Below are 57,671 nucleotides of genomic sequence, written 5' to 3'. Positions count from 1 at the left end.
AGAGCCGGTGAAAAACATTACCATCAACAAATCATCTCTAGGAATCACCAATCCCAATTGCGATATTGATTTCAGCGAATTTAGGGAAGAAAAAATTACTGAAGGAATGGTCTCTTTCTCTCCAACTAAAACAGAAAATTACTACAAATACGAATGGACGGTAGTTTATATGGATGGTGCGCAAAAACAGTCCACCGAAAAGTCTCCTCAATTTCCTTACACTAAAGAAAACGGAATTGTAACGGTTTCGGGCAAAATTATTTCCACCAGATGCATGCGGTCGTTTACGAAAACGTATGATTCTAATTACTGGAAGAATTTTTAGCGCAATGAAGAAGAAAATTTTGGATTTCTCTTAACCCTCTGTAAATGAGGCATTCCTGTAAATTTCAAGTCGAACTTTCTGCTTTAATTTTTTTTTAAGGTACGATTTTGGTAGCTGTTTTCTTAACAATACATTAAAAATATTATTATGAAAAAGCTACTAGTATTATTCAGCTCCGCGCTGATGACGGGTGCGTTTGCACAATGTACAATCAGTGGACCTTCAAATTTGCCGGTAGGTTCCACAGCAACTTATTCGGTAGATATTGACGACGCGCAGTGCAGCAATTGCCATCTGTGGGAAAGTCACGGATCCGTGGCTTCGATGTCACCCAATGCAAAAAGACGGGCAGTACGGGTAACCGGAAATTCAAATGGAAACATGACTTTGTCTCTTGCAATGCTTACTCCCAAAGGGGTTTCGCAATGTAATAAAACCATTGCAGTAGGGAATTATGCCACTTCAGGTGCAGTTGCGACTACAATTTCACGAGACCGATCCGAGTATTCTACGACCAACGCAGCCAATTGCAACTCAGATTTTACCAATTACAGTGAAATGCGGAAATCTGATGGGATCGTAGCATTTGTGCCTTCTACTACTAATGCCGATTACAAATACTACTGGGAAACAACGTATGCGAATGGCGAAGTGAGAACCTCGAACGACACTACACCGAACTTTTCCTATTCTAAAGAAAATGGTATTTCTTCGGTTAAAGTGAGAATCACCTCACCGAACTGTATCAGTAATTTCACAAAGTCTTATAATGCGACTTACTGGGTAACTTTCTGATAATGAGAGCGCGTTGTTAGTGCTTCAAGCGCTAACAACGTTTCCTTTATCAACCAATTCTCACGCTGGTCATGCTCAAGCTTCCTCCGATCAGTTCGTCATTAAACAAAGAGATTTCATCGGTTTTGTCCTTCAGCGCCAAAGAATAGATCATCGGCAAATAGTGATCGGGAGTTGGTACCGCGTTTTGCATAGCCGAACCATGCTTCTGGTAATCCAGGAGGTTTTGAATATTCCCGTCCAAGATCCAGTTGTTGGTTTTTTCGCGGGCTTCGATCGCCCAATCCCAACCGGAACCGATGGAGTGGATATTTCGCCAGTCAATCATCCTCAAATTATGGACTATGTTTCCACTGCCAATAATCAGAATTCCCTTGTGACGAAGCTTTTCCAGTTTCTTCGCCAAATCATAATGGTATTGTGTTGGTTTGTGGTAATCGATGCTGAGCTGAATCACCGGAATATCGGCATTCGGATAAAGATGCTTCAGCACTGACCACGCACCGTGATCGAGTCCCCAACTTTGATCCTCCTCCACAAAATTTGGCAGAAGCAGTTCCTTGGTTTCCTTTGCCAATTCCGGATTTCCTTTCGCGGGATATTGCACATCAAAAAGTTCTTTCGGGAAACCATAGAAATCATGGATGGTTTTTGGATTTTCCATTGCGGTCACAAAAGTTCCTTCAGTGAGCCAATGCGCAGAAATACAGAGAATCGCATTGGGTTTAGGGATTTCTTTCGCAATATCCCTGAAACCCTGTACAAAAATATTCTCCTCAATCGCGTTCATTGGTGAGCCATGCCCGAGAAATAGGACAGGCATTTTTTCGGTATTTTTAAAATCGTTTGAAATATTGGAAAGTTCGTTGAGGTTCATTTTGGATAAATTTAATTCTGTATCTTCGAAAAAAAGGTGTTGCACGAAAGGAACTAAATGATTCTAGCCTTTTCGAACAACACCAATGTGGTAAAGCGATGATTTTTATGCTTTGATGAACTGAAGGTCGCCAGAGATTTTCACCTCTTCGGAAACCATCACTCCGCCTGCTTCAAGCGCTGCATTCCAGTTTAATCCGAAATCGCTTCTTTTGATTTTCCCTTCGAAAGAAAAACCGGCTTTGGTTTGTCCCCATGGATCCACATTGATTCCACCGAAATCCACTTCCAAAGCAATTGGTTTCGTAATTCCATTGATGGTAAGGTTTCCAGTAATTTCATCATTCAAAGAAGTAGTGTCAAAAGTAATTTGCGGATGCTCAGCTGCATTAAAAAACTCAGCTGATCTCAAGTGATTGTCTCTGTCGGTATTGTTGGTATTCACAGAATCGGTCTCAATTACGGCGTGAGCTTTCACATTTTTGAAGTTATCGTCTTCACTTTCCAGATCCACATTGAAATTTTTGAATTCCCCTTTCACATTAGCGATCATCATGTGTCTTACTTTGAAGTTGATTTCGCTGTGAGCTTGGTCTAAGTTCCATTTAGTTGCCATACTGATATTTATTTGGGTTAATGATTAATTTCTTATGCAAAAATAATGCAAGATTGAATTTCCATCATTGATGTATGGTAATAAATATTATGTTGAGAATTGAATATTGAAAATCAGTAGGTTATGGTTTTTTTTTGACTTAGGGAACGAGAAGTGAGGCAGTGGTGATTATGAAAGAATCCTTCAAGCAGAAAAACAGCTGGTGAAGAGGATTTTTGTTTCTTTTAATTCATAATGAAATAATTTCCTTTAGTTTTGCCTAAAATTTCACGGATGAAGAAATGGATTTCCCTTTTTTTGGTTTTCAATTTTTTGCTCCTGTCCTTCTCCCAGGATAAAGATAGCATAAAACTCGAAAACAAAAGGCTAGAATTTCAGTACAAAAAGCTTTATTTTCCTGTTGGATTAATGGTTTCGGGGATCGCGACAAACGGAAACGGAAACGGATCCATTAAAAATGAAATTGCAGAATTCCGGAACGAGCACCTTCCGGGATTTCAGAACCATTTTGATGACTATGCCCAAATGTTTCCCTTTGCCGCTGTTTACGGTTTCGAATGGATCGGTATGAAACCGCGGACAGACTGGAAAAACCGAACCGCGATCTTGATCAAAGGACAACTCCTGAATCTGGGAATGGTGTATTTGCTCAAAACAACACTTAATGAAACCCGTCCCGATGGAACCTCATTTTCTTTTCCTTCCGGTCATACTGCAAATGCTTTTGCAGGCGCCACAATGCTTTCAATCGAATATGGCGAAAACCATAAGTGGGTGCCATTTGCCGCTTATGGAGTTGCGACGGGAGTTGGATTAATGCGGATTGCAAATAACAAGCACTATATTTCAGATGTGCTTTTTGGGGCAGGTCTGGGAATTTTATCGATGAAGATTGCTTATTGGACGCATCAGTACCAATGGAATCCAGCTCCATCCACCAAAGATCCTTTTTTGGGGAGCATTTACTAGTTTGTTTTCCGGATCAGGAAGACATTTTATTGCGTTTTTTAACAGTCTTTTAACACGTCAATTTTATTTCTTAAATTTAGCCACCTAAAATTTTCGAGATGAAATTTTCAAAAATATCTTTGCTATTCCTCGTTGCGGGGACTTTTCTTTTTGGTCAAAATCAAAAATTCACGATTGCGGAAGCAGTCAATGGACTCCGAAGCAATCTTGCGGTAAAAAATATCTCAGGATTTTCTTGGAGCAATGATCACAAATCTTTTTACCAGACGGTGAAAAATGGCTATTTGGTGACCGAAGTACAAAGCATGAAACAGGATACATTGGTTTCTTTGTCGCAACTGAACAAAGGTCTTTCGGCGGAAAAGCAACTGAAAAGTTTTCCTAGGATTACCTTCATTAATAAGGATAAAGGATATTTTTCGCAAGACTCTAAATATTACCGCATTGAAAAATCGGGGAAAGACTGGAAGGTAAAAGACTGGGCAACCTTGGATGAAAATGCGGAAAATACTGAGCTTTTCACTGATGAAAGTGGTTTTGTATATACCGTAAAAAATAATTTGTTCGTAAATAGAAACGGAAAAGTCACCCAAATTACCAACGATGCGGATGAAAACATCGTGAACGGTAAATCGGTTCACCAACAGGAATTTGGAATTACAAAAGGGATTTTTATCTCACCGGATAATTCAAAAATTGCTTTCTACAGAATGGATCAAACCATGGTCAGTGATTACCCGATTATCGATTGGAGCGTGGTTCCGGCGGTGAACAAAAACATCAAGTATCCAATGGCGGGAACCAAATCCCACCACGTGACTTTGGGCATTTATGACCTTAAAACCAATAAAACTACCTTCGTGAAAACGGAAGGTGATCCGGAGCAGTACCTCACCGTAATTACATGGAATCCCGATTCTAAATCCGTTTTTATCGGAGTCCTAAACCGTGACCAAAATGATTTGAAGATGAACCAATATGAGGTTTCCAGCGGAGATTTCATCAAAACCATTTTTGAAGAAAAACACGAGAAATATGTGGAGCCACAACATCAGCTCACTTTCTTTCCGAATTCCAGCACTGATTTTATCTGGCAAAGTGAAAGAACTGGTTTCAATCATTTGTTCCACTACAATGTGAATTCTGGTTTGGTTTCCCAAATCACCAAAGGAAATTGGGTGGTGACGGATTTGCTTGGATTCAATGAAAAAAAGAAGGAAATTTTCTATACCTCCACACAGGAAACTCCTTTGGAAAGACACCTTTACAAAGTAAACTGGAACACCTTTAAAACGGAAAGATTAGACACAGGTGCAGGAATGCATACCGGGATTTTGAGTGCAGATGGAAATTATCTCTATGACAGCTATTCCAATGCCTCATCACCGCGAATGGTAAATCTGATCAATACCAATAACCTGAAATCCAAAAATATTCTGACCGCGGAAAATCCATTGAAAAATTATCAAAGACCCGAAATCAAGAATGTGAGCTTAAATGCAGATGATGGAACTCCGCTTTATGGCAAACTGATTTTGCCCACAGATTTTGATGCTACCAAAAAATATCCCGTGATCGTTTACCTTTACAATGGCCCTCATTTGCAGTTGATTACGAATTCCTTTCCGGCTTCCGGAAATCTGTGGTATGAATATATGGCGCAAAGAGGCTATATCGTTTTCACCATGGATGGAAGAGGTTCCTCCAATCGCGGGCAGAAATTTGAACAGGCCGTTTTCCGAAATTTAGGCGAAATTGAAATGAGCGACCAGTTGAAAGGAGTGGAGTACCTGAAATCGCTACCTTATGTAAACGCCGATAAAATGGGGATTCATGGGTGGAGTTTTGGCGGATTTATGACCACGAGTATGATGCTGAAACATCCGGAAGTTTTCCAAGTGGGAGTTGCGGGTGGTCCGGTTATCGATTGGAATATGTATGAAATCATGTACACCGAAAGATATATGGATTCCCCTCAAAATAATCCGGAAGGTTACAAACAGGCCAATCTTTTGGATAAAGTCCAAAATCTGAAAGGACATTTGCTCATGATTCATGGAGCGCAGGATAATGTGGTGGTTTGGCAACATTCAATCAAATTCCTGAAAGCTGCGGTGGATCATGGAGTTCAGATGGATTACTTTGTTTATCCCGGTCATGCCCATAATGTTTTGGGCAAAGACAGGGTTCACCTGATGCAGAAAGTGACGGATTATTTTGATGAATATTTAAAGAAATAGGCAGTTAGAAAATCATCGGATTCCCAAAAAGTAATTCCACGCCGCCACGAAAATCCCGGCTGTTTCCGTTCTCAACCGTTGGTCGCCAAGTGAGACCGCTTTGATGTTCAAGGTAGATAAATCCCTGATTTCTTTTGGGGAAAAATCGCCTTCCGGACCGATTAGAAATAACATTTCGTCCATTCTGGGAATTTCATTCAGAAGGATTCTGGGAAAAGATTCATCGCAGTGGGCAATGAAAGTCGTTTCCGGATCAATGGTTTTGATGAGATCCGAAAGTTTCGTCAAGTCGTTGATTTTCGGAAAATGAAACCTTAAACTTTGTTTTGATGCTGCGACACTTTGTTTTCGCAGTTTTTCGATGTTGAGGTTTTTTCTTTCGGTTTTATCGGTCTGGATCAATGTGATTTCCGAAATTCCCATTTCGGTCGCCTTTTCCACGAAGAATTCGATCCGGTCTATGTTTTTGGTGGGCGCAATTGCAATATGCAGCCGCGGGGAAAAGTCTGGCAGATTTTCCTGGAGTTCTGTAATATCCAGTAAAACCTTTTTTCCTTCAAAAATAAGGTTTCCTTTAGCGAGATTACCTTTTCCATCCGTGACGAAAATTTCTTCGCCTTCGCGCATACGAAGAACTTTCACGATATGTTGCTGTTCTTCAGGATGGATTTCTACATTTCTGTTTTCGATATTTCCGTGAAATAGTTTCATTGATTTGTAATTAAAAGGAAAAGAAAAGAGGACGGACTTAATGGGTTAAAAATTTGATTTTCTAATGGTTTCTTCCCGACTCAGTCAACCACTACAGGTCATATCTCGCAGTTGCAGCAGCTGAAAGATCTGTAAACTCGCCTCGTTCCAATTTCAGTTGTGCAACCATGGCAATCATTGCGGCGTTATCCGTGGTATATTCAAATTTTGGGATGTAGATGTTCCATCCCAATTTTTCCTCATTTTTTTTCATGGCTTCCCTTAAACCGGAATTTGCAGAGACTCCACCTGCAATTGCCACATGGTTGATTCCATAATCTTTAGCGGCTTTTTCCAGTTTTTCCATCAGGATTTCGATGATGGATTTTTGAACTGAAGCGCACAGGTCATCAAGGTTTTCTTTAATGAAATCCGGATTTTTTTTCAATTCTTTTTGGATGAAATAGAGCACCGAAGTTTTGATTCCGCTGAAAGAATAATCGTAATTTTCTAATCTTGGCTTATTAAATTTGAATGAATTTTCATCGCCATTTTTCGCCAACCTGTCCACGATCGGTCCGGCCGGATAATCCAGCCCAAAAATCTTCCCGATTTTGTCGAACGCTTCTCCGGCGGCATCATCAGTGGTTTTGCCGATAATTTCCATGTCGAAATAATCTTTCACCAAAACAATCATCGTGTGTCCTCCGGAAACGGTGAGACATAAAAATGGAAATTCTGGAGGCATGCTATTTGCATCGTCGATAAAGTGGGCCAAAATATGCGCCTGAAGATGGTTTACTTCTATTAAAGGAACATTCAGGCTCATCGCCAGTGATTTTGCGAAAGAAGTTCCCACAAGAAGCGATCCCAAAAGTCCGGGACCACGGGTAAATCCAACAGCAGAAATCTGTTTTTGTTGTATATTTGCTTTGGTGAATGCTTTTTCCACCACGGGAATGATGTTTTGCTGGTGTGCTCTTGATGCAAGTTCCGGAACCACTCCGCCATATTCCTTGTGAATGGCTTGGCTGGCTGCAATATTGGAGAGGATTTTGTTTCCACAGATCACCGCCGCGGAAGTATCGTCGCAAGAGGACTCGATCCCTAAAATTAATGACTCGTTCATAAATGGCAAATTTAGAGAATAATCACGAAAAAGAAGACAAAAAATCCGTTGCTGAAAACATCGGGGATTCCGTGCAGAAGGGTGTGCAAAATGTGAAGGAAAAGATGCAGGACGCAGCCAATCTTGCTTCGGATGCGGTAACTCACCCTGTGGAAACTGCCGGTGAATTTGTGGAGCAGGCAGCAAAAGACGTGACAGATTATAAATGGTGGGCAAAACTTCTGCTAATTCTATTTTGGTCAGGGCTTTTTATTTTCTTTTCCATCATCATCGTGATCAATCTTCCCGTTACTAAAGACTGGGCCGCGAAAAGGGTGGTCAATATCGTCCTGAATGAGGATATGAAGACCAACATTACTTTCGAAAATGCGGAAGTGAACTATTTCGGGAATGTCACCATCAGCAATGTGGTGGCCAAAGACAATAAGAATTTCCCTTTCATCAAAGCTAAAACGATTCGCGCTGATTCCAATTGGTTCTCCATCATTAAGAACTCCCGAAACCTATTATTTCAATCCCTTTCCATTGATGATTTGGATTTGAAGGTGGTCACTTATAAAGGAGACAGCATCTCCAACTTTATCCGGTTCATAGATTTATTTGATAATGGGGAGCCGCCCATTCCAAACCGACCGCCTTTTGAGCTGAAATCCAGGATTTATATTACCAACTCCAAGATTTCAATCGTCAACCAAAACCATGATGGCGAAGAAGGAAAATGGCTTACTGCTGAAAATGTAAATCTGGTGATTCCCGAACTGAGAGTAAATGGCCCAAATGTTTTTGCGCAGATCAGCAATATGCGCTTCATCACCGAGAGGTGGGGCAAAAAACATATTGTGGATACTTTTTCGACAGATTTTAGCTTGACCAAGGAATTTTTTTCATTGAAGGATTTGACTTTAAATACCGACCATTCCTTACTGCAGGGTGATATTAAGTTTAACCTGCATGACGGCAGATGGAGTGACTTTACCAACAAAGTGAAATGGGAAATGAATCTGAAACAGGGAACCCAGCTCAGCGGTTACGATATCAGTTATTTTGTGACGGATTGGGATAATTACAAACCTTTCAATGTCTCAGGTTCAATGAGCGGACCACTGAATAAATTTTATCTAGAAAATTTCGTCATCAGCAATCCCGATGTGAATATCCGGACAAAAAACTTGAAGGTAACCGATATCCTGAAGAAAAACTTCCAGATTCAATCAAACGATATTTCCACCAATTTCACCTACAGGAATTTGAAGGCGATGATGCCGACTTTTATTTCAAGTAAGATGAAAAACTTTGCAGATGATTTTGGAACGATAAAATTCAATGGTGCGGCACAAGTGAATCCAAATCAGGTTTTTGTTCCAAATGCTAATTTGATTACTGGAATTGGTCAGGCGAAAATATCCCAATTTTATTTGGATGATTACAGTTCAAACCTGCCCAGATACCGTGGTTATGCGGAAGTCCATGATCTGAATACCTCGGTGATTACCAAAAGCAAGGAAGTTGGATTAATATCAGGGAAATTCAACATCCAGGGCGAAAGTTTCGATGTGAACACGATGCGTCTTCGAACAAAATCTCAGATCTCGAAGATTGAAATTTTAGATAAAACCATCAACAATGTCTATCTGGACGGATTTCTGGACCATAAAAAATACAGAGGCACCATCAATGTAAATGATCAACAGGCAAAAGCCGATGTGAATGGATTGATCGATTTCAGCACCAAAAGAATTTTTGCAGACATCAACGCCAATGTTAAATATCTGAACATTAATTATTTTACGGGTGGGAAAGGAAACCAGATCGTTTCCGGACAGGTCAACGGAAAAATTGCAATGACGAATGTTAATGATTTGAACCTGGATGCTGACCTGAGGAATGTGAATTTTGCCAATGCCACCAATAAATACCTCGTTCCAAACGCAAAAGTGAAGGCCTACCTTGAAAATGGAAACAGAATCGTTTCCGTAGACGCACCTGGTGCGGTGAATGGAAAAATTTCTGGAAGGTTCCAACTCGGGGATTTGGCAGGAATGGTGGAAAACGGTTTAGGCAAAATCTTGGTTGGACCGCCTCCGAGAAAATTATATCGCGGGCAAAGTTTCAACATGGATTTTGACGTGGCACAAGGATTGGTCAATTATTTCGAACCCAATCTGCATCTTCCGAAAGGTGCATCGGTGAATGGTTCCTATGATGGGAACTCAAACAACCTGGTCTTGAATATCGACGCTGAAGTCCTGAAATATGTGATGACCAAAAAAGAGGAGATCACTGATGCAGACAAAGCACTCGCTCAATCCAATCCCGCATACAAGATCTCCGATCGCGATCAAATTTCCAAGGATTCTGCCATGATCGACAATCTGATGGTGAGAATTAATACCGCGAATCTCCAGGAGCAGATTCTGGCTAAAATCGATCGCGTGGAATACAATAAAAATATTTTTAAAGACATCAGCTTAAGCGGAAGAAATGAGGACAACCAGATCCTGCACATTGCCACCACCTTCAAACACGGAACTCCAGATGAGGAAGCAAAGCAGGAACTGAAAGAATATGCAGTGAACTTGAATCAGACCACCAATTCCGCCGGCGATTTTGTCTTCCATTTTGAGCCGACTTCCGTGAAGTTCAATGATGTGGTCTGGGTAGTAGATACCGATCCGACTTTGAACCACTCGATTACCTACCGGAAAAAAACCGGCGATTTCCTGGTTCAAAACCTGCGGATATATTCTGACGCAAGCGAAGTTTTAGTGAAAGACGCCAACTTTAAATCCGCTAATGATTTCTCAGTAAATGGAGAAGTGAAAAATCTGGATATCTCCAAAGTTTTTGCCTTGCTCAAGAATGAGAACAGCATGGATATGAAAGGCATCGCAAATGGATCCTTCGATATCAGAAAAGATAAAAACTATCTGGAACCGGTGATCGACTTGGATGTGAAGGACATCATGATGAACGGAAAAGATATGGGGGTTCTGAGTTTGAATGTGAAGAAGAGCAATATTCCAAATGTCTTTGATGTGGAAGGCAGCGTGCTGTCAGCTGGAATCATAGGGAATAACAACCTTCATGTAACCGGAACCATCAATAACAATACTTCAACTCCCACTCTTGACCTGAATGCAGAAATGAAGGAATTTGATCTGGCTTTTGCACAGGAGTTTGTGAAAGGTATTTTCGGAAATCTCCGTGGGAAAGCAACAGGTGATTTAGCGATCAAGGGTCCAATGAATAATGTTGATTACAGCGGAGACGTCGCTTTGAAACAATTTGGACTGAAACTGAACTTCACGGGAGTTGACTATTCCTTTGATGACACGGTGGTTTCACTTTCGAAAGGTTTGGCAATTCTCAACGACATCGGTGTCAAGGACGGCAGAAACAATTCAAAAGGTTCCATTTCCGGAGCGATTCAGTTTGAAACCTTATCCTCAATGGGCGTGAACTTAGTGATGCGTGCAGAAAACCTGATGTTGCTGAACACCACTCAGAAAGATTTTGATTTGTTCTGGGGCAGAATTTATGGAACCGGAACTTTGTATGTGGACGGACCTGTTTCTGCACTCAATATTTCTACTCCAGAAATGAGAACGCTCAATAATTCCGTGTTCACCTTCAATTCAAATTCCACTTCCAATGTGGAAGAATTTAAAATGCTGAGGTTTCTACAAAGGGAAGACGACGGAACCTTCATCGTGGAAAAAAAGAAAAACACCAGCTCAAACCTGAATATAGATTTCACCGCATCTGTGGACAAGGGAACCACGGTAAATGTTTTGGTGGGAGATGATATCGGCGATATCTCCGTGCGGGGAAATGCCGACAAATTGAGATTCCGAATGGGAAGAACGGGCGCGATTTCCATGTTGGGTGATTATTTTGTGGATAATGGAACTTTTGTTTCCAAAGCTATTCTTAATAGAACTTTTCAAATTGCCAGAGGAAGCAGCATCCGTTGGGATGGGGATGCCATGTCTCCGGATCTGGACATCAGAGCCACTTATCTCAGAACGGTGACCAACGCGGGACAGTATCTGAACATGGGAAATCTCCAGCCAATCAATGTTTTGCTCACCACCAGAATAACCCAGACTTTGACGAATCCAAAAATCCAACTGGGAGTTCAGGCACAGGATGTTTCCAGCAGTGTTCGCGAAACCTTGGCCGAAAAAATGAGCAATGAAGACGAAAAAGTCATCCAGTTCGGTTCTGTTTTGGTTTTGAGTTCATTTAATGTGGGGAATTCGGCGTTCGATATCAACCTCGGAAATACCTTGGAAACCTCGGGATATAATATGCTTTTCAAACAGTTAGGTTCCGTTTTGAATACCATCAGCAATGAGTTCCAGGTGGATTTAAATTATTTGAAAGGAGATGCGGGTTCCAATACAGGAGACCGTGCGAATGCAAGTGTAAGTTTCGCGCTTTCGCCCAGAGTGAAAGTGAAAACCGGTTTGGGAGTGCCCATCTCTAAAACAGAAAATACCACCCAAAATTATCTTTCCGGCGAAGGAATCATTGAATACGACTGGTCAAAGAACAATGACGGCTCCCGTTTATTAAGGGCATATTCCAAACCTTCGAATATTGGCTTGACCGGCGCAACCGGCGGAAACGCCTCTGCTAACCAAAGTTATGGAGTGGGTGTGGTTTACAGCAAAAGTTTTAATACGCTATTTAAAAAGAAGAAAAAAAATAAATCAGCACAATTCTTTGAATCTGAAGCTAAAGGAGATTCTGTTAAGAAAGATTCAATAAAATAGTGATTTCAATGCAAAACATAAAGATTACGTTAAAAGTTGTTAATGTTTATTGAAATTTTTTCATTTTAATATTTATTTGTAAATTTGCAAAAATTTTCGAATTAAGTGTAAAAAATTGAAAAATATATAAAATGAATTATCAACTCGACGAAATAGACAAAAAAATTCTTGATTTCTTAGTAGAAAACACGAGAATGCCTTTCACCGAAATAGCCAAACAAATGGATGTCTCTGCAGGGACAATCCACGTGAGAGTAAAAAAAATGGAAGATGCAGGAATTATTCTGGGATCTTCATTAAACATTGATTATGGTAAATTGGATTACCACTTCACCGCATTCATCGGAATTCTGCTCACCAAGTCAAACAGAACCCACGATGTGCTGAAAGAACTTTCCACCATTCCAAATGTGATCGAAGCCAGCGTAATTTCAGGAAAATACAACATCTTCGTGAAAGTTCGTGCAAAAAATACCGAAGACGCCAAACGAATCATCTACCAAATTGACGACATTCAGGATGTGATGAGAACCGAAAGTATGATCTCCATGGAGGAATTTTTGTCAGACAAAAACAGACTGATCGACGCGGTTTCTATCTAACAGATCAGGAAATTGAAATCACCAAAAACTTTTGAATAATCTTCAAAAGTTTTTTTACTTTTACAGACTATGAATAATGAATTTGCCAACGAAAGCCCGAAAAAGGATTTTGGATTTATCCTCGCACTCGGCGCGCTGCTTTTTTTCAGTTTAATGGGAATTGGGATTGACACCGATGAATTTGCACAACATACCGAGATGAATATCCCGATTTGGTATTTCTATCTGATTTATTTTGTTGATTTACTGATGGTTGTTGGGTTGGTTCTGATTTATTTCTACCGAAAAATTGGAGCATTCCTTTTTCCGGCGGCGGTGGTTTTTCATTTTCTTTTCCACAATTATTACCTGTCTACTTTCCTGTACACAGATGTCACGAACATGTTTCTCTATGTAGGGGTGGGTTTGCTGGCAATCATTCCCAAATGGCAGTTCTTTAAATAAAAATTCCCCTTATGTTTTCAAAAGCTTGTGAATATGCCATAAAGTCGGCCATCTATATCGCTCAGAGGAGTAACAAAAACCAGCGTGTCAATGTGAAGGAAGTTTCAGAGGCGGTGAACGCGCCGGTTGCCTTTACGGCGAAAATCCTTCAGCAGCTTTGCAGGGAAAACATTCTGGAATCTATCCGTGGGAAACAAGGCGGTTTCGTGTTTGAAGAAAAAATACAGAAAAAAACCAAAATCTTCGAGATTGTGAAGCTGATCGATGGAGCCGGAATTTTCACCGAATGTGGATTGGGACTTCATCAATGTTCGGCAGATAATCCCTGTCCGGTTCATCATGATTTCAAGGTGGTGCGCGAAAATTTATTGTTGATGACCCAGAAATATTCCTTTTACGACCTTGCCGAGCGCACTGAGCTTGGTTTGGCTTGGCTGAAGTAATTTAGAAAATCGCTGCATCTAAAAATCCTTTCAAAATATTTTGAAAGGATTTTTTGAAAATTAATTATCTTCCCGAATAACATGCTGTTTCAACGCAAGTGCACCTTCAACAGCATTGTCATCATCTTTACCAACTCCTTTCAAAGTGAGGGAGATTAGACCGGCAATAATCATAGCAATACCGCCAACGGCAACATAACCAATTGCATAGTTTTCGAAAATACTGTGAACGATTGGCCCACCAAAAATGCCATTTACAATTTGAGGAAGAACAATGAAGAAATTGAAAATACCCATATAAACCCCCATTTTCTTCAAAGGAATTGCATTGATCAGCATCGCATAAGGCATTGCCAAAATACTTGCCCAGGCAAAACCAACGCCGATCATTGGAATCCATAGGAGTGAAGTGTCGGTGATGAAGTAGAGTGAAATCAAACCTAAACCACCCGCAAATAGAGCTAAAGCATGAGTTTGTTTCTTTCCGATTTTTTTTGCCAAAGGAATCAAGACAAATGCGAATCCGATCGAAAATAAGTTATAATATCCAAAAAGTTCACCGACTAAATTTCCAGCATTGTTGAATTGTTCAGATTTCGCGTCATCTGGCGACAATCCGAAATGATGTGTTGCGATGGAACTGGTGGTATAAACCCACATCGTAAATAAAGCAAACCAAGAGAAAAATTGTACTACACCTAAGCTTTTCATTAGTGGGGGAATCTTTGCAAAATCACGGAAAATATCGGAAAGGCGCGGTTTTACATCTTTTGGTTCTTCTTCGGAAAAATCTGCGAAATCTTTTGGGGAGTATTCCTTGGTCGTAAAAATTGTATAAAGAATCGTCAGCAGTAAAATACCCGCTCCAACATAGAATGAATAGATGACTGAATCAGGAACAAAACCTTCTGCCGCTACGTTAGAAACTCCAAATTTTGTCAGCCAAGCCGGCATATTGGAGCCGATAACGGCACCGATTCCGATCAAAATTGTTTGAACGGAAAAACCTATGGTTCCCTGATGTTTCGGCAACATATCGCCTACTAATGCACGGAATGGCTCCATCGCCACATTAATCGAAGCATCCATCATGGCAAGGAAAAGCACAGCGAAAACCAGAACGCCACTGGCAAGAAAAACGCTTACAGATGCTGAATTTGGTAGGAAAGCGAGTCCGATTGCAGTTAATAACGCCCCAATCAAAAAATAAGGTTTTCTTCTTCCCCATTTTTCAGACCAGGTGTGGTCGCCTAAATGTCCGATAATGGGTTGAACAATCAATCCGGTAAGTGGCGCGACGAGCCAAAACAACGATAGATGATGAACATCTGCTCCAAAATTTTGCAAAATTCTACTCGCATTTCCATTCTGTAATCCGAACGCCATCTGGATTCCCATGAATCCCATGCTCATATTGATGATTTGCCTTAGGGAAAGGTCTGGTTTAACTTTCTTGGACATAAAAAATTATTTTTTAAGGTAAAGTTTCTTGTTTTTACTGTTTTAACTTCTTTAGATAATCCTCCTCAATAGCCGATTTGGTTTTGATCACTTCGCTGGAAACCTCGTTGGGAATCGTCATCGAAAGGACATATTGGCGGATTTTCCAGTGGTTTCCGATTTTTTCCAGAACGCCGGAACCGCGGCAGAGTTTCATTTGGGTTTCCAGCAATTCATCGAACCATGCGTATTTTCTGTCTTTGCTGAAGGTGATGTTTCTTTTCAATGATTTAAAATTCCAGGCTTTTCCCTTGTCGAAATGCGGTTTTGCGTAATCCATGAATTCCTTTTTGTTCCAGATTTCTGTGGCATCGGTTCCGATGAAGTTGGATTCTTCCGCAAACAATTCGAAATATTTTTTGAAGTCTGCATTTGCGGCGAAAGTATTTAAATCATCCAACACCTGGCTTATTTTTTTCTTCTCCGCATTTTCATAATCGCCTTTTTGTTGGGCGTTGATCGAAAAGGTTGCAAGAATTACTGCCAATAAAAAAAACATCTTTTTTTTCATCTTTCTTTTTTTGAGACAAACTCATTAGGATTTCAAACCAAAGGGCTATAAAATATTTTTCGACGGATACTGCTCCTCGGGAGAATTTATCTTAATTCCAAAATTAAGGAAGATTTTGCTCCAACAGTCAGTTTGTTTTGTAGATTTATTGAAAATTCTTTATTGGTAATCACGTCTTTCCCCGTGGAAACACCCTGAAGCATTTCCGAAAACCGGTTTAAATCAAGGGTTTGATCTTTTTCGTTGCTGTTGAGTACCACCATTACTTTTTCGGAATTATGGTACCTGAAGTAAACATAAACATTGTTTTCCGGAATGAAATGCATCATTTTTCCGTTGTGGATCACGTCTTTTCCCTTTCGCCATTTCAGAAGTTTCGAGGTAAAATCGTAGAAAGGTTTCTGTTCATCAGTTCTGGAAACAAAGGCGTTTTGGGAATCGCCTTTCCAGCCTCCCGGGAAGTCTCTGCGGATATCGGCATCGCCGCCTTTGGGTTTGCTTCCGCGCATCCCGATTTCGGTACCGTAATAAATCTGCGGGATTCCACGTGTGGTGGCAATTAACGTTAAGGCGAGCTGATAGGTTTTTGGATCTGAATTGAATATTTCATTCCATCTTTCCGTGTCATGGTTTTCGAAGAAAACGAGCATGTTTTTCAAATCGGGGTAAAGATAATCCTGCGTGAAAACATTGTATAGCCTGATCAATCCTTTGTCCCAACTATCCGTCTCGGAGAAGGCTTTTGGCATTTCGGAAAAAAGCGTAAAATCCATGACGGACGGTAGGTTGGAATTGTAATTCAGGATTTCGCCGACCTTGGAGTTTTTTTGCCAAAACGAAATATCCGCCGCGGAATACATCCATGTTTCTCCCACGATATTGAAATTGGGGTATTCGTCCGTGATGGATTTTGCCCATTTCGCCATGGCTTCTTTGTCATTGTATGGATAGGTATCCACGCGGAATCCGCCCAATTCCGCATATTCAATCCACCAGATGGCGTTCTGTGTCAAATACTTTAAAACCAAAGGATTCTTTTGGTTCATGTCGGGCATAGAAGAATCGAACCAGCCATCCAGAGCCAGTTTCCGGTCGATTGCTGAGGCATTTGGATCCATTTGCGAAGTGGTTTTGTAATTAGACCTCATAAAGCCATTTTCGCCTTGGTCAAACCAATGGATCCATGATTTTTCGGGCAAATCCCGAATCATCCAATGTGAAGCACCCCAATGATTGGTGACATAATCCATTACCAATTTCATCCCGCGCTGATTGAGTTTTTGGGAAAGTTCTCGGTATTCCTCATTCGTTCCATAGCGTTCATCGATTTTGTATAAATCAGTTTGTGCATAACCGTGATAGGTTGTCCTCGGTTCATTGTCTTCGCAAACAGGAGTGAGCCAAACCGCGGTTGCTCCAAGATCCTCAATATAGTCCAGATTATTGATTATTCCTCGCAAATCTCCGCCATGGCGACCGTTTGGATTACTTCGGTCCGATTTTTCGATGAGGTTTTTGCTGGAATCATTTGCCGGGTTTCCGTTGGCAAACCGATCGGGCATGATCAGGTACATCACATCTTTTGAAGTATAGGATTCCCGGTTTGCGGAATTGGGATTCCTAACTTTGAGTTCGTACTCATAAGAATTCACCAGTTTTTTTCCGTCCTTCAAATTGATTTTGAATTTTGAAACATTGATTTCATCTGTATTAATCGTGATGAAGACATAGTTCGGATTTTCAACTTTCTTTATGTCCTTGATCTGGACTCCGTTTGAAAGTTCAATCTGTTGATGGGCAATATTTTTTCCGTAAACCAGGATTTGGAGTTCCGGATTCTTCATTCCTTTCCACCAAAATGAAGGTTCTACTTTCTGGATCTGCGAAAAGAGCGAAACCGAGACAAATAGAGAGAGCGTGAGGATTAAATTTTTCATGTTTTATTGTTAGGAAACCTCATAGGTTTTTAAAAACCTATGAGGTTTGATTAAACCTATCGGGTTTGATTAAACTCCGAATTGAATTCTATTTTGTGAAATTCTATAAAATTTTTTTGACTATCGAAAAAGGTCATCATAAAATTACGATTTACCAATGAGAACTTTTCCAAATTCAGATAACCTGAATAAGAAGAATATTTCCAATCTTCAATTTCCTTTACAAATCCATGGTTTACAGGATTTTGATGGATGTATCTGAAGGTGTTTAACAGATAATTTTCATCTTCAATTCTTATTCTCTTAACGTAGTCTATAAACAGGGAGCCTCTTCTGCCATACATTTTATTATAAGCCTTGGCATAAGAGTTTAATAAATTACTGACCGGTTTCATCAAGAATTGATGCGTTTTTGAATCGTCAAAATTTGAATTTTCAAGATTCAAATTTTTAAAAACTTCAACTTTATCTTTAAAAGCTACCAAAAAATGGAAATGGTTGGGCATTAAACAATACGCGTAAATATCCAAGACCGGCAATAAGTAATGTTTGATTTTTTCGAGAAAAAAGATGTAGTTTCTTGGTTCCCGAAAAATAAGTTCATTTCCGCTTACGTGACTAAAAACGTGGAACAAACTTTCAAAATAGAAATGATCTAAATTCTTGTTTGCGAACATTGGCATTATTTTTTAACCGGTTTTATTGTTAGGAAACCTCATAGGTTTCTAAAAACCTATGAGGTTTGATATTAAACTCCCATTCTATTTCAAGGGCTTCACCGAAATCGCGTAGCCGCCGCTCCTCGCCAGACGAAGAGACAGTTTGCTTTTGCTGTCAACGGTTTTTTTGTAAATTTTATAAGATTGTGGATTGCGGATATAATCTGCGTCTTTTCCGTCTTCGTAAACCGTAGCTTCGTATTTTCTTCCTTTATCCAAAAACGAAAAATCTACGGTAAAATCCCGTGTCGTTTCATCGGTAATTCCGCCCACAAACCATTCGTCTTTTCCTTTTGCTTTTCTTGCGGTGTGGATATAATCTCCTGGTTCGGCAGACAGAATTTTGGTGTCGTCCCAATCCGCTGCAACATCTTTAATGAACTGGAATGCGTCCATGTGTTTTGCGTAATTTTCAGGTAGGTCTGCCGCCATTTGAAGTGGGGAATACATTACCACATAAAGTGCAAGCTGCTTTGCCAAAGTGGTTTTCACAAATCTGGTGTCTCCCGGAAAATAGTAGTCCAGTTTGGTCTGGAAAATTCCTGGGGTATAATCCATTGGTCCGCCCATGAATCTGGTAAAAGGAAGGATGGTTTGGTGGTCGGGATTGTTTCCGCCAAAAGCTTCGAATTCCGTTCCGCGGGCTGCTTCTGCCGCAATCCAGTTGGGGTAGGTCCGGCTTTGTCCCGTTGGTCGCACGCTTTCATGGGAGTTCACCATGATTTTGTAATCGTTTGCCTTTTCTGCAATTCGCGTGTAGTGGTTGATCGTCCATTGTGAATAATGGTGTTCGCCTCTCGGGATAATGTTTCCCACATATCCCGTTTTCACGGCATCATATCCATATTTGTTCATCAGTTGATATGCTTTGTCCGCCCATCTTTCGTAATTGGTTGCAGAACCTGAAGTTTCATGGTGCATCATCAGTTTGATTCCTTTTTTATGGGCATAATCATTCAGCATTTTGATGTCGAAATCCGGATAAGGTGTGATAAAATCGAAAACAAATTCTTTTGAATGCCCGAACCAATCTTCCCAACCGATATTCCATCCTTCGATCAGCAACGCGTCGAAACCGTTTGCTGAGGCAAAATCGATGTATTCTTTTACCTTGGTGTTATTGGCAGCATGTTTACCGTTTGGAGTCAGTTTGGTGAAATCTGTTTTTCCGATATGGACATTGTTTGCGGTAGAGTAGGCCCACTGCGATTTTCCGATAATCATTTCCCACCAAACGCCCATATATTTCGTTGGTTTAATGTAGGATGTGTCTGTGTAGTGGGTCGGCTCGTTCAGGTTAAAAATCATTTTGGAATCCAAAACTTCTTCTGCTTTTGTGGAGGCGATAATCGTTCGCCACGGCGAAACTGCGGGAGTTTGGATATAGCCTTTTGCACCTTGTCCATCCGGAGTCAGGTGGGTTTTGAATTTGAAATTGATGGCATCTACCTCCACATTTGCGGTGGGATAGTTGATTACCGCCGCTTCGGAAATCGTCATGTAAAATGGAGTTTTGCCTTCTGTTTTTAGGATGGTAGGGATTTGGATTCCGTTTTTAATTAAAGTTTGGGAGGCGTTTCCATCGTAAGAAGTTGGCCATTTGGCGGGGATTTCTGAGATTTTACTTTCGGTGTAAAGATATTCCTGGGAATCATAGTCTCCGGGAATCCAAAAAATCTTCATGTCATTAGGAAGATCGATTTCGGAATCTTCTTCTTTGATGATGAAGTAGTTCAGGTTTTTCTGTTCCGGGAATTCATATCTGAAACCGAGTCCATCATTAAATAGTCGAAATTTCACCACGATATGCCTCTCATTTTCAGGCTGGTTCAGGGTGACGGCCAATTCGTTGTAATGATTGATGTAGGATTTTTTTTCACCCAATACCGGGTTCCAGCTCTCATTTTTGGAGTCGAATTTTTCTGCAGTTTTTTCAAAACCGCTGTTGAGATCCTTTCCCTGCTGGTTTTTCCCTTCAATCTCGGAGGCGAACTGGATGTCGCCGTCACGCAGAAGTCTCAATCCCAATTTGGAATCTTCCACGATGGTTTTTCCGTCGTATTTCAGGTTATAAAATGGAACGCCGGACTTTAGCTGGAAGTTCATTTCAAATTTTCCGTCCGGTGATTTTAGCGATTGGGCATTGATTGCGAAACTTCCCATCAAAAGGAACAGTGACGCTATTTTTAGATTTTTCATTATCATAGATTTCGAGCATTAAATATAAAAAAACTGCTGCTGAAAAGCAACAGTTTCTTGTCTAATCATCAGCCTTCATTATTGTGGAACCACTTTGTAGGTACCCATTTTGATATTGGCTGTAATTTTATAGGTGGATCCACCACCATTATACTGTATGTTATTGTTGTCACCTTTTGGACCCAGGAATCCTGAATTTCCGCCGGTATGGATATTCGCCCATTCCTGATCACCCCAAGATTGCTGACCAATGAATTTGAACTCGGCGCCGTCTGGAATTGCGATGGTGTATTCATAAACACCGTCACCAACCTGAGTCATAGGAAGTGCGGCGCCTGCATCCCAACCATTGATTGATCCTACCAAATACAGATTGGTCGGAAGAACAGAAATGGAAGAAGGAGTAATACTGATGCTTTTGGCATTTTGATCGATCACCATCTTGTAAACTCCGGAGTCGCCAGTGAAGGTCATGTTTTCAGGAGCATTCGGTTGTAGATTTGGAGTCCAGGTGTTGAAGTATTTGTAAGCATCATTCATTCCCGGTGCATTCAAGCTATAGTTTATGGGGTTCCAGTCTTGCTGGCCAAGGAATCTGAAATCGCCATTGTTGCTCAGGTAGGTGTAAATTTCTGAAATATTTGCAGCGTTGTGCAGCAACTGAGCTCCGCCAGCATTCCAACCTACTGCTGTTCCGCCCCCTACAAGGTAAAAATCTTTGTAAGCCGGTTGATAAGGCGTTACTTTGAAAGTGACCACATCTGAAGTTTTTGTGATGACGCCACCCGGGCTTTCGGTTTTGGCAATTACATGAATGTCAACTTCAGACGAAACGCCATTTGGCAAACTGATTTTCTGTACTGCCTCATTCAACTCGAAATTAGTCATAGCCAATTGTTTCTCAGTGGCGGTACCCGCAACCACGAAATTAGTGCTTCCTTTTGGAGCGATTTCTATGGTGTAATTTACGGTTGTTCCATAATCATAGTCGGTCCAGGTCACTGTAAGTGCATTGCTGGTTGGATTTGCAGCATCTAATACCACAGACTGACCCGCAACAGGATTGGTAATCACCGGTACAGAAACCGGATATGGAGTAACTCCCACGGAAACAGTGTTTGAAACATTATTTCCATTAGCCACTCTGATAAACAACATGGTTTGCGCATAAGGTGAATAACCTGCTTGCAAAAGCGCTGTGTTTAAGCTGGCGATTGACTTGGTCAGGAAATTGGTCTGTGAAGTGCCAAAAACGATTGGCGTTTTGAAGTCGGCTGTTTTCGAGAACTGTACGGTATAAGTTCCCGTGGTGCCATTGGCATCATCCCAAACTAGTCTGAACGTGTTATTATCCATGGTTGGATAGAGCGTATTGCTGCTCAAAGTGGTATTATAGAGGTGGATCGTTTTTTCTGGCGAAGTCCAGTTTTTATCGGCATCGTCTCTACAAGCGTTCAATAAAAGCAATGGTAGAATCAATACCATTAAAATTTTAAATATATTTTTCATTTTTATATCTGCTTTAATTATTGGATTGTAAATGTTCCCATTTTCAGGTTTACAGTAACTTTATAGGAGCCTCCATTTCCATGGAAAACTATATTGGAGTTCGCATCTTTTGGTCCCACGTAGCCGGAATTGCCGGGATTGTCTTTAAGGATATTTCCCCATTCCAGTGCTGCCCAAGCTTTTTGGCCAATGAACTTGAATTCTGCATCTGCTCCCAAAGTGGTGGTTACTTCAAAAGTTCCTTCACCGGTTTTGGTCATCGTGATCGGATTTGCGGCATCCCATCCGTTGATTGAACCTACCATATAAAGATTATCATAATTGTAACCTAATGCAGATTTTGTAGCGGATAAAGATTTCTTGGTTCCGTCTGCATCGATTTCCAGTAAATAGATTCCTTCCGTATCAGTAAATTTCATGTTTTCATGATCACCGAAAACGATGTTTGGCGTCGTCTGTTTGAAATATCTATTTGGTTCGTCAGTTGCAGGAACGTCAAGACTGTAGTTTAGTGGCGACCAAGCCTGTTGACCCAAGAATCTGAAACTTTCAGGGGTCATGTAAGTGTAGATCATGGATTTGCTGTCTTTTTTGTAAAGCAGCTGTGCACTTCCGGAATTCCAACCTACTGCGGATGCCGCTCCCACAAGGTAAAATGATGGATAAGTCAACGCGTAAGGTGTAATCATCACTGATGTCAAGTTAGAAACAGAAGATAATGCATTTGAACCCAAATAAGAGGTTACCCTCAAATACATTTTACCTTCCACATCCTGTATCAAACCGATGGTTTGTGCAGCGGTGTTCATTTGTGAAACGGTGTAAGTTGCAGTTCTAACGGATTGTGCTACAGTACCCAAAGTATATGGATTTGCAAAGTCCTGAGTAGCAGAAGCTTCAATTCGATAATTCATTTCTACGGGTACAGTATATCCAGCTTGCGACCATGTGATATTGAGCGCAGGATTGTCTGGGTAGTTTTGATCAAGAAAAATATGTTCTGCCGACAAATTCATCGTGATCGGTGCGGCGGTATTGTCCACTTGTATCAACTCCCGGTTGTCACATGAAGCTAAACCAAGGAAAATCAGAAAAGCAAAAATCGCTTTTAAAATATGATTGTTTTTCATTGTAGTATTATTCATAATTAGTGAAATTAGTAACCAGGATTTTGTACCAAGTTTGGATTAGCTACAAGGTCTTTTGCCGGGATTGGATAAAGATTTCTGTAATCTTCCACAGCTTGTCCACCTTTCACTCCGCCTTTCCAAGGCCACAAATAAGAAGCTGTGGTGAATTTGCCATAACGGATCAGGTCAGTTCTTCTGGTCATTTCCCAGCCAAGTTCTCTTCCTCTTTCATCCAGGATGAAATTCAGGTTCATGGAGGTGATTGGGTTTGCTTTAGCTCTCGCTCTCAAAGCGTTCACATAACCAAGAGCTGTACCTGCGTCACCGCCACCGCCTCTTAAATTAGCTTCCGCATACATCAAATAGATATCTGCCAAACGGAACAGGGGAATATCTGAGTCCACAAAGTTACCGGAACCATGAGTTGGTCCGTCTGAACCTTCTTGGCCATTGCTGGTCATGTTTTTATATTTGATAAAAGCGTAGCCATTCGAGAAATTTCCTAAGTCGTCGATTTCCAATGTTTGTTTGTCTGTATAGAAATTTCCGCGCATGTCATTGGTGCCTGCACCTCCGAAAAGTCCAACATAAGCCTTGGTAGTCCTCAAACCGGACCATCCACCGTTTATCCCAAATTCTGCGGCAGGCATGGTTCCACCCACTGCAGCGTGTACCATGTAGGTGCTTCCGCCATAAGTCTGAGCTTTGATTCCGTCAAAGACAATTGGGAAGATGACTTCAGTGTTGTTTTTGTCATTATCTGCCAAGAATAAACTTTGGTAGCTGATATCTTTGCTGATGGTTTCTCCGGGGTTGTTTGGGTCTGGAACCTGAATCACTTTGTGTTGCAGTGCATAACCCGCATTGATCACTTTGTTGCAGTATTCGATTACTTTTGCATATTGTGTAGTACCGGTATAAACTCCAGCGTTAAGATAAAGTCTTGCCAATACTGACCAAGCTGCAGCTTTATCGGCTCTTCCGTATCCGGCTGCTTTTGGATCTTTCAGGTCAGTTGCACAAGCAAGAAGTTCGGATTCTACATATTTGTAAAGATCCGCTCTTGAAATCCGTGGTGGAGCTTGGGTGGAACCGATCGGCATATTGTCCTCTGTCGGGAAAGGTACGTTTCCGAACATGTCCATGGCATAATAATAGGAAAGCGCTCTCAAGAATCTTGCTTCCGTCCTCATATATTTTGCCTGTACCAGATTGTCGCCGGTGATATTGTATTGAGCCAACTTCGCATCGGTGGTATTTCTGATGAAATCGTTGCAAAATGCAATCTCTGTAAAGACTCTATAATAAAATGCGCCAATGAATTCATTGGAGGAATCCCAGTTCATTTTGTGGATGGTTTGCAAAGTACCATCGTTCCAGGCAATTACCGCTTCGTCGGTCGGCAGAACCTGTAGCGTGAACAGCTGTCTGGTATATTGGGAGAAGTTACCGTCGATACCATTGATATCTGGGTTTCCACCACCACCATCTTGTCCACCATGGGCAAAACCTCCATATAATTTAGCCAAAGCATTGGGATAGTTTGCAAAATTCGAATAAATCGTTTCCGACGTCACACTCACGGTAGGGGTCTGTTCCAGATCCTTCATGCAAGATGTCGCAGAGAATAGCACTGCAAGAGATGCTGTGGCTAAAATTGTTTTAAATTTTGTTTTATATGATTTCATTTCTTCTCAATTAAAAATTAAAGTTAAGTCCTAATGAATACACTCTCGGCATTTGGTAGTAACCGTTGTCAATGTTGCCGAATACTTCCGGATCAACACCGGTATATTTTGTAATTACAAAGACATTCTGTGCCATTCCGTAAACTCTTAAACTAGAACCAGGTGCGAAGATATCACGGAAATTGTAACCAAGATTCACATTGTCCAGTCTTAAGAATGATGCGTTTTCTACGAAGAGGTCTGAGAAATATCTCGGAATTGAGAAATTGTTATTGACAGCCGTATTATAAACGTTTTGGAGATACTCATTGGTAGAACCAGATTGAAGCGAGCTGTTAGAAGCTGCGTTGTTGTAAACATAATTACCGATTACAGCTCTTGCGCTTAATCCTGCATCCCAGTTTCTATAGGTGAATTTGGTGTTGAAACCTAAAATTACATCCGGTTGGGTTGATTTGTAGAAATACTTGTCAGCCTCTGTGATTTTTCCGTCTCCGTTTCTATCCACGAAAACGCCATCCAGTGGTTTTCCGTCTGGTCCATAAACCTGCTGATAAACATAGAACGAATAAGGTTGGTTTCCAACCACGTGTGCCTGGATAGTATTTCCCACCCCTCCGGAAATTCCACCTTGAGGAATAAAGAAGCTTGAATCTGCACGATCTACCAGATTGGTTACTTTCGAGTTATAATGGGTTGCATTGAATGACAATTCCCAACTGGTGTTCTCTGTTTTTATAGGAACCACAGTGATGGATCCTTCAATCCCTTTGGATTCCATGGTTCCTGCATTCAGAACATTGTGGTTAGAAACATCACCTGCAAAAATTGGCGAATCTACCAAAAGTTTTTCTGCTTTTTTCTGGAACAGGTCAATGCTGCCGAAAATCCTGTTTTTCGCAAAACCAAAATCCAAACCTACGTTTTCTGTGGTAGTGGTTTCCCAAGTTAAGTTCGGGTTGAAAATATCTGGACGGTACATTTGGTAGAATTGATCTCCCAGATAGTACTGAGCACCGCCGTTGCTTAAGCTGTAAGAAGAAAAAGCTGGATAATCACCGACATTTGTTAATTCCTGGTTACCGGTTTTTCCCCAACCTGCTCTCAGTTTCAGGGTGTTAATTCCTTTTCCTTTCAGGAAGCTCTCTTCATTGATTTTCCAGGCTACAGAAACTCCAGGAAATGTTCCCCAAAGGTGCGAAGTGTCAACTCCATTCCAGAATCTGGAAGAACCGTCTCTCCTTACCGATGCAGAAATAATGTATCTGTTGGCAATGGTAAAAATTCCTCTACCGTAAAATGAAATCAAAACATTTCGAACATCTGTATTATTGCCGGTTTCCGGATCAATTTTTCCGGTTCCTTTGTAGGTTGGTTCGAATGGTTCAAACCTGTGGAAATTCTGATAAGCGTAACCTCCTACCAAATCTACGTTCGTATTGATGGCTTCAATCGTTTTGGTGTAGCTTAGGTAAGTTTCCAAAAGCTTGTTTTTCTTTTCCTGCTCGTAGCTTCTGTATCTGCCTTTATCTGCAAATGCGGTTTTGTATAAACCACTTTCTGTTTTTGCACCATATCCTTTAGCGTAATCGTATCCGGCGTTCACATTAAGGTGCATATCCGGCAGAAAATGGAATTTGTAGTCCAATTGGATATTTCCCAATCCTCTTAAAACGGAGGAAACATCTCTGGTTGCAGCTAATTGCGCCAATGGGTTTGCATTAGCATTCACGTTTAGATTTCCATTAAGCAGCCATTCATAGTAACCTCCATAATTTGAGTTTCCTGAATAAACCGGCTGTGTAGGGTCAAAATAAGTAGCACTTCCAATCACTCCACCGGCAGCAAACTGGTTGTCGGTAAAAGTTCCCTTAGCATTAACCGTTACGGATAAATGGTTGTCGAAAAATTTGGGTGTCAAATTCAAACCTGCGGAAGTTCTTCGGAAAGAGTTGGTTTTTACAATACCGTTTTGCTCATTATAACCCAAAGACAATCTGTATGGCAATCCTTTAATTCCTCCGGTGAAAGCAATATTGTTATCAGTTCCCCACGCTGCCTGATAAATAAGGTCCTGCCAATTGGTATCGGCGGTTCCTAATTTTGCTTTGTAGGCATCAGATGCGTTTTTATTGATAAAGGTCCGGAATTCATCGGCTGACAAAACCGGAGTGTTCTTCATTTTTGTGGAAACCGAAGCCAATGTTGAAAAATTCACTTTGAATTTACCTGCCGAACCTCTCTTGGTAGTCACTAAAATCACCCCGTTCGATGCTCTGTTACCATAAATGGCGGTTGCAGAAGCGTCTTTTAAGATGTCGAAGGTTTCAATATCATTCGGGTTGATCAAGGAAAGCGGATCTGCCGCTCCCGAAATTCCGTTGAAATCCTGAGGTACCCCATCAATGACGATTAATGGCGACTGAGATGCGCTCAAAGTGCCAATTCCCCGGATTCTGATAGAAGAACCGGCGCCTGGAGCACCGCTATTGCCAGTAATTGAAACACCCGGCGTTTTTCCCTGGATCAACTGTGCAGGCGATGTAGCACCGCCATTGAAATCTTTGGCAGAAATAGAGGAAATAGATCCGGTAAGGTCTGTTTTCTTCTGTTTACCATAACCAATCAGTACAACCTCTTCAATTTTGGTTTCCTTTCTAATTGAATCAGTTTGCTGTGCATTTAGCATCATTGTTCCAGCCAATAAAAAAGCCGGAGCAATTTTCAAAACTGTAGTATAGTTTCCCACAAAAATAAAATTTAAGGATTAATATTCAATACATAACTACTTCAATGGTAGAAGCACTGCAATTTAATCAATTTTTCAATCATTACTAAATTTTTCAGAAAAATGTTAATTAATTACAAAATTTATTCTATCTTTTTGCACTTAATTTTTATAATAAATTGATTGGCAGACTATTAAAATTCCAATTTCTCAAAAGGAGGCAATATTATTTTAACAAAAAGTTAAACAGGCGTTTAGCAAAAACCAATCTTTAGATTGAAATTTAATTATTTTCTCAAATTGAACAATTAACATTTCTTTAATCATTAGTTAATTTTTAATTCAAATCCATAAAACTTATCTTTGCAGAAATTAAGACAAAAAAGATGTCAGAAAGAAAAATGATTACCGCCGCGTTGCCTTATGCAAACGGACCAGTACATATAGGGCACTTAGCTGGGGTTTATATTCCGGCAGATGTGTACGCTAGATTTCAAAGAAGACTTGGAAAAGATGTCGCATTCATCTGCGGTTCAGATGAGCACGGGATCCCAATCACCATACGTGCGAAAAAAGAAGGCGTGACACCGCAAGATATCGTGGACAAATACCATGAAATCATCAAAAAATCATTCAACGATTTAGGGATTTCTTTTGACGAGTATTCCAGAACAACTTCCAGAAAACATTACGAAGTAAGCCAGGATTTCTTTACCAATCTTTATGATAAGGGAAAATTCACCGAAGATGTTTCTGAGCAATATTTTGACGAACAGGCGGGAGAATTCCTTGCCGACCGATACATCGTGGGAACTTGTCCAAATTGCGGTTACGAAAATGCTTACGGCGATCAGTGCGAGAAATGTGGAGCTACACTCTCTCCTTCGGAGCTGATCAATCCACACTCCATGTTGAGCGGAAATGTTCCGATTCTGAAAGAAACCAAAAACTGGTATCTCCCATTAAATGACTATGAAGATTTTCTAAACGATTGGATCATCGAAGGCCACAAAGATGACTGGAAACCCAATGTTTACGGGCAGGTAAAATCATGGCTCACTGATGGCTTGAAACCAAGAGCAATGACCCGAGATCTCAATTGGGGCGTTCCTGTTCCGCTGCCCGGAGCTGAAGGAAAAGTGCTTTACGTGTGGTTCGATGCGCCGATTGGCTATATTTCCTTCACCCAGGAATGGGCTGAGAAAAATGGAAAAAATTGGAAAGATTATTGGCAAAATGAAAATACCGATCTGGTGCACTTCATAGGAAAAGACAATATCGTTTTCCACTGCATTATTTTCCCCGCAATGATGAAGGCGCATGGAGACTACATCATGCCAAAAAACGTTCCCGCTTTTGAGTTCCTGAATCTGGAGAACGACAAAATCTCCACCTCCAGAAATTGGGCGGTTTGGGCGCATGAATATGTGGAAGAATTCCCGGGACAGCAGGATGTTTTGCGCTATGCGTTGCTTTCGACGGCTCCGGAAACCAAGGACAATAACTTCACGTGGAAAGATTTTCAGACCAAAAACAATTCGGAGTTGGTAGGAATATTCGGGAACTTCATCAACCGGGTTGCGGTCTTGATCCATAAATATTATGATGGAGTAGTTCCCGCAGGAAACGAAAACGCCGAAGAACTGAGGGAAGTTTCAAAACATGCAAGAGAAATCAAGACTTTCCTGGAAAATTTCGAATTTAGAAATGCTTTATCTTCATTAATGAATTTGGCGAGGTTCGGAAACCAGTTCCTTCAGTCAGAAGAACCTTGGAAAACTATTAAAGATAATCCGGAAAAAGCAGCAAATTCTTTGTTCATTGCCGCACAAATTGCAGTAGGTCTGGCTCAAATTTCAGAGCCGTTCCTGCCATTTTCTTCCGGGAAACTTTTGAAAATGTTTAATGTTGACCAACAGAACTGGCAAGAAATTGAAAACGAAAAAATCCTCATCAAAACCGGACACCAAATTAATCCGGCGGAACTGCTGTTCTCTAAAATTGAAGATGAAACCATAGATTTTCAAATCCAAAAATTAGAAAACACCAAACAGTCCAACGCCAAAACCAATCCAAACGCAGCACCTATGAAAGACGAAATCCAATTTGACGATTTTACCAAAATCGACCTACGAACTGCAACTATTTTAGAGGCAGAAAAAGTGGAAAAAGCCGACAAACTTTTGAAATTAAAAGTAGATACCGGAGTTGACGTGAGAACAGTGGTTTCTGGTATTGCTGAAAGTTTCACACCCGAAGAACTGATCGGAAAACAGGTGATGATTCTGCTTAATCTGGCTCCAAGGAAAATCCGAGGAATCGAATCCCAGGGAATGTTGCTGCTTACTACAAAACCTGACGGGAAACTCGCTTTCGTAACTCCTGATGAAAAAGTGGAGAACGGAATTGAAATCGGTTAAATCAGTTAAAATCATAATCACGACATGAAACAGACTACGGAATTTCAAAAATACATCCAAAGATATGTCGAACTGATTCCTTCTGAAAATTGGCTGGAATCGATGAGGATTTCGGGTGAAAAAACCCTCGAATTATTTCGGGGTCTTTCGGAAGAAAAATCAAATTTTGCATATGCCGAAGGGAAGTGGACCTTGAAGGAACTGCTTCAGCACCTGATCGATGCAGAAAGGATATTCGCGTATCGTGCATTGACTTTTGCCAGAAAGGACCGCACCGAACTCGCCGGTTGGGATGAAGAAGAATATGCGAAGAATTATTTTTCAAATGAAAGAAGTCTTCAAAGTCTGACTGATGAGTTTGATGCAGTGCGGAAATCCTCAATCCTTTTGTTTGCGCATCTGAATCCGGAACAATTATCTCAAACAGGAATTGCAAACGGGAATGAAATTTCGGTAGAAACGATCGGGAAATTGATTGTGGGGCACCATCTGCACCATCTGAACGTGATTAGGGAGCGATATTTGTAAAATCATTATGGAAAACCTCATCCAAACCTTAAAATCCGGCGGAACCATTCTCTATCCAACCGATACCATTTGGGGAATCGGCTGTGATGCGACGAATGTGGAAGCCATCCAAAAAATTTTCGAAATCAAAAAAAGGGAAAAATCAAAGTCCTTCATCATTTTGGTGGAATCCGAAAAAAGACTGCAGGATTTGGTTGATGTCCCGGAAATGGCTTGGGAAATCATGGATTTGTCAGAAAAACCCGTGACTTTAATTTATGACAATCCGCGCGGATTACCAAAAGAACTGCTTGCTGAAGATGGCAGTATCGGGATTCGCCTGACCAAGAACGATTTTCTGAAAAAGCTGATTTCAAAACTCAACAAACCTTTGGTTTCCACTTCTGCGAATTTCAGCGGTGAGAAATCGCCCATGAAATTTTCTGATATTTCGAAAGAAATCGTAAACGCTGTTGACTTTGTGGTAGAAGAAAACCTGGATAAGGTTTCTGAATTTTCCGGTTCGTCTATTATCAGAGTCTGGAGCGATGGACGGATCAAGGTGATTCGCGAATAATTCTGAAGGATTTTTACATTATTTGTTCCGGTTCAGCATCTTTTCGTAGATTTCGATCCAGTCTTTCGGCGACATTTTTTTACACAATTCGGCGATCAGCTCAAACGGAATTTCATCTGGTTTTTTGAATCTGATGCAGGATTTTCCCATGTCCAGTTTTCGTTTGGAATGTTTTGGGTATTCTTCCACAAACCAGTTCAGCAAATCTGTGTTTCCATAGATTCCCATGTGGTACAGTGCGAAGAAGTTTTTCTGCGAAGCCAGGTTGATGAACGGCAGCGGAGTTCCAGGCGAACAGTGGTATCCTGCCGGAAAAGTATTCAGCGGAACACACCATCCAATCATTCCGTAGCTGATTTGGGTTTCGAATCCTTGCGGCAAGTTTTCTGAAATGGTATCAAAAAGTTTTTTGAAGGACGCTTTTCTTTCTTCGGGGACTTTCGAGAGATAGTCTTCTACGGATTCTGCGGGAATTTGCATCGGTTTTTATTTTTCTTTAAAACAAAACTATGAATTTTGATCGACTTTAAGAAAGTGTTTTTAGATCTTCTTACTTAATAGGAATTGGAGCAAAGATTCGTCTGTCGCGGCGGTAGCTTTGATTTCTTAATGATGAAATTCTTCTAAGTCAACTTTGCATTGTTTGTATCATCACACATTCTAGTTTATTAGAATTATCCAATAGATAAAGAAGAAATAACCGGTTTAGAAGTGGTCTCTGATCAATTTTGGCTGTCTTTAAACCTATAAATATTTTCTTTAAATTTAATTAAGATAAATTTGTCCGAATTAAAAATTAGTTTTAAATTTGTCCTATAATTTTAAACAAGAAAATATGCTGACCCAAGAAAAAACGATTGGTGATTATGTGGCAGAAGATTTCAGAACCGCCGAAGTCTTTAAAAAATACAACATAGATTTCTGCTGCAAAGGCGGAAGAACTATAGAGGAAGCCTGCGAAAAAAAGAATGTCGATGTGCAAAAAATCTATAAAGATCTGGACGAGGTACAGAACAGAAACTCTTCTTCCGACATCGATTTTAATTCTTGGCCATTGGATTTGTTGGCTGACTATATTGAAAAAACACACCATCGGTATGTGGAGGAAAAATCATTGATGCTGGTTCCGTACCTTGAAAAACTGTGCAAAGTCCACGGCGAAAGACATCCTGAACTTTTTGAAATCCATCAGCTTTTCCTTGAAAGCGCGCAGGATTTGGCGGCACACATGAAAAAAGAGGAGCTGATCCTTTTCCCATTCATCAAAAAAATGGTGGCGGCAGAAAAAAGTAATGAGACCTTGCAGTCACCTCGGTTTGGCTCGGTTGAGAATCCGGTAGATTCCATGAAGCACGAACATGCGGTGGAAGGTGAGCGTTTTGAGAAAATTGCCGAACTAAGTAATGGCTATCAGTTTCCGGATGATGCTTGCGGAACTTATCAGGTGACCTATAAAATGTTGGAAGAGTTTGAGAGCGATCTCCACAAACATATCCATCTAGAAAATAATATTCTTTTTCCAAAAGCAATTGCTTTGGAGAAGTCCTTGAACTAAATTTCACTGTTTTTTTTTCAGAATCCGTTTCAGAATCTTTTGAGGCGGATTTTGTTTTTTGAAATTTTGCTGAGTAAGGTGGCGAAAAACACCGCAACATTTTCACGGCAATAAAAGATGACCATTCAAAAAAAACACGCTAAAAAAGCGTGTTTTGAATTATTTTGATTATTCGCGATTATCTTGCCAGAATTCTCTTTACCGCCTCTTTCACCGCAGCGGCATCTATTTGATATTTCTTCATCAGCTCTGCAGGAGTTGCCGATTCCCCGAAAGTATCATTCACTGCGACAAATTCCTGGATGGTAGGTCTTCTTCTGGAAAGCATTCCTGCAACCGATTCTCCCAATCCGCCCAAGTAATTGTGTTCTTCGGCAGTCACAATCCTTCCGGTCTTTTCTACAGATTTCAGGATGATTTCCTCGTCCAAAGGTTTGATGGTGTGGATGTTGATGACTTCGCAGGAGATTCCTTCTTTTTCCAATTCATCGGCGGCCACCAAAGATTCCCAAACCAGATGTCCGGTTGCGACGATGGTCACATCTTTCCCTTCCTGCAGTAAAATTCCCTTTCCGATTTCAAACGGCATATCTTCCGGCATGAAAACAGGAACTGTTGGTCTGCCAAACCTTAAATAAACCGGACCTTCAAAATCAGCGATTGCCAATGTTGCAGCTTTGGTCTGGTTGTAGTCGCATGGATTGATCACGGTCATCCCGGGAAGCATCTTCATCATTCCGATATCCTCTAAAACCTGGTGGGTCGCTCCGTCTTCACCCAAAGTCAATCCGGCGTGTGAAGCACAGATTTTCACGTTTTTCCCGGAATAGGCAATGGATTGTCTGATCTGGTCATAAACTCTGGAAGTGGAGAAGTTGGCGAAAGTTCCGGTGAACGGAATCTTGCCGTTGATGGTTAATCCCGCTGCAATTCCCATCATGTTGGCTTCAGCGATTCCGACCTGGAAAAATCTTTCCGGTGCTTTTTCGATGAATTTCTCCATTTTCAGGGAACCGATCAAATCGGCGCAAAGTGCTACCACATTAGGGTTTTTATCTGCCAATTCTGCAAGTCCCGCTCCGAAACCGCTTCTGGTATCTTTTTTTTCTGTGTATGTATATTTCATTTTTCTTTTAACTAAATTACTAAACCACTCATCCACTAATAATCCGCCGGTGCTTCCAAATAAAGCTGTTTAAATGCCGTTTCCAGCTGCTCGTCGTTCGGAGCTTTTCCGTGCCAAGCGTGCGTTCCCGTCATAAAGTCAACGCCAAATCCCATTTCGGTATGCAGAAGGATTGCGACAGGCTTTCCTTTGCCGGTTTCGGTTTTTGCCAATTCCAAAATATGGATCACCGCTTCCAGATCGTTTCCGTTCTTTTCCTCCAAGACCTTCCAGCCGAATGCTTCCAGTTTTGCGTGAAGGTTTCCTAGGCTCAAGACCTGATCCACATCGCCGTCAATTTGTCGGTTGTTGTAATCGATGGTCGAAATAATATTATCCACTTTTTTTGCGGCGGCAAACATAAACGCTTCCCAATTCTGGCCTTCCTGCAATTCGCCATCACCTTGAAGGGTGTAAACCAGGGACAGGTCGCCATCTAGTTTTTTACCCAAAGCGGCGCCGATTGCCACAGAAAGTCCCTGTCCAAGAGAACCGGATGCAACCCGAACTCCCGGAAGTCCTTCGTGAGTGGTGGGATGTCCCTGCAATCTGGAATCCAATTTTCTGAAAGTGCGCAATTCATCCACCGGGAAAAATCCGAATCTCGCCAAAGTGGAGTAGAACACGGGTGAAATATGCCCGTTTGAAAGGAAGAAAAGGTCTTCGTTTCTACCTTCCATGGTGAACGGAAGTTTGTAGTTCATCACCTTTCCATAGAGCGCCATGAAGAATTCGGTGCAGCCCAAACTTCCGCCGGGATGGCCGGAATTCACGGCGTTCACCATTCTCAGGATGTCTCTTCTAATCTGTGTTGCAAGCGTTTTCAACTCTTCAATAGATTTACTCATTGTTTAGATTTATTTGATGGCGAATTTACAAAAAAACAGTGGGTTTGGGAAATGAAAAATCCAGCTTCTTCGGCGAGATGGTATTCAAAATCTGTTTCGAACCGCAATCTATAATTGGATTTCGTAAATAAATATTTTTCCGTTCAAGGGATCCTTAAAATATCTTGAACCTTGGTCGAAATCTGAATTCTCTTTATATTTTATGGAACTTTCTGCTGGGTTAAACCATTCGGGTTTTTCCCAAAAATCGCTTTCATTTGTTCTGGATGTATCGATAATGAGATTGTTTACTTTCTTAAATTCTTTCCACCAGTCAGGATTCGAATCGATCTCCAAGTAAATTTTGTACTCCAGACTCCAATGTGCGGATTGCCAATAGTTTCCGTGAATGATATTCAGTTGGTCGTTCGGATGTGATTTTGTCCAATAACCATAGGCTTTTTTCGGATTTTCGGTTTTAATTTCGCGACAGTTTATTATTACAAATATTGGCAAAAAAAGTAAATACCTTTTCCACTGATAGATCCATTTCGCATCTTTGGACGCATGAAATTTTAACGAAACCACATTCTAATTTATTTTCTCCTTATCAACCATAACCCAAAAAAAGTAAGCAGACCATTGATGATCAACAGCTCCAGTCCGATTTGGAAATCACCGAAAATATTCTGCTGGTATTTATCGATGAAAAATGAAATCAGTGGTGCGGCGATGCAGATGTATGGAACGAGCTTGTCTTTTACCTTGTAGTTGGTGAAAATTCCGAACGCAAAAAGCCCAAGAAGCGGACCATAAGTAAATCCCGCCAGTTTCAGAATCAGGCCGATCATCGAATTGTCGTTGATGATTTTAAACAGAACCACCATTGCCAAAAATGCTGCGGCAACAATTAAGTGTACTTTTTTTCTGAATTTTTCCTTCGATTGATCGTCGATATCTTTTTCCTTTAAACCAAAAATGTCGATGCATAAGGATGAGGTTAAAGCCGTCATCGCGCCATCTGCTGAAGGGAAAAGTGCGGAAATCAAGGCGATGATGAAGATGATGGAAATAAACGGCGGCATGTGGTTCAGTGCGATATCCGGGAAAAGTTGGTCGCCAGAACTTACGACGTGTTCGGTTTGTCCATAAAGATGAAGCAATCCGCCCATAAAAAGGAAAAGCGAAATCACAATTACCAAAATGAATCCGAGTGTCACCATATTTTTCTGCGAGTCTTTCAGCTTGGTGACGGAAAGCGATTTCTGCATCATTTCCTGGTCTATTCCGGTCATGGTGATCGTGATGAAGGCGCCCGCCAAAACCTGTTTGAAGAAAAACGCCTTGGAATTCACATCCGTGTTGAAAACTTCGGTGTAGCCGAGTTGGTTCATTTGCTGTAAGCTCTCAAAAAAGCCGAGATTCAGATGATTCAGCATATAGGCAGAACAAATGATCAGTCCCAAAAGCATGCAGCTGGTCTGCAAAGTATCGGTATAGACTATGGTTTTCACGCCGCCTTCAAAAGTGTAGAGAATAATCATCAGCAAAATCACGAGCGTGGTCACGATAAACGGAACCCCCAAACTATCCAGGATTGCGATTTGCAGGATATTTACCACCAGATAAAGCCGCGCCGTGGCTCCCACCAATCTGGAAACGATGAAAATCCACGCACCGGATTTGTAGGAAAGTTGCCCCATTCTGTGCTGCAGATAACCGTAAATAGAAGTGAGTTTCAGCCGGTAATAAAGTGGCAAAAGGATGTATGCAATCATGATGTAGCCAATTAAATAACCAATCGTAATCTGTAGATAATGAAAAGAATCGTGACCCACTGCACCGGGAACCGACACGAAAGTAACCCCGGAAAGCGAAGTCCCAATCATTCCAAACGCCACCAGCATCCAATTGGATTTCCGATTTCCGATGAAAAAACTGTCATTGTCACTACCTTTTCCGGTGCGGTAGGCAACCCAAAGTAAAAGTGCAAAATAGGTGATGATGATGAGCAACAACAGAATCGGATTCATAGTTTGAATTTTAAAATACCGACAAATATAGTTTTTTCATCGCGAATAAGGGCACAAAAAAAGACCTCGCAAAAGGTCCGGGGGATTTGCACCGCTGGAATTGAAGCTTTCTTACTAAACGACTCCGCGATTATGGTGACGCTGCATTTTCCAGCTATTGATGATTCAAACAATATCAATTTTCAGGATATCCGCATTTGAAAAAAGCTGCTTTTTCAATATTTTATGGTTCCTTTTTCTGCCCGATAATTTCCAATAGATGGTGAGCCGATCTGCAGATTTTGACTGAAAAATAATCGAGCTTTTAAGGTGGTTTTCTTTAAAGAGTTTCTTGAACTCTTCCATTTCCCCTTCCTTGAAAATGGTTGTGATTTTATATTCTGTAATTTTATTGAGGTGGTCTATCCATTTTTCCAGATAGAGCAGACCCCACAAAACCAAAAGTACCACCGCTGCTCCGAAGATTGCCAGGAAAATATGTTGGGAGCCAACCGCCATTCCCAGTGCCGCAGTTACCCAAATCGTGCAGGCAGTAGTCAAACCGTTGACTTTGTTTTCGTCCTTGAAAATCACCCCCGCTCCCAGAAATCCAATTCCGGTAATGATATTGGCTGCGATCCGATCCGGACTTTCGGTGCCGATTCTCATGGAAAGAATGGTGAAAATGCAGGAGCCCACGCAAACCAGCATGATCGTTCGCAAACCGGCGGTTTTGTTGTGGTATTCCCGCTCCATCCCAATGGACATTCCTACCGCGATTGCTACTAAAACCAGCAGTAAATCTCGGTAATTGAACAGTGCAAACAAATCTTGAAAGTAATTCATCATGGTGCGGTTTTTCAATTAAGCTAAAACGTGTGCTAAATCCGGGTTTCTTTGAAACGTTGCCTTTGCGAATGGGCAAAGTGGAATGATTTTCACCTCTTTATCCTGAGCAAATTCCACTCCGGCTTTCACAAGTTCTTTTCCCAAATCTTTTCCGCGAAAAGCATCATCCACTTCGGTGTGGTTTATGATGAATTTATCGTTTCCTGCCCATGAATAGGTCATCGATCCGGCTTTCTTGCCCTCATAAAAAATTTCGAATTCACCTTTATTATTCAGGTGGTGATGTTTGATTTTGGTCATTGGAATTAGGTTTAAGGCCTGTCTGCCGACAGGTAGATTTGAAGTTTAAAGTTTGAGGTTGGAGGTCTGTCTGCCGACCGTTAGAGTTGAGGCTTCTATTTCATGGTTTAAAACTTCTATTTTGTAGTTTAAAGCTGCGATTTTATAGTTTAAAGCTGCATATTCGTAGTTTAAAGCTATGAATTCATAGTTTAAAGCTATGATTTTATAGTTTAAAGCTACATTTCTGTAGTTTAAAGCTGCATTTTTGTAGTTTAAAGCTGCATTTTCTTAGTTTAAAGCTAATATTTCATAGTTTAAAGCTTCAATTTCACAGCTTTAAGCTAATGTTTCACAGTTTGAAGCTAATGGTTTATCGTTTAAGGATAAGATTTAAGGTTTAAAGTTTCAGTTTTTGGCCATTTTTCATCATCTGTGTTTTAGAATCGCTCTCGGTAATTGGACATATTCCTCTTCATCTCCCACCACTTTCGGGAAAGCCTCCAGGTTTTGTTCGTGCCAATCGAGTTTTGCCTGCTCGATGGTATCTCGGTTGGAGCTCACGAAGTTCCAGAAAATATAGCGTTCTTCGGGAAAAGGTTCACCGCCGAAAAGATAAACGGTGGAATTTTCATTCATCTCAAATTCACATAATGTGGCATTTTTCGCAATGAGCAACTGTTTGGAGCCAAATTCATTTCCCTCTATATTCACCGTTCCTTCCAATACATACATTGCCACTTCACCGAACAGGAAATTTCCGATGTTAAGTCTCGCTTTTTCTCTGTTTTTGATCTCGATAAAGAACAGTTTGCTGTAAACCGGAACCGGGGATTTTTTTCCAAAAGCTTCTCCGGCGATGAGTTTGTAGTGGATTCCGTTTTCTTCCCATTGCGGGATTTCCGATGCTTCTGTGTGGTGAAATTCAGGATTCATCTGCTCCAAATTTTTGGGCAGGCCCACCCAAATCTGGAATCCGTGAAGTGATTTGTCGGTTGCTCGGAGGTATTCCGGCGTTCTTTCAGAATGTACCACGCCTTTCCCTGCGGTCATCCAGTTCACGGCTCCCGGTTGAATTTCCACGGCGCTTCCCAAGGAATCACGATGGAAGATTGCGCCTTCAAAAAGATAGGTCAAAGTGGAAAGCCCGATATGCGGATGCGGCGGAACATCCAGATTTTGATAATCCGAAAGTTTTGTGGGCCCCATGTGATCGATGAAGACAAAAGGCCCAACCGCTCTTTTTTCGCGAAACGGCAAAAGACGACCCACAAGGAAATTCCCTATATCGGCGGCTTTTTCTTCTATGATTAATTCTAAATTGGACATAAAGTTCGATTTGAAATTGGATGTTTACTTAGGAATTTCACAATTGGTCAAATCCGCTGAAACGCTCATCAACCAAATGTTTCCATTCCGGATGTCTTTTGATGTAGGCAAAAACATAAGGACAGTAGGGAAGTACTTTTCTGCCATCACGATCGATGTATGCCAAAGTTTTTTCTACCAGTGCTTGTGCGGCGCCGGTGCCCTGCAACTCCTTCGGTGCCTCAGTGTGCACGAGTGCCACCTGGTTTCCGAAGTCTCCGTAATTGATAAATGCCACTTGGCCGTTATATTCCAATTCGAAGCGTTTTTTCTCCTCGTTATTCACTAATGGAATGTTTTCAAATTCTGGTTTCATCTATTTATTTTATTTTAAAATTAGTAAAAAAATGGGGAAAAAGATTCCCCAATTGATTATTTAAGATGTTTTTATGATTTCATGGAGGAACCGTTAAGTAATGCCGAGTCGCTTCTTTACTTCAGGTATTACCTGCTTTGCGTAGAGCTCCGTGGATTTCAAGACCATTTCATGCGGAACCGTTCCCAAGCTGGAATGTGCCATAAACCTGGTGAAACCGAACAGTTGATGCTCCATCACAATTTTGTTTACCGCTTTTTCCACGCTTCCCACCATCAATGATCCTCTTTCACTTCGCATCCACTCAAACTGCTCGCGGGACATGGGCTGCCAACCGCGGTCTTTGCCTACACGATCCATCATCTGTGCATAGTGCGGAAAGAATTCGTCTGCAATTTCTTCGTCATTTTCACCAATAAATACGTGATTGTTGATCCCCAGCTGCAACTCGTCCGCCGACCTGCCATTTTCCGCCGATGTTTTCTTGTAAAGATCGATGAAGGGAACAAAATTGGCGGGCATTCCACCTATGATGGCAAGCATCAAAGGAAGTTTTAGTTTTGCAGCTCGGATCGCGGAAGCAGGTGTTCCACCGGCAGCTAACCAAACCGGAATTTCGCCATCCAAAGCTCTCGGATATACCCCAAGATTGTGGATCGGTGAACGCAGATGGCCGCTCCAGCTCACTTTTTCAGATTTGTTAATTGCCAACAGAAGCTCCAGTTTTTCATCAAAAAGCTGATTGTAATCTGACAAATCATAACCGAATAGCGGAAAACTTTCAATGAAAGATCCCCTTCCTGCCATAATTTCGGCTCTGCCCCTGGAAATTAGATCCACAGTTGCAAACTGCTGATAGATACGAACCGGATCGTCTGAACTGAGCACGGAGACCGCACTGGTCAGCTTGATGTTTTTGGTAATGGCTGCCGCTGCCGCTAAAACCGTTGTGGGTGATGATACCGAATAATCTTCGCGGTGATGCTCGCCAATTCCAAAGACATCTACGCCGAGTTCGTCTGCAAGTTTTACTTCCTCCAGCAGATTCTGTATTCTTTGGTGGGCACTGATGCCTTTTCCCGGAATGGTTTCCGGCGCCATGTCCGCGAAGGTCATTATACCAAATTCTAATTTTTTCATATCCTTAGGTTTAAAGTCCAAATACCGAATTTAATTCGGACTTCCTGATTATAAAGCGTTAATCAATTTGATTCCCGGCGGAAAACTTCGTGTTTAAAGCTTAATATGCTGCCGTAAATTGCTTTCTCAAAAATTGTTTCTTCTCGATTTCGTCCACCACGGCTACTGCCAAATCTTCTACGGAATGTCTGGAGCGACCTTCGGCATCGAACACCGGTGATTCATTTCCGTAGCGGTAAGCTCCGGTTCTGCCTCGGTCTTTATCATCGCTAAACATATTCATCTCGATTGCCGGTGTGAAAAACTCCCAGTCTAAAGACTCGTTCTTACTTAAGTTTTCTACAAAATATTTTTTAACGGCACTGGCTCCGGCATAGATTTCCTTTGGAAAGTTCGGACTGTCGACCAAATATTTACCATCAATCTTCATGGTTCCGGCGCCGCCAATGACAATGAGACGTTTGGCATTGGATTTTTCTACCGCGTTTTGAATGCTTTTGGCACCTTTCAAATAGTCATCGTGGATGTTCGGGTTGGTCCAGCCGGGATTATACGCACTGATCACCACGTCGTTGCCGTTCAGGATTTCAGAAAGTTCTTCGGTATTGAAGATGTTTAAATTTCTTTTGGTAATATTTTCACTTGGATTTTTGATTTTATCGGTATTTCTTGCGATGGCCGTAACATCATAGTTTCTATGTGTAAGTTCGTTCAGAATGGCGCTGCCCACATATCCGGTGGCACCTATTAAAGCTATTTTCATAATGATTTAAAATTTATTGATACAAAAATACTTCGGAGAAGCTGATGAAGCGTTGATGTATGGTAAATAAAAATGTTAGTCGATCGTTCAATGTCTTTTTTAGGACTAAAAAAAGCCCCACAATTGTTGAGGCTTTCATTTTATATATAGGTCTATCCGTTGGAAGGTTTTGGTGCCCAACGGTCGTATGGGGTCATATCGAATGCATGGACTTCATCCATTGTTAAGCCTAAAGCTTTTGCAACACCTTCACCATATTCCGGATCTGCTTTGTAGCAATTTCTGATGTGTCGGATTTGGATGAACTTTTCTGCTCCGCCCACATTTGCCGCGGTATTTTTGAAAAGTACATCGGCTTTTCCATCTTTTTTGATGATTCTGAACAAATCGCCGGGTTGGGTGAAATAATCTTCGTCATCATCACGGAAATTGTGTGCATAAGCGTCTCCTGAAAGTTCAAGTGGCGGCTCTTTCGCGCTTGGCTGTTCCTGCCACTCTCCGTAGCTGTTGGGCTCGTAATGTTTTGTTCCGCCATAATTTCCGTCAACCCGCATGGCGCCGTCTCTGTGGTAAGCGTGATAAGGACATCTGGGTTTGTTTACCGGAATCTGGTAATGGTTTACGCCCAATCGGTAACGCTGCGCATCGCCATAGGAGAAAAGTCTTCCCTGCAACATTTTGTCCGGTGAGAAACCGATTCCGGGAACGATGTTGGTAGGGTTGAAAGCAGCCTGCTCCACATCGGCGAAATAGTTTTCAGGATTTTTGTTCAGTTCAAATTCACCTACTTCAATCAGTGGGAAATCTTTTTTGGACCAAACTTTAGTTAAATCAAACGGGTGGAAACGGTAAGTTTTCGCCTGTTCTTCTGTCATGATCTGCACGAACATTTTCCATTTCGGGAAGTTTCCTTTTTCGATGTTTTCGAATAGGTCTTTTTGAGAGGATTCTCTGTCCATTCCGATTAATTTTGCGGCTTCTTCATCGGAAAGGTTTTCGATTCCTTGCTGAGTCACGAAATGGAATTTCACCCAATGCCGAACATTATCCTTGTTAATGAAGGAATAAGTGTGGCTTCCGAATCCGTGCATGTGCCGAAATCCGTTCGGAATTCCTCGGTCGCTCATTACAATGGTGACTTGGTGGAGTGCTTCGGGAAGCAAAGTCCAGAAATCCCAGTTGTTATTTGCGCTCCGCATGTTGGTTTTTGGGTCCCGTTTCACGGCGTGGTTCAAATCGGGGAATTTCAGGGGGTCTCGGAAAAAGAATACCGGTGTGTTGTTTCCCACCAGATCCCAAATTCCTTCTTCGGTATAAAATTTCAGGGCAAATCCGCGAATGTCTCTTTCAGCATCTGCCGCACCTCGCTCACCTGCCACGGTTGAAAATCTAGCGAACATCTCGGTTTTTTTACCAATTTCGCTGAAGATGGCGGCTTTGGTATATGGTGAAATGTCGTGTGTCACGGTAAAAGTTCCGAATGCACCGGAACCTTTCGCGTGCATCCTTCTCTCTGGAATTACTTCACGGTCAAAGTTGGCCATTTTTTCCAGAAACCAGACATCCTGCATCAAAAGCGGTCCTCTTGGTCCTGCGGTTTGTGAGTTTTGATTGTCGGGAACGGGTGCTCCGGTCTGTCTTGTAAGTTTTTTTTGGTCTTCCATGATGCGGTCTTTTTTGAAATTAATGGTAAAGCTATTTAGATTTCATGAATTAAAGTAATGATTATCCATTGATAAGATAAATGACGCTCATTAAAATGACGAATTAAAGTTACAAAGATTTATGGAAAATAAGCAGATTTTATGCCCGCATTTTTTCAATAAGAAAATGGCAATCAATCAGTTTGCCGCATAATAGCGGATATTCCTTACCAAAAAGGCGGAAGCATCAGCTTTTTTCGGAAAGATTAATTGGACTGATTTTTTCTGCGACTTTTCTTTGCTCATTCGCCACATCGTAAATCAGGTCCAAAATTTCCGTAAGATTCTTGAGTTCGGTTAAATGGGTGATTCTGTTTTGATCGCGGATGTTGAAAATTTCATTGTCGCTGATTTCCCTTTTTCTTCTTTCCAGCAGATGATCCACGGAATCTTCGGGAGTGATGGTGCTTTTATCGATGATGGAATCGTGCAGTTCCTTTTTGTCTAAAATCAAGAAAACACTTTGCAGCTCCGCGGAAATTTTGGTATTCCAGTTTTCGAAATCGATTTCAGGATATTGATCTGCAGATTTTGAATATTGAGAAAGCGAAGCGATATAAGCGGTAATCAAATGACCTGTAATCACAAACTGGTGCACGTTTTCTAAACTTTTTTGCTGGTTTTTGGGGTCAGAAATCATTCGCTGGAAATTATCGGACAGATTCGCCAGATCGATTACTGCATTTTTGCGCATCAACTTGTACTGCTCAACTTCGTTTTTATTTTCTGTGAAAGTTTTCATCACGGTTTCAAAATAGGCCAAGTTACTTTTTGCCGAGTTTTTCATCAATTCAATATTTTGGGTATGTTCCCAAACCGGCAAGACGAGATAAGAAACCAAGAACGCTACCGCGCCACCAATGGCGGTATCCAGAATCCGGTCCTTGAAAACGAGATTCACATTTCCCGGATTCAGCATGTTGAAAGCCATGAAAATATAGATGGTCATGAAAAAAACCGCCCAGGCATATTTTTCCTTCAGCAGGGCGAAACACAGAATCATACTTAAAAGAAAAACACTGAAAAGCACGGTTCCATTTTCCGTGAAGTAGAGTAGTATATAAGCTGCGATGGCGCCCAAGACGGTTCCATATAACCGAAGAAGATTCCGGTGTTTGGTGGTGGAATAAGCAGGACGCATGATGGCGACGATGGTAATGAGAATCCAATAGGAATGCCCAATTCCCAGAAAGTCCAGTTTTGAAATAAAATACCCGATCAGTAACGCGACAGTAATTCGAATGGAATGTCTGAAATGGGAAGATTTTAGCGAAAAATTGGCGATAAAGACTTTCAGATTGGGTTTTTCATTATTGGTGACAAATTTTTCCACATCCAATCCGCTGGACAGGCTTTTTGCCAATCGATTCCCATCCATGAAAACTTTGTAGATGGTTTTCAGCTCGTCTGAAATATTATTGATTCGCACTAAAATCAAACGCATAATCATAAAATTCTCAAGGGTTTCCGGGCTGAGTTTTTGATTCCTCAGGTCGAAATATCTGTCGTAAAGTTCATCAAGTTCAGGATCGATCCGGTAAATGGGTTTTGCCTTGATTCCGCTTTGCAAGGCTATTCCAATGTTGGCGAGCTCTTCTGAAAGTTTTGACAGATATTCACCAACATGATTTAGAAATCCGGTTTTGCCAAAACTTTCCTGGATCTTTTTGTAGTCACTTTCTGAAGTCATTAGTTTTTCGTGCAGGTCTATTGAATTCAGGAACATCAGCATCAGCAATCGGCTTGTGGTTGTGGATTCATTGACGATTTTTCTGGTTTTGAAAACGGTTTCCCGGGTTTCTTCCTGCAGATTTTTGATCCTGACTTGCTGAGCGATAATCTGTTTCTGAAGTCCCTCAAAATCTGGATTTTCCAAATAGAACTTTGATTTCAAATTCAAATAGTTAGCGAGTTCTAAATAATTTTCGCCAATCATTTGTCCCGCGAGTTTGTAGGGCTGAATTTTGGAAACAACCAGAAAAATCAGCAGATACAAGACCGAACCAGCGAGAAAGGTCAACAAACTTTTGAAGATATTTCCGCCCGTCAAATGTCCATCAATAAAAATGGCCAGCACTACGAGCGAAAGTCCACCGACTCCGGCAAGTCTTTGTCCATAAACGCCAAGCAATGAAAAAAACATCCCGAAAACCACGATCTCGAGGTAGATGAGCGGTGCGAAAGATTTTACCAAACTGGCGATCGCCGCCACGATGAAAAAGGAAATGATGGAAAGCGCCAATGCATTTCTTCTGCGGATGAAAGGTCCCGGTTGATCGGTCAATCCCACGAAACTGGTTGCGAGAGGGAATAGGAAATATTCCTTCAGCAGACCGAAATGAGCCAAAATAATACTCGGAATTACGATCGCCAAAGAAATCCGCACCCCCGAATATATCGACTGGCTGGTTGCAAATTTTTTGAGTTCAGTGGCGTAGTTCATCTTACAAATTTAAAATATTATCGCATAAAAAAAGTCCCAAAAACTGAGACTTTTAAGATTGTATTTTTATTTCATGGATTAATAATCCTGTGCGTTTGAAGAGTCTTCGCCAATATTCCAGGTAAGTCCAAATCGCAAAGTGTTGTCCAGTGCGGTATTGATTTTGGAAGTATTGATCAGGTAAGACAAATCCAATCCGAATGATTGGTATTTCAAACCAACGCCCACGGTGGCATATTGTCTTGCTCCCTGTTCGGGGCTTTCGTGGAAATATCCTGCCCGAATGGCAAATGCGTTGTCATATTCATAATCCACTGCTCCGCTGAACATGATGCTTTTTGGGTTGCTGAAGGATTTTCCGATCCCGGCCATTACATCCACATTTGGGATCACTCCGTCCTTATCGGGTCCCGGAACCAAAAGTTTTGAAGCTTCAAAACTTAAACCGACTCTGTTCAAATCATCCAGGAAGAGGTCATAACCTGCTCCTAGTCTTGCCATGGTTGGAAGATAGGATCTGGATTCTTCATCACCGGTATAATCTAATCTTGGTCCAAGGTTTTGGATGGAGAAACCTGCTCTTGCACGTCCTTCCATATCGTTTAGGCTGCTGTGCTTTTCGGACATATAATATCCGGAAACATCAACCGCAAAAGTATTTGCAGGCTTCAATGTATTGTCTGAGTTGAATCCGCCAGATAAATCCGAACGCACGAATCTACCGGTCACCGCCATGGAATAATTGTCAGAAAGTTTCAAGCCATAAGCGACATCGATTGAAAACTCGTTTGGTTTTGCTTTCCCTGTTTCGGTATAGACATTATTTCGGTAGTCGCTCAACTGCACTTCACCCATGTTGAAGTAATAGATACTTGCTGAAATGGTGGATCTTTCCTCATCTCCCAAAAACTTATGGTAAGCGGCATAGAGTAAAAAAACATCATTGGTGAGTTTCCCCATATACGGAGTATAGTTAAGTGCAATTGCCGAAGTAGTTTTGCTGAATGGGTATTTTGCAGCATTCCAAAACTGAGAGAATCCATCACTGGTCGTGGCAACTCCCTGGTCTCCCATACCTCCGGCTCTCGCATCAGGCGAAATCCTCAGGAAAGGTGCTCCGGTGAGGACGGTCTGATTGCTTTGCGCGGCTGCCAGAACGCCAATTCCGATGCCAATACTTAAGAATAGCTTTTTAGTCACTTTCATAAAATCTTTTTTATTCGTTATTTTTCAATTTGTTTACCTTAAAAGGACCATTTTTTCGATGGCTGTAGCGCTGCCTTTGCATTTTTCCTGATCCTGGCTTTTTGCAAATATCTTAAAAATATAGGTTCCTTTACCCACTGCATCGCCAAAATCATCTTTTCCGTCCCATTCAATTGCCGTTCTTGGGGTACGGAATCCCTGGAAGAAAGGTTCTGCAGTAACCGAAGTGCTTAATGTTCTTACCAATTTCCCCGTAATGGTGTAAATCTGAACGTTCACATCGAGAATATCCGGACAGTTGTGTTCAAACTGCACATAAGTCTTATTGGTAAAAGGATTCGGCCAGTTCAGTGGCTTGTTGATGATTAATTTCTGATCTTCTTCGTCCTTTACTACAAAGTTTAACGTTCCGGAGGTAGAATTATTGTTAATATCCCAAACTTTAAATACCAACTGATGCGGTCCCGGAGCCAAGTTTCTGAACGGGTAGCTCACTGTGCCCTTTTGATAATCCGATAAGGCAGGGTTGGTGCAGCCGTTTCCATCGCCGGAGAAATAGAAGTCATTTAAAACTACAGTTTCCACAATCTTACCGTCTAAAATCACTGTAATATCATGTCCGATACCGGATCCGGTAGAATTGATTCCTTTGTCATCAGTCACGCATGCCAAAAAAGTTGGATTTTGGTTGGTGATTCCGCCATCTGCAAAGTTGGTGTTGTTCATGTAGAGGTTGATTTTTGGCGGTTCAGTGTCATTAATTCCGTTCGGGTTGATTCCGCCAATGCTTTGAGGCTGATTGGTAAATACGTCAAATGACTTATTATCGGCATAAGCTAAAATTCGGCCGTTTCCAATTTCATAGTTAATGTCTTTCGGCACATAGAATTCCACGGTGAAAACTCCATTCACGGCTTGTCCCGAAGCTTTTACGATTGGTCCGCCCTCTTCGGTGTACTGCAAAGGAGGATTTAATTTTGGATTTTGGTCGTTATTGAGTGTTTTTTTATTAATTCTTTTATCGAAAATATTGATGGCGACCCTTCCATTAAAATTATTGTCAGGTGTTCCATCTTGTTTGTTGATGTGACCTTTTACTTTCACGAAATCCAATGCGCGAATCTGTCCCGGAACCGGTGTTTCCACATCGTCAATGGTGATCAGTCTTTTTGGGCGGCTTAGTTTGGAGGCCGGATCTCCCAATAGATTTACCTTAAAATGGTCAGAATGTGCGCCTTTTTCGATCTTTGCCTTTAAGAATGCATCGCCCAGATTTAGGAAATCATCATTGATCAGGTCAAAGATATTTTTGCTAAAAATTGTGGTAAACTGCTCTCCGTACCCAACCTGGATCGCCCGGCTTGAAGTAATCATGGTAGCTGCACCTCCTTGTTTTGATTTGATGACCTGTTCTCCTGCCGAAAAAGTTGCAGGGTCGTCCCACAAGGTAAATTCACAGGTGATGGTAGAAACCAACGGGAAACGGCTGTAAACGTTATTATAATTGTTAAAATTCTGAATCATATCCGTGGTCAGTACCCTTTCCTGAGCCCATCCGTTGATTCCGCCGTGTCCGAAATAGAAGAGGTAAAGGCTATTTCCCACATCGTTTGAGATGGCTTGGTTTACCGCCGGATATCTCTGTCCGCCTGCAGTAGTTTGTGCCTGAAATGCATCCAGATAAAGTTTTCGGATATTATATTCTTTCCTCAAATTTCCGACCGGATTTTCAAAAATACTGACCAGCGAAGCGTTCATGGTATTATGGAACGGGGTCCCGTTATCAGCATCATCGTCCACCACGAAATCTAGCTTCATTCGCCATTCCCCAAACGGGGTAGATTGGCCGGGAAGCGCATTGTTGTAGGCAAGCGCTTTGTCAATGAGGAGCTTGGCTTCTGCCATATTCCCTGCAGGAAGACGCCCCACGGGAAAATCTGGAAAATTGTTTGATAAAGTTGGACTTACTTGTGGCGAAGTCATGGTGTAATAATCATCCGTAACGAATGAACTGGAGTAATCTGCGCTAAATTCACTTTGGTAAGATGGAATCACATCTGAACCCGGAAAATTTTTCCCTTTATAATCAAATGAAGTATCTCCAAGTATAAATAGGTATTTGAGTTTTCCGGCAGGAGTATTGAGTTTTGTGGCAAAATCCCTGATGGCGGTAATATCTTTGCTGCCACTGCTGAATTCGTTATAGATTTTGTTCACATCTACCACTGCCACGTTGTATTTCCCCTGATAGTAATTGGCTAATCGCTGTGCATGCCCCATCATTTCAGGTTGGGTAATCATCAGATACTCGATGTTTTGTAACCCGGAAAGATCTTGGTTGTCGATTTTTCCCATGAAAGAAGGCTGAAACGCATCAGAACTTCTAAATGCCACAAATTCGTTGACAAAATTATTATCGGCTGCTTGGTAGGCGAAACTGAAGTTGGTACTGTTTCCGGATTTGTTGGTTTTCTTGGTGGCATTCGTGATGTCGGAGACTTGCCAAACCTGTTCGATCGCAGAAGCATTTGCAATATCGAAAGTATAGGTCTTTCCGGAATTTTCTTCAATGTCATAACTTCTGAAGTTCATCTGGGCATTGTCAAATCTTAGGTCTTGCTTATACTGTACTTCCGCATAATCAAAATAGAATTTCCCATTGGGATTACTCGCGATATTTGTTTGATAATTAAAAGACAGTTGGTTTCCTGACAAATTAGTTATGTTTCCAAAATATAGGTTGGTCACGTAATAAATATTGTTGTCCAGCGGGATGGTTTGGGTTTCGGGATTTTGATTGTTGAAGCTTAAACTAATTTTATTTCCACCCGATTGGTAAGCGATATATCTTGTTCTATACTTGATGTTGTCTGTGGGTAAGATCGGCGATTTTGTGTTAAAAGTCACTGTTTTGGTGTCGGTAATCGCATCTCCCACCCAGATTCGGCCGATATTTAACAGATTAAATTTTTCCTCGTTTATATATTGGTATTCGTCATATCTTGAAATCACATTGGTGTTGATGGCTTGATCATCAACCAAAACCCGCTTTCCCGGACCTAAATCAAAATTGATGAAGTAATACGCGAAATCGTCATAGATATTGATAAAGTTAAAGGACTGGTCATTTCTGGTTTCGGTTCTTCTTTTTCCGTTTCCATTGGTGTCGCCAAAGGTTTTGTACAAATTGTAGCCATTTGGTCCCTGTGCATAGAAAAGCGCGTAATCTCCGTCGTTCCACACACCATCCTCCTCGCCGATGACCTGTATCGCGTTTTCCTGAAGAGCAGAATACCTCATATCTTGATTAAATTCCGGCAAAGCCAAACCTCCGTTCCCGTAAATCCGGAAATTTTTTGGATTAATGCTGCCCGGATTAATTCCATTCTCCTGCAGGAATTGCTTTGTGATCTTGAAGATTCCCGATCTATCAACCTTTATTTTATAGAAAGTTCCAGTTTTTAAAGGATTCTCAGTGGTTCCGATTTTCCCGGCGAACTGTGCCGTGTTTGGCGCTGATTCCCCTGTGCTCACGATTGAAAATGAATTTAACCGATAAATCACACCTTTTTCAACCTTAAAAGCGGAAACCGAGAAGTTGGTTGTTTTTTCTTTAGTATATGGATTGGTATAAACATCTACAAAAGCATCCTCGCCAACCGGGATGTTTGTGGTAGAGAGGTCGAAAAGTTCCTTTTGGCTGATTTTTTCCCACTGCAGGTTGGATATCTTTTGAAGGGCTCCCGAATATTTGGCTGTTCCACGATATCTGATATTGCCATTTTCGTAGGAATAACCTTCATTGGTGAAAAAGGGCGCATTGATGGTGTAGGTGCCAAAATCCTGGACTTTACTTCCATTCCATTCAATCTTCACATTCTGTGAGGAGAAAAAAACGATAAAAAAATTAAAGATAGAGAATGATAAAATTCGCTTCATCTGATTTGTGATTTTTCAAGATTACAAATTAAACGAAAAATAATAAATAATAATATGGTACAATAAAATTAATTTGTTAACGTTTTGCAAAAAAATACATGGATAATTTGATTTATTAAAGAAATTATTTTTTCTTTGTACACTGAAAATTCTATTTTGATTATGAATAAACTAAAGTTGTTTTCTTTGTTGGTATTAGGTTCTGCAGTAGTGCTAGTGAGCTGTGGCGGTGGCGGTGCCAAGAATGGAGGTGGAACTAAGGGGCGTTTTACAAGTAAGACCGGCTGGAAGCCAAATGAGCAGAAAGGTTGGTTCTTTACTGGAAAACAACAAAAACAAAAAGCTTGGCCGGGAATGGTGTATGTGGAAGGCGGTACTTTTACCATGGGATTAGTAAAAGACGATGTAATGCATGATTGGAATAACACTCCGAGAAGAATGCAGGTCAGCGCGTTTTTCATCGGTGAAACCGAAATTACCAATTACGAATACCGGGAATATGTGACTTGGCTTAAATTTGTATTTCCTCCATCAGATCCTAGTTTTAAAGAAATTTATACCGGGGCACTTCCAGATACATTGGTTTGGAACAACAAACTTTCCAGAAATGATTTTGCAGAAACCTATTTTAGAAGACCAGAATATGATTATTATCCGGTGGTAGGCGTTACTTGGCTTCAGGCATCAAGATATTGCGACTGGTTGACCGACCGCGCAAATGAAAAAGCTTTGATGAACCAAGGGGTGATTGCTAAAGATTTCTATGCAAATGATGCCAACAATCAAGGTGCAAATTCATTTAACCTAGATAAGTTTAAGGCAAATGACCCGGAACTGGCTGCATACGTAAATCAGCAAAGATTGCAGCAAAAATCAGGAATCAAAACCACCAACCAAAGAATCTTGGCAGCAAATAGAAATGCCACTGCAGGTGTAGTTGAAAAATTCCGTTTGCCAACCGAGGTGGAGTGGGAATTTGCAGCATTAGGTATGCAAAAAGATAGAGAATACAACCTTTATCAAAATAAAAAGCCAGAAATTGAGCAGCTGAAAGGGAAAAAAGGAAGAAAAAGAGGGATGTATTTAGAAAACTTCAAACAGGGAAGGGGTGACTACTCCGGAGTTGCAGGTTGGAAAAATGACGGATCTCCTACAACCTCTGATGTGAAGCAATATCCGGCAAACAATCTGGGGATTTTCGGAATGTTCGGTAATGTGGCAGAATGGACAGCAGACGTATATAGACCAATCATTGACCAGGAAGCAAGCGACTTCAACTACTACAGAGGAAATGTTTCCCAACAAGTAGTGAAAAATGCAGACGGAACTTTCAAGAAAATTGAAAGTGTGAAATATGATACTCTTGCCGATGGAAGATTGGTTTACAAAGGACTTCCTGGCCAGTATGAAAGAAAAACGGTAGCCGATAACAGAAACTTTAGAGATGGGGACTTCCAGTCTTCTTTGGATGCAGGTTACGGAAAAGCTGAAGACAGCAGCACTTTAGGTTATAATATGTACAACTCCCCAAGAAAAAGATTCATTGTAGATGAGCTTGGTAGAGTGATTTTGCAGAAAGACAGACAATCTAGAACAACCAGAATCAGCAATGAGGTAAGAGTGATCAAGGGAGGTTCTTGGCTTGATGGAGCATACTGGCTTGATCCGGGTCAAAGAAGATTCCGTGAAGAGGGTAAATCATTTGCATGGGTTGGTTTCCGTGTGGCACAAGACGCTAAATCTGCGGCAACCGGTAGAACAAAAAGATAAGATTTAACCAAAATATCCAAAAAATCCTTCTGTTTTTGCAGAAGGATTTTCTATTTTTGAAAAATGAATGCAGCCCAATTTTATCCTTTATTTCTAAAGTCTTCGAAAGTAACCATTGACAGTAGAAAAATTCAAAAAAATGATATTTTCTTTGCTTTCTCGGGAGCGAACTTTAATGCAGCTACTTTAGCACAAGATGCCATGACTAATGGAGCTTTGGCGGTAATTGTGGAACAGCAGGAATTTGCCGACGCTGATCACCATATTTTTTATGTCCCCTCGACTTTGGATTTCCTACAAGAACTCGCGGTTTACCACCGAAATCAACTTCAGATACCCATTATTGGATTGACGGGCAGCAATGGAAAAACCACCACCAAAGAACTCATTCATGCCGTGCTTTCAAAGAAATTCAATGTGCAATATACCCTCGGAAATCTGAATAACCATATCGGGGTCCCACTAACCATTCTTTCAATCAAACCAGAACATGAAATGGCGGTGATCGAAATGGGGGCAAATCATCAAAAAGAAATTGAGCAGCTGTGCGCAATTTCGCAACCCAATTACGGCTATATCACCAATTTCGGAAAAGCACATCTTGAAGGTTTTGGAGGATTTGAAGGCGTGATCAAAGGTAAATCAGAACTCTATGATTATCTGAAATCTCATCGTCAAACGGTTTTAGTTAATGAAAATGACCCGATACAGCTTCAAAAAACGAGCGACTATCAACCAAAAATCACATTCGGAGGAACAGGTTCTGATTATCATTTTGAAGAATTTTCCAGTCAAAACTTCGTTGGATTAAGGTTTAATGGCGAAAGTGCACAATCGAAACTTACCGGAAATTACAATTTCACCAACCTTTGCGCTGCCGCAAGCTTTGGACTCCATTTCGGGATCAATTTTCAGGATATAAAATCCGCCATTGAAAATTATGTTCCAACCAACATGAGATCACAAATCATGGAAAGAGACGGGAAAACCTTGGTTTTGGATACCTACAATGCCAATCCGAGTTCTATGGCTGCATCGCTGAGAAATTTCAGCAGTTTTGACGGGACCAAAACCATCATTATCGGAGATATGCTGGAGTTGGGAGCAGAAGCTAAAGAGGAACATGATGATATTCTGCAGTTGGCAAAATCACTGAATTTTGACCAAATTATTACTGTTGGCAAGAATTTCCTGAGTCTAAATTCCCCGGACTCCCTCAATTTTGAAAATTCTGCAGAACTGGCAGAATTTATGAAATCAAATAGATTGAGTTCAAAAAATATTTTGTTGAAAGGATCCCGCGGAATCGCACTGGAAAAGGTTTTGGAGTTTATTTAGTGAAGACAAGCAGGTCAATTCTGAATTTTGGCTGATTCCCAGTAATCGTTCAGAATGAGTTTGATATTTTTAAACGTTCGTGGAAAAACCTCGGTCTCGATTTGGCTCTTATTTTTCCATGAAACTTGAGAAATTCCCTCTTCAATTTGTGGAACCGGAGTTTCTTCGCCCACGAATTTCATTCTGAACCAGTGTGTAGTTTTCAGGATTTTAGCACCGTTTCGTTCGGTATAGGTATGGTAGGTTTTGTTGATGAAATTTTCCAGTTCCAGATTTTGCAACCCGGTTTCTTCTTCCACTTCCCGCAATGCTGCACTTTCCAGAGATTCGCCCTTTTCTATTTTTCCTTTGGGCAGATCCCATTTCCCAATTCTGTAGATAAACAGGATTTCGCCGTTCTTATTCTGCACCACGCCGCCAGCAGCTCCTACCGTCTTGAATAGTTTTCCGAATTCGGTCCAAATTTCCTCTAGGTTTTCACCGAAGATACTGATTTCGGGACAGGAGGTGTTTTCAAGCAAATCAATAGCGATTTCCAAAGAGGCAGCTCCTTCAAACCGAATTTGTTTCTGTCCTTCTTCAGGGTTTTTACTAAAGGTTAATCTTTTTTCATTGACAAAAACTTTATACATTTGCAGCTCTTTAATCTTACAAAAATATAAAAATGAATTTAGAAGGGCGAAAAATAGTAGTAAATAAATCGGTAAATGAGTTGGTGGAAATGCTGAACAAGCCGGAAGATTACAGGGCATTAATGCCGGAATCGCTGCAAAGCTTCGAAGCTCGTGACAATGGTTTCAAGTTCAGTTTGAAAGGAATGCCGGAAATCGCGCTAAAAATTGAAGAAGTTTCCCCAGAACAAGTGGTGCTGAAATCGGCGAGCTCAAGTCTGGATTTCGCGCTGAGAGGGGCGATGAAGCCGATCAGCGAAAGCCAAACTGAAGTTCAACTTCTTTTTGACGGGAACTTCAATCCGTTTATCAAAATGATGGTAGAAAAACCGCTGCAAAACTTTATCAATTCTTTGACAGATAATATTGAGAAAATCTAATCGTTTTTCTTAATCCAACTAAAAATCCCTAAATTCTGGCAATTCAGGGATTTTATTTTTTTACAAGCTTGGTGTTTCGTCAGTGCGTGTAGTTGGCGAACGCGTCTTCCAGACTCTCAAATTTACCTCTAAACTCATCAATTGGCGAATCCCAGATAATTGAACCTTGATGGATCAAGATCACTCTGGAGCAAAGCGCTTCCACTTCCTGCATGATGTGTGTGGAGAGAATTACGGTTTTTTCGCGGCCGATTTCCTTGATCACATTTCTAATCTCTATGATCTGGTTTGGATCGAGACCGTTTGTGGGTTCGTCCAGAATGAGCAAGTCCGGTGAGTGAAGAATTGCTTGAGCCAATCCCACACGCTGCTTGTAACCTTTTGAAAGCTGGGAAATTTTCTTGGACTTTTCCGGGGTGATTCCCACCAGTTCTATCACTTCATCTATTCTGGCTTTCGGTAAATCGTGCAGTTCCGCCACGAAATTCAAATATTCACGCACATACATTTCGCCATAAAGCGGATTGTTTTCCGGGAGAAAACCGATTTTTCGTTTGGAATCGATCTCATTTTGGGTGATGTCTTTTCCATCGAAGGAAATTGCTCCCGCATCAATTTTTAAAGCACCCACGATTGATTTCATCAAAGTGGATTTTCCGGCTCCATTTGGACCGAGTAATCCGATGATTTCCGTTTTGTCTATGCGGACATTGATATCATTCAATGCGGTCTGTTCCCCAAATTTCTTGGTAAGATTAGTGATATGTAGAGACATCCTTGTTTAAGTTTGATAGTGCAAATGTAAACATTTAAGGTAATTTAATTCATTGAATAATTTTCGCTATCTTTATTGTCTAAAATCACAAAATTCCACAAGATGAAAGTAGAGCCAAAAAAAAGGGATTCCAAGCGTGCGCTGTTCAGAAACGTAAAACAGATCATCATGTATTTTGAGGACCAGATTGAGCCCGGGAAGACCTGGCAAAAGAAAGGCAACCTTATGTTCATGAGGACTAAAGGCGAGAAATTGGCAGTGCATTACGATAAGAATGTCTTCGTTCAGGTGTAAAATTCCAAAATTTGACGTTACACTTTCTATCCCGAGATCAGGAAGATTTCGGGAAATTTCTAGATGATTTACAATATAAAAGACCTGCGATCGCTGCTTTCTCTTTGATTGAGTGCGATAGGATTTCCTGTAAGTGAACCTCAGGGATCAAGTACAAAACTTGGGGGATTAGGCAAAAAGTTTCGATAATCTGAACAGGAAAAACGACCTGTCCTTCACTCCCCTGAGCTGCATTCTGAAGTTTTTGATTTTGGCGTTGAACGATTCCGCAGAAGCGTTTGTACTCCTGTGGTTGAAGTAGTTCAGGATGTCGTTGTAGTGCTGGTTGAAGGTCTTCAGGATGGTGTTGTAGGATTTGAATCCCGTTTCTTCCACTTCACGGAACCAATGCGCAAACTTGGTTATGGCGATATCCTTCGATATCATTTGGTTGTATATTTTCCTTATTTTGCCGGTGATTTTATAGGCCAGCTGCAGGTCGGGATATTCAGCGAAAAGGATTTGTGCTCTTTCCTTTTGGGAAGGCGTCCATTTGTCGGGGCTTTTGTAGAGCAGATACCGGCTTCTTGCCAGGAGTTGCTTTCTGGAGTCCCCATTGGCAAATACTTCGGGAATATAGGCTGTCTTGTCTTTTCTGGCCTTTTCCAGCCCGTCACTTTCCTTGTCTATGGCTTCCCAGCGATGCTTTATCCTGATTTCCTGCAGTGCTTCGGTGGCGAGTTTCTGAACATGAAAACGGTCCACGACCTGTACCGCATTGGGAAAACATTTTTTTGCAATGAGCTTCATGGAGCCCGCCATGTCCAGGGTGATTTCCGTTACCTTTTTGCGGATTTTCCTGCCTATTTTTAGCAGATGATGAATGACTGTCTCGCTCCGTGTCCCCTTGATAATGGCAACAATAGCCCCTTTTCTTCCGTTTGCTCTTTTTGAAGTTAAAACACTGTAAAGTTCACCGTCAGAAAGTGATACTTCGTCCAGGGAGAGCGAGCCGGAGATATTTTCCGGATAAAGGATCCAGTCCTCGCAGTGCGGCTTCTGTTCCCAGTCTTGGTAATCACTGGTTTTGTCCTTATACTGCCTTTGAAACTTCTTGCCATCCACGCCATACATCTCGGCAATAACCTTGCACGGAAGGGCCTTAGTATCGGCTGATTTTTTTTAAGAACCCCGCAAAATCCTGTGTCATGCGGGTTCCCTTAGCTATCAGATTCCAATCACGCTGCAGTGTTTCCTGGCTTTCCATATCGAGCCACCGCCTGCGTCTGATGTGCAGTTTTACGGGCTTTCCCCGAAGCGGAAAATCTTCCACGGTAATCTCTGGAAGAAATCCTTTAGAATTAAGAGTTCTTTCTTTGAACTCCTGAGGTGTTGAGTTTTTTTCTTCAAAAGAAATATGTAAAACATCATCAATATTACTAATGGCGGTAATATCGAAATGTTCTATCAAAAATTCAGGTAATAAAAGTCGGAGGATTTCGTAGCTACTTAACATCCAGCAAAATTAATGCTTTCCATAGCTTCCCCCAAGTTTTAAAACTGATCC

Annotated in this window: 48 protein-coding genes (1 of these 48 running past the window's edge); 16 read left to right on the top strand and 32 right to left on the bottom strand. The window is 41.2% G+C overall.

Annotated elements, in window-relative coordinates; translation table 11 throughout:
* Together ACM44_RS05020 and ACM44_RS05015 are read left to right on the top strand one after the other, a co-directional pair.
* Positions 1-325: the 3' portion of a hypothetical protein gene (locus ACM44_RS05020; RefSeq protein ID WP_048498972.1), read on the top strand. It extends 302 nt beyond the left edge of the window; 325 of the gene's 627 nt are visible here — the last part of the coding sequence; the start codon falls outside the window, past its left edge; the stop codon is at positions 323-325.
* A gap of 147 nt (positions 326-472) precedes the next feature.
* The gene (locus tag ACM44_RS05015) at positions 473-1,120 is read left to right on the top strand and encodes a DOMON domain-containing protein (RefSeq protein ID WP_048498971.1); all 648 of its coding nucleotides are present in this window, start codon (positions 473-475) and stop codon (positions 1,118-1,120) included.
* A 49-nt stretch (positions 1,121-1,169) separates the two neighbouring features.
* Here the strand turns inward: ACM44_RS05015 and ygiD are convergent, their stop codons facing one another.
* Together ygiD and ACM44_RS05005 are read right to left on the bottom strand one after the other, a co-directional pair.
* Positions 1,170-1,997, bottom strand: a complete 828-nt coding sequence (ygiD, locus tag ACM44_RS05010) for a 4,5-DOPA-extradiol-dioxygenase (RefSeq protein WP_048498970.1) — start codon at positions 1,995-1,997, stop codon at positions 1,170-1,172.
* 105 nt (positions 1,998-2,102) lie between these two features.
* A complete protein-coding gene (locus tag ACM44_RS05005; protein WP_048498969.1) occupies positions 2,103-2,612 on the bottom strand; it encodes a YceI family protein in 510 nt (169 codons plus the stop codon).
* A 273-nt stretch (positions 2,613-2,885) separates the two neighbouring features.
* Here ACM44_RS05005 and ACM44_RS05000 point away from each other — a divergent pair, with 273 nt between their 5' ends.
* Together ACM44_RS05000 and ACM44_RS04995 are read left to right on the top strand one after the other, a co-directional pair.
* Positions 2,886-3,581 (top strand): phosphatase PAP2 family protein, encoded by a 696-nt coding sequence (locus ACM44_RS05000; protein WP_053215434.1) that lies wholly within the window; start codon positions 2,886-2,888, stop codon positions 3,579-3,581.
* Positions 3,582-3,679: 98 nt separating this feature from the next.
* Positions 3,680-5,821, top strand: a complete 2,142-nt coding sequence (locus tag ACM44_RS04995; RefSeq protein ID WP_048498968.1) for a S9 family peptidase — start codon at positions 3,680-3,682, stop codon at positions 5,819-5,821.
* A 12-nt stretch (positions 5,822-5,833) separates the two neighbouring features.
* Here the strand turns inward: ACM44_RS04995 and ACM44_RS04990 are convergent, their stop codons facing one another.
* Together ACM44_RS04990 and tsaD are read right to left on the bottom strand one after the other, a co-directional pair.
* Positions 5,834-6,532, bottom strand: a complete 699-nt coding sequence (locus tag ACM44_RS04990; protein WP_048498967.1) for an RsmE family RNA methyltransferase — start codon at positions 6,530-6,532, stop codon at positions 5,834-5,836.
* A 91-nt stretch (positions 6,533-6,623) separates the two neighbouring features.
* Positions 6,624-7,640 (bottom strand): tRNA (adenosine(37)-N6)-threonylcarbamoyltransferase complex transferase subunit TsaD, encoded by a 1,017-nt coding sequence (gene tsaD, locus ACM44_RS04985; RefSeq protein WP_048498966.1) that lies wholly within the window; start codon positions 7,638-7,640, stop codon positions 6,624-6,626.
* A 2-nt stretch (positions 7,641-7,642) separates the two neighbouring features.
* On the opposite strand from tsaD, the gene ACM44_RS04980 reads away from it, so the two are divergent.
* The 4 genes from ACM44_RS04980 (at position 7,643) to ACM44_RS04965 (ending at position 13,907) form a co-directional block, all read left to right on the top strand.
* Positions 7,643-12,418: a translocation/assembly module TamB domain-containing protein gene (locus ACM44_RS04980; protein WP_048498965.1), complete on the top strand. Its 4,776-nt coding sequence runs from the start codon at positions 7,643-7,645 to the stop codon at positions 12,416-12,418.
* Positions 12,419-12,549: 131 nt separating this feature from the next.
* Positions 12,550-13,020: an Lrp/AsnC family transcriptional regulator gene (locus tag ACM44_RS04975; RefSeq protein ID WP_048498964.1), complete on the top strand. Its 471-nt coding sequence runs from the start codon at positions 12,550-12,552 to the stop codon at positions 13,018-13,020.
* 69 nt (positions 13,021-13,089) lie between these two features.
* The gene (locus ACM44_RS04970) at positions 13,090-13,464 is read left to right on the top strand and encodes a hypothetical protein (RefSeq protein ID WP_048498963.1); all 375 of its coding nucleotides are present in this window, start codon (positions 13,090-13,092) and stop codon (positions 13,462-13,464) included.
* A gap of 11 nt (positions 13,465-13,475) precedes the next feature.
* Complete coding sequence (locus ACM44_RS04965) at positions 13,476-13,907, top strand: RrF2 family transcriptional regulator (RefSeq protein ID WP_048498962.1); 432 nt, start codon at positions 13,476-13,478, stop codon at positions 13,905-13,907.
* Positions 13,908-13,967: 60 nt separating this feature from the next.
* Here the strand turns inward: ACM44_RS04965 and ACM44_RS04960 are convergent, their stop codons facing one another.
* The 9 genes from ACM44_RS04960 to ACM44_RS04920 all read right to left on the bottom strand — a co-directional run bounded on the left by ACM44_RS04960 (position 13,968) and on the right by ACM44_RS04920 (position 27,849).
* Positions 13,968-15,368: an MFS transporter gene (locus ACM44_RS04960; protein ID WP_048498961.1), complete on the bottom strand. Its 1,401-nt coding sequence runs from the start codon at positions 15,366-15,368 to the stop codon at positions 13,968-13,970.
* 34 nt (positions 15,369-15,402) lie between these two features.
* On the bottom strand, positions 15,403-15,918 hold the full coding sequence (locus tag ACM44_RS04955; protein ID WP_048498960.1) for a nuclear transport factor 2 family protein: 516 nt from the start codon (positions 15,916-15,918) through the stop codon (positions 15,403-15,405).
* Between the two features lie 86 nt (positions 15,919-16,004).
* Positions 16,005-17,855: a glycoside hydrolase family 13 protein gene (locus tag ACM44_RS04950; protein WP_048498959.1), complete on the bottom strand. Its 1,851-nt coding sequence runs from the start codon at positions 17,853-17,855 to the stop codon at positions 16,005-16,007.
* A 56-nt stretch (positions 17,856-17,911) separates the two neighbouring features.
* The gene (locus tag ACM44_RS15570) at positions 17,912-18,340 is read right to left on the bottom strand and encodes a hypothetical protein (RefSeq protein WP_241477140.1); all 429 of its coding nucleotides are present in this window, start codon (positions 18,338-18,340) and stop codon (positions 17,912-17,914) included.
* A gap of 276 nt (positions 18,341-18,616) precedes the next feature.
* Positions 18,617-20,773 (bottom strand): glycoside hydrolase family 97 protein, encoded by a 2,157-nt coding sequence (locus ACM44_RS04940; RefSeq protein WP_048498957.1) that lies wholly within the window; start codon positions 20,771-20,773, stop codon positions 18,617-18,619.
* Positions 20,774-20,851: 78 nt separating this feature from the next.
* Complete coding sequence (locus tag ACM44_RS04935; RefSeq protein ID WP_048498956.1) at positions 20,852-22,282, bottom strand: SusE domain-containing protein; 1,431 nt, start codon at positions 22,280-22,282, stop codon at positions 20,852-20,854.
* A gap of 17 nt (positions 22,283-22,299) precedes the next feature.
* Positions 22,300-23,427: a SusE domain-containing protein gene (locus ACM44_RS04930; RefSeq protein WP_083993649.1), complete on the bottom strand. Its 1,128-nt coding sequence runs from the start codon at positions 23,425-23,427 to the stop codon at positions 22,300-22,302.
* 11 nt (positions 23,428-23,438) lie between these two features.
* Complete coding sequence (locus ACM44_RS04925; protein WP_048498954.1) at positions 23,439-25,100, bottom strand: RagB/SusD family nutrient uptake outer membrane protein; 1,662 nt, start codon at positions 25,098-25,100, stop codon at positions 23,439-23,441.
* A 10-nt stretch (positions 25,101-25,110) separates the two neighbouring features.
* On the bottom strand, positions 25,111-27,849 hold the full coding sequence (locus ACM44_RS04920) for a SusC/RagA family TonB-linked outer membrane protein (protein ID WP_048498953.1): 2,739 nt from the start codon (positions 27,847-27,849) through the stop codon (positions 25,111-25,113).
* Between the two features lie 365 nt (positions 27,850-28,214).
* Between ACM44_RS04920 and metG the strand changes: the two genes are divergently transcribed.
* Genes metG through ACM44_RS04905 form a run of 3 tightly spaced genes read left to right on the top strand, consistent with a single transcriptional unit; the run spans position 28,215 to position 31,332 of the window.
* On the top strand, positions 28,215-30,248 hold the full coding sequence (metG, locus tag ACM44_RS04915; protein WP_048498952.1) for a methionine--tRNA ligase: 2,034 nt from the start codon (positions 28,215-28,217) through the stop codon (positions 30,246-30,248).
* 24 nt (positions 30,249-30,272) lie between these two features.
* A complete protein-coding gene (locus ACM44_RS04910; RefSeq protein WP_048498951.1) occupies positions 30,273-30,776 on the top strand; it encodes a DinB family protein in 504 nt (167 codons plus the stop codon).
* 7 nt (positions 30,777-30,783) lie between these two features.
* Positions 30,784-31,332: an L-threonylcarbamoyladenylate synthase gene (locus ACM44_RS04905; RefSeq protein ID WP_048498950.1), complete on the top strand. Its 549-nt coding sequence runs from the start codon at positions 30,784-30,786 to the stop codon at positions 31,330-31,332.
* Positions 31,333-31,350: 18 nt separating this feature from the next.
* On the opposite strand, the gene ACM44_RS04900 is transcribed toward ACM44_RS04905, so the two are convergent.
* Complete coding sequence (locus ACM44_RS04900) at positions 31,351-31,812, bottom strand: DUF1801 domain-containing protein (RefSeq protein ID WP_048498949.1); 462 nt, start codon at positions 31,810-31,812, stop codon at positions 31,351-31,353.
* Positions 31,813-32,167: 355 nt separating this feature from the next.
* Between ACM44_RS04900 and ric the strand changes: the two genes are divergently transcribed.
* Complete coding sequence (gene ric / locus ACM44_RS04895; RefSeq protein ID WP_048498948.1) at positions 32,168-32,887, top strand: iron-sulfur cluster repair di-iron protein; 720 nt, start codon at positions 32,168-32,170, stop codon at positions 32,885-32,887.
* 178 nt (positions 32,888-33,065) lie between these two features.
* Here ric and ACM44_RS04890 read toward each other — a convergent pair whose 3' ends face one another.
* The 14 genes from ACM44_RS04890 to porU form a co-directional block, all read right to left on the bottom strand.
* Positions 33,066-34,013 carry a transketolase family protein gene (locus tag ACM44_RS04890; RefSeq protein ID WP_048499169.1) on the bottom strand — a complete coding sequence of 316 codons (948 nt, stop codon included), beginning with the start codon at positions 34,011-34,013 and terminating at the stop codon, positions 33,066-33,068.
* A 35-nt stretch (positions 34,014-34,048) separates the two neighbouring features.
* Positions 34,049-34,900 carry a transketolase gene (locus ACM44_RS04885; RefSeq protein WP_048498947.1) on the bottom strand — a complete coding sequence of 284 codons (852 nt, stop codon included), beginning with the start codon at positions 34,898-34,900 and terminating at the stop codon, positions 34,049-34,051.
* Positions 34,901-35,008: 108 nt separating this feature from the next.
* Positions 35,009-35,395, bottom strand: coding sequence for a hypothetical protein (locus ACM44_RS04880; protein ID WP_152669300.1), 387 nt, complete (start codon positions 35,393-35,395; stop codon positions 35,009-35,011).
* An 80-nt stretch (positions 35,396-35,475) separates the two neighbouring features.
* Positions 35,476-36,912 (bottom strand): sodium:solute symporter, encoded by a 1,437-nt coding sequence (locus ACM44_RS04875; protein WP_048498945.1) that lies wholly within the window; start codon positions 36,910-36,912, stop codon positions 35,476-35,478.
* Positions 36,913-37,077: 165 nt separating this feature from the next.
* Positions 37,078-37,740 carry an MgtC/SapB family protein gene (locus ACM44_RS04865; RefSeq protein ID WP_241477139.1) on the bottom strand — a complete coding sequence of 221 codons (663 nt, stop codon included), beginning with the start codon at positions 37,738-37,740 and terminating at the stop codon, positions 37,078-37,080.
* A gap of 15 nt (positions 37,741-37,755) precedes the next feature.
* Positions 37,756-38,040: a GNAT family N-acetyltransferase gene (locus ACM44_RS04860; protein ID WP_048498943.1), complete on the bottom strand. Its 285-nt coding sequence runs from the start codon at positions 38,038-38,040 to the stop codon at positions 37,756-37,758.
* 408 nt (positions 38,041-38,448) lie between these two features.
* Entirely contained in the window at positions 38,449-39,348 is a 900-nt protein-coding gene (locus tag ACM44_RS04855) for a pirin family protein (protein WP_048498942.1), read from the bottom strand.
* 37 nt (positions 39,349-39,385) lie between these two features.
* Entirely contained in the window at positions 39,386-39,703 is a 318-nt protein-coding gene (locus tag ACM44_RS04850) for a GNAT family N-acetyltransferase (RefSeq protein ID WP_048498941.1), read from the bottom strand.
* A 93-nt stretch (positions 39,704-39,796) separates the two neighbouring features.
* Positions 39,797-40,843, bottom strand: coding sequence for an LLM class flavin-dependent oxidoreductase (locus ACM44_RS04845; protein ID WP_048498940.1), 1,047 nt, complete (start codon positions 40,841-40,843; stop codon positions 39,797-39,799).
* A 100-nt stretch (positions 40,844-40,943) separates the two neighbouring features.
* On the bottom strand, positions 40,944-41,606 hold the full coding sequence (locus ACM44_RS04840) for an NAD(P)-dependent oxidoreductase (protein WP_048498939.1): 663 nt from the start codon (positions 41,604-41,606) through the stop codon (positions 40,944-40,946).
* Positions 41,607-41,758: 152 nt separating this feature from the next.
* Positions 41,759-43,270, bottom strand: a complete 1,512-nt coding sequence (locus ACM44_RS04835) for a catalase (protein ID WP_048498938.1) — start codon at positions 43,268-43,270, stop codon at positions 41,759-41,761.
* A 226-nt stretch (positions 43,271-43,496) separates the two neighbouring features.
* Positions 43,497-45,752, bottom strand: a complete 2,256-nt coding sequence (locus ACM44_RS04830) for an FUSC family protein (RefSeq protein ID WP_048498937.1) — start codon at positions 45,750-45,752, stop codon at positions 43,497-43,499.
* A gap of 78 nt (positions 45,753-45,830) precedes the next feature.
* Entirely contained in the window at positions 45,831-46,958 is a 1,128-nt protein-coding gene (porV, locus tag ACM44_RS04825) for a type IX secretion system outer membrane channel protein PorV (RefSeq protein ID WP_048498936.1), read from the bottom strand.
* A 33-nt stretch (positions 46,959-46,991) separates the two neighbouring features.
* Positions 46,992-50,897 carry a type IX secretion system sortase PorU gene (porU, locus tag ACM44_RS04820; protein ID WP_048498935.1) on the bottom strand — a complete coding sequence of 1,302 codons (3,906 nt, stop codon included), beginning with the start codon at positions 50,895-50,897 and terminating at the stop codon, positions 46,992-46,994.
* A gap of 162 nt (positions 50,898-51,059) precedes the next feature.
* Here porU and gldJ point away from each other — a divergent pair, with 162 nt between their 5' ends.
* Both gldJ and ACM44_RS04810 read left to right on the top strand, forming a co-directional pair.
* Positions 51,060-52,667, top strand: a complete 1,608-nt coding sequence (gene gldJ, locus ACM44_RS04815) for a gliding motility lipoprotein GldJ (protein ID WP_048498934.1) — start codon at positions 51,060-51,062, stop codon at positions 52,665-52,667.
* Between the two features lie 63 nt (positions 52,668-52,730).
* Entirely contained in the window at positions 52,731-54,005 is a 1,275-nt protein-coding gene (locus tag ACM44_RS04810; protein WP_048498933.1) for a UDP-N-acetylmuramoyl-tripeptide--D-alanyl-D-alanine ligase, read from the top strand.
* Between the two features lie 14 nt (positions 54,006-54,019).
* Here ACM44_RS04810 and ACM44_RS04805 read toward each other — a convergent pair whose 3' ends face one another.
* Positions 54,020-54,637 (bottom strand): NUDIX hydrolase, encoded by a 618-nt coding sequence (locus ACM44_RS04805; protein WP_048498932.1) that lies wholly within the window; start codon positions 54,635-54,637, stop codon positions 54,020-54,022.
* 32 nt (positions 54,638-54,669) lie between these two features.
* Here ACM44_RS04805 and ACM44_RS04800 point away from each other — a divergent pair, with 32 nt between their 5' ends.
* Positions 54,670-55,056 (top strand): SRPBCC domain-containing protein, encoded by a 387-nt coding sequence (locus ACM44_RS04800; protein ID WP_048498931.1) that lies wholly within the window; start codon positions 54,670-54,672, stop codon positions 55,054-55,056.
* 79 nt (positions 55,057-55,135) lie between these two features.
* On the opposite strand, the gene ACM44_RS04795 is transcribed toward ACM44_RS04800, so the two are convergent.
* Positions 55,136-55,831 (bottom strand): ABC transporter ATP-binding protein, encoded by a 696-nt coding sequence (locus ACM44_RS04795; RefSeq protein WP_048498930.1) that lies wholly within the window; start codon positions 55,829-55,831, stop codon positions 55,136-55,138.
* Positions 55,832-55,933: 102 nt separating this feature from the next.
* Between ACM44_RS04795 and ACM44_RS04790 the strand changes: the two genes are divergently transcribed.
* Positions 55,934-56,125, top strand: coding sequence for a hypothetical protein (locus ACM44_RS04790; RefSeq protein ID WP_048498929.1), 192 nt, complete (start codon positions 55,934-55,936; stop codon positions 56,123-56,125).
* A 168-nt stretch (positions 56,126-56,293) separates the two neighbouring features.
* Here the strand turns inward: ACM44_RS04790 and ACM44_RS04785 are convergent, their stop codons facing one another.
* The gene (locus ACM44_RS04785) at positions 56,294-57,238 is read right to left on the bottom strand and encodes an ISAon1 family transposase (RefSeq protein WP_048498928.1); all 945 of its coding nucleotides are present in this window, start codon (positions 57,236-57,238) and stop codon (positions 56,294-56,296) included.
* Between the two features lie 28 nt (positions 57,239-57,266).
* The gene (locus ACM44_RS04780; RefSeq protein ID WP_048498927.1) at positions 57,267-57,620 is read right to left on the bottom strand and encodes an ISAon1 family transposase N-terminal region protein; all 354 of its coding nucleotides are present in this window, start codon (positions 57,618-57,620) and stop codon (positions 57,267-57,269) included.
* Positions 57,621-57,671 lie beyond the last annotated feature (51 nt).

It is taken from the genome of Chryseobacterium koreense CCUG 49689, assembly GCF_001045435.1.
Taxonomy (GTDB): Bacteria; Bacteroidota; Bacteroidia; order Flavobacteriales; family Weeksellaceae; genus Kaistella; species Kaistella koreensis.
Note: the sequence above shows the minus strand (reverse complement) of the source record. Positions and strands in the feature narration are given on the sequence as shown.

Coding starts and splice junctions, on each gene's coding strand:
- ACM44_RS04865 (WP_241477139.1), bottom strand. CDS start 37,740: ATGATGAATTACTTTCAAGATTTGTTTGCACTGTTCAATTACCGAGAT.
- ACM44_RS04885 (WP_048498947.1), bottom strand. CDS start 34,900: ATGAGTAAATCTATTGAAGAGTTGAAAACGCTTGCAACACAGATTAGA.
- ACM44_RS04925 (WP_048498954.1), bottom strand. CDS start 25,100: ATGAAATCATATAAAACAAAATTTAAAACAATTTTAGCCACAGCATCT.
- ACM44_RS04850 (WP_048498941.1), bottom strand. CDS start 39,703: ATGAAACCAGAATTTGAAAACATTCCATTAGTGAATAACGAGGAGAAA.
- ACM44_RS04970 (WP_048498963.1), top strand. CDS start 13,090: ATGAATAATGAATTTGCCAACGAAAGCCCGAAAAAGGATTTTGGATTT.
- ACM44_RS04795 (WP_048498930.1), bottom strand. CDS start 55,831: ATGTCTCTACATATCACTAATCTTACCAAGAAATTTGGGGAACAGACC.
- ACM44_RS04965 (WP_048498962.1), top strand. CDS start 13,476: ATGTTTTCAAAAGCTTGTGAATATGCCATAAAGTCGGCCATCTATATC.
- ACM44_RS04975 (WP_048498964.1), top strand. CDS start 12,550: ATGAATTATCAACTCGACGAAATAGACAAAAAAATTCTTGATTTCTTA.
- ACM44_RS04875 (WP_048498945.1), bottom strand. CDS start 36,912: ATGAATCCGATTCTGTTGTTGCTCATCATCATCACCTATTTTGCACTT.
- ACM44_RS04785 (WP_048498928.1), bottom strand. CDS start 57,238: ATGTATGGCGTGGATGGCAAGAAGTTTCAAAGGCAGTATAAGGACAAA.
- ACM44_RS04930 (WP_083993649.1), bottom strand. CDS start 23,427: ATGAATAATACTACAATGAAAAACAATCATATTTTAAAAGCGATTTTT.
- ACM44_RS04960 (WP_048498961.1), bottom strand. CDS start 15,368: ATGTCCAAGAAAGTTAAACCAGACCTTTCCCTAAGGCAAATCATCAAT.
- ACM44_RS04980 (WP_048498965.1), top strand. CDS start 7,643: ATGGCAAATTTAGAGAATAATCACGAAAAAGAAGACAAAAAATCCGTT.
- porV (WP_048498936.1), bottom strand. CDS start 46,958: ATGAAAGTGACTAAAAAGCTATTCTTAAGTATTGGCATCGGAATTGGC.
- ACM44_RS04905 (WP_048498950.1), top strand. CDS start 30,784: ATGGAAAACCTCATCCAAACCTTAAAATCCGGCGGAACCATTCTCTAT.
- ygiD (WP_048498970.1), bottom strand. CDS start 1,997: ATGAACCTCAACGAACTTTCCAATATTTCAAACGATTTTAAAAATACC.
- ACM44_RS04835 (WP_048498938.1), bottom strand. CDS start 43,270: ATGGAAGACCAAAAAAAACTTACAAGACAGACCGGAGCACCCGTTCCC.
- ACM44_RS04840 (WP_048498939.1), bottom strand. CDS start 41,606: ATGAAAATAGCTTTAATAGGTGCCACCGGATATGTGGGCAGCGCCATT.
- ACM44_RS04995 (WP_048498968.1), top strand. CDS start 3,680: ATGAAATTTTCAAAAATATCTTTGCTATTCCTCGTTGCGGGGACTTTT.
- ACM44_RS04860 (WP_048498943.1), bottom strand. CDS start 38,040: ATGACCAAAATCAAACATCACCACCTGAATAATAAAGGTGAATTCGAA.
- ACM44_RS05000 (WP_053215434.1), top strand. CDS start 2,886: ATGAAGAAATGGATTTCCCTTTTTTTGGTTTTCAATTTTTTGCTCCTG.
- ACM44_RS04935 (WP_048498956.1), bottom strand. CDS start 22,282: ATGAAAAATATATTTAAAATTTTAATGGTATTGATTCTACCATTGCTT.
- gldJ (WP_048498934.1), top strand. CDS start 51,060: ATGAATAAACTAAAGTTGTTTTCTTTGTTGGTATTAGGTTCTGCAGTA.
- ACM44_RS04780 (WP_048498927.1), bottom strand. CDS start 57,620: ATGTTAAGTAGCTACGAAATCCTCCGACTTTTATTACCTGAATTTTTG.
- ACM44_RS04950 (WP_048498959.1), bottom strand. CDS start 17,855: ATGAAAAATTTAATCCTCACGCTCTCTCTATTTGTCTCGGTTTCGCTC.
- ACM44_RS04830 (WP_048498937.1), bottom strand. CDS start 45,752: ATGAACTACGCCACTGAACTCAAAAAATTTGCAACCAGCCAGTCGATA.
- ACM44_RS04890 (WP_048499169.1), bottom strand. CDS start 34,013: ATGAAATATACATACACAGAAAAAAAAGATACCAGAAGCGGTTTCGGA.
- ACM44_RS04855 (WP_048498942.1), bottom strand. CDS start 39,348: ATGTCCAATTTAGAATTAATCATAGAAGAAAAAGCCGCCGATATAGGG.
- porU (WP_048498935.1), bottom strand. CDS start 50,897: ATGAAGCGAATTTTATCATTCTCTATCTTTAATTTTTTTATCGTTTTT.
- ACM44_RS04805 (WP_048498932.1), bottom strand. CDS start 54,637: ATGTATAAAGTTTTTGTCAATGAAAAAAGATTAACCTTTAGTAAAAAC.
- ric (WP_048498948.1), top strand. CDS start 32,168: ATGCTGACCCAAGAAAAAACGATTGGTGATTATGTGGCAGAAGATTTC.
- ACM44_RS04910 (WP_048498951.1), top strand. CDS start 30,273: ATGAAACAGACTACGGAATTTCAAAAATACATCCAAAGATATGTCGAA.
- ACM44_RS04940 (WP_048498957.1), bottom strand. CDS start 20,773: ATGAAAAATCTAAAAATAGCGTCACTGTTCCTTTTGATGGGAAGTTTC.
- ACM44_RS04990 (WP_048498967.1), bottom strand. CDS start 6,532: ATGAAACTATTTCACGGAAATATCGAAAACAGAAATGTAGAAATCCAT.
- ACM44_RS04800 (WP_048498931.1), top strand. CDS start 54,670: ATGAATTTAGAAGGGCGAAAAATAGTAGTAAATAAATCGGTAAATGAG.
- tsaD (WP_048498966.1), bottom strand. CDS start 7,640: ATGAACGAGTCATTAATTTTAGGGATCGAGTCCTCTTGCGACGATACT.
- ACM44_RS04810 (WP_048498933.1), top strand. CDS start 52,731: ATGAATGCAGCCCAATTTTATCCTTTATTTCTAAAGTCTTCGAAAGTA.
- ACM44_RS04955 (WP_048498960.1), bottom strand. CDS start 15,918: ATGAAAAAAAAGATGTTTTTTTTATTGGCAGTAATTCTTGCAACCTTT.
- ACM44_RS04900 (WP_048498949.1), bottom strand. CDS start 31,812: ATGCAAATTCCCGCAGAATCCGTAGAAGACTATCTCTCGAAAGTCCCC.
- ACM44_RS04790 (WP_048498929.1), top strand. CDS start 55,934: ATGAAAGTAGAGCCAAAAAAAAGGGATTCCAAGCGTGCGCTGTTCAGA.
- metG (WP_048498952.1), top strand. CDS start 28,215: ATGTCAGAAAGAAAAATGATTACCGCCGCGTTGCCTTATGCAAACGGA.
- ACM44_RS04845 (WP_048498940.1), bottom strand. CDS start 40,843: ATGAAAAAATTAGAATTTGGTATAATGACCTTCGCGGACATGGCGCCG.
- ACM44_RS05005 (WP_048498969.1), bottom strand. CDS start 2,612: ATGGCAACTAAATGGAACTTAGACCAAGCTCACAGCGAAATCAACTTC.
- ACM44_RS05015 (WP_048498971.1), top strand. CDS start 473: ATGAAAAAGCTACTAGTATTATTCAGCTCCGCGCTGATGACGGGTGCG.